Genomic DNA, 55,766 nt, shown 5'->3' with positions numbered 1-55,766 from the left:
CCGCGCAGCGCTTTGCCGAAGACGGCGCCATCGTCGTGCTGTGCGACGTACAGGAAGCGCGCGTGCGCGAGGCCGCCGCGCGGCTGGCGGCCACCGGCGCCACCGTATCGGCCTACCGCGTCGACGTGACACGCCGCGACGAGGTGGACGCCATGGTCGCAGCCGTGCTGGCCGCGCACGAGCGTGTCGATATCCTGGTCAACAACGCCGGCATCACCAAGGACGCGCGCCTGGCCAAGATGACCGAGGCCCAGTTCGATGCCGTCATCGACGTCAACCTGAAGGGCGTATTCAACTGCGCGCAGGCCGTGGCCGGGCTGATGACCGAGCAGGGCAAGGGCGTGATCCTGAACGCCTCGAGCGTGGTCGGCCTGTACGGCAATTTCGGCCAGACCAACTACGCCGCCAGCAAGTTCGGCGTGATCGGCTTCACCAAGACCTGGGCGCGCGAGCTGGGCCCCAAGGGCGTGCGCGTCAACGCGGTGTGCCCGGGCTTTGTCAACACCGAGATCCTGCAGACCGTGCCGGACAAGGTGCTGGACGGCATGAAGTCGTCGTGCTGGCTGCGCCGGCTGGCCGAGCCGGCCGAGATCGCCAGCATCTACGCCTTCCTGGCCAGCGACGACGCCAGCTACGTCAACGGCGTGGCAATCGAGGCCAGCGGCGGCATGTCGCTCTGAGCCGGGCGGGCGGCCGGACCGGGGTGCGGTATCATGCCAGGTCTCAGGCCGGGTCTTTGCATAGTCACCGGCAGGCCGCCGACAGGCTGCAGACAGGGCCTCGCCCCGCACTCGTTCCCGTTCGCACGCGTTGATGTCCGGGTGCGCGGTGACACCCGCGGTGGCCCATTTCTCCCACAGGATCCGCTCCAGCGCTGGCCACCAGGCCGCCCGGCGCGGTTCCGCGCATAGTTGAAAGTACCGATCGATGCAGTTGCTGTTCGAAGAAGGCGGCGAGATCCGCGCCGGCACCGTGCTGAACCAGCAGGGCGAGGCTTACCAGGTGGAGCTGCCGGCCGGCAAGCGCACCAAGGTCAAGTCGCGCGACGTGCTGCTGCAGTTCGCGCAGCCGTCGGCGCCCGAGCTGGTGCGCCAGACCAGCGAGCTGGTGGCCGAGATCGACCTGGACTTCCTGTGGGAATGCGCGCCCGAGGCCGAGTTCGGCTTTGCCGAGCTGGCCGCCGAATACTACGGCGCCGATGCCGGCGCGGTGCAGCAGGCGGCGCTGGCGATGGCGCTGCACGGCAATCCGGTGTACTTCCGCCGCAAGGGGCGCGGCCGCTACCAGCGCGCGCCCGAAGACCAGCTCAAGGCCGCGCTGGCCGCGCTCGAGCGCAAGCGCCAGCAGGCGCTGGTGCAGGCTGAATATGAAGACCAGCTGAAGGCGCTGACGCTGCCGGAATCGTTCCGCAACAAGGTGCTGCAGCTGCTGTTCAAGCCGGACAAGAACAGCCTCGAATACAAGGCCATGGACGCCGCCTGCACCGCGCTCGGCATGTCGCCGATGCGGCTGATGGTGGCCGCCGGCGGCGTCGCCAGCGCGCGCGCGCTGCACGAGGCCAAGTTCCTCGCCGAGTGCTTCCCCAAGGGCACCGGCTTCCCCGATGCCGACGTGCCCGAGCCGCCCGCCGACCTGCCGCTGGCCGAGGTCGAGGCGTTCTCGATCGACGACGTCACCACCACCGAGATCGACGACGCGCTGTCGGTGACGCAACTGCCCGACGGCAAGCTGCGCATCGGCATCCATATCGCCGCGCCGGCGCTGGGCATCCGCCGCGGCGAGCCGCTCGACGCGATCGCGCGCCAGCGCCTGTCGACGGTCTACTTCCCGGGCGACAAGATCACCATGCTGCCGGACCCGGTGGTCGAACGCTACACGCTGCAGGAAGGCCGGGTTTGCCCGGCGCTGTCGCTGTACGTGACGGTGGACCCGTCGGTGTGGCTGATCACCGGCAGCGAGACCCGCGCCGAGATGGTGCCGATCGCCGCCAACCTGCGCCACAACCTGCTCGACGATGTCATCACCGAGGCCTCGCTCGCCCAGGGCACGGGCGACTACGCGTTCCGCGAGGAGCTGACCCGGCTGTGGCACTTTGCCGGCTACCTGTACGACGAGCGCCAGAAGGCGCGCCTGGCGAGCGGCCTGCGCCCGGAGACGCACAACCGCGCCGACTTCAACTTCTATCTCGACGACCAGGCCGATGGCAGCCAGCGGGTGCGCATCGAGCAGCGCAAGCGCGGCTCGCCGCTGGACAAGATCGTGGCCGAGATGATGATCCTGGCCAACAGCACCTGGGGCAAGCTGCTGGCGGACCATGGCGTGCCCGGCATCTACCGCACGCAAAAGGCATGGGGCATGCACCGCACGCGCATGCAGACCTACCCGGCGCCGCACGAAGGCCTGGGCGTGGCGCAGTACGCATGGAGCACCTCGCCGCTGCGCCGCTATGTCGACCTCGTCAACCAGTGGCAGATCCTGGCGGTGGCCCAGCACGGGGTGACCGCCAAGCTGGTGGCGCCGTTCAAGCCCAAGGACGCCGACCTGCTGGCCGCGGTAGCCGACTTCGAAGGCACCTACGCCGCCTATGCCGACCACCAGTCGACCATGGAGCGCTACTGGTGCCTGCGCTGGCTCAAGCAGGAAAACCGCGAGCGCATGGTGGCCTCGGTGCTGAAGGAAGGCGCGGTGCGCTTCACCGAGATCCCGCTGGTCACGCGCGTGCCCGAACTGGTGCAGGCGCAGCGCGGCACCCAGGTGCTGCTGGAGATCGGCGAGACCGACGAGATCACGCTGGAGGTCTCGTGCCGGGTGCTCGAGATCTTCGCCGGTGAAGGCGAAGTCCCCGAGGAAGAGCTGGAAAGCGACGAGGAAGCCGCTGAAATGTCCGCCGAAGCCGCAGCGGAGGCGGCGGCCGAGGAAGCCGCCGAGCACGCCGCGGGCGTGCCGGAGCAGCAGCCGGCCGAAGCGGGCCGCGACGCCGCCGGCGAGGCGTCGGGCGAGCGCGACACCGGCACCCCGGCGGCCGGCTGAAGCCTTCGGAAATCCGCGGGGCTCCCTTACAATGCGGGTCGGGTCTGGTCCCGACCCGCGGGCCTGCAGGCCCGCTCTGCCGCCGGCACCGGCCGGTGCCGCCGCGGTTGTCTCCCGAGCCTTCATCCATCCATCGTGAACGCCACTCTTGCCGCTTCCCGCCCCTGGTGGCATGCCAGGTGGCACCACAGCAGTATGCTGGCCCGGGCGCTGGCCATTTCCGTGGCCGTGCACGCGCTGCTGCTGATGGTGCGGGTGGCCGCGCCGGAAGTGTTCGAGATCAAGCGCAGCGATGCCGCGCTCGACGTGGTGCTGGTCAATGCCAAGTCCGCGCAGAAACCGCGCAACCCGACCGCCCTGGCCCAGGCCAACCTCGATGGTGGCGGCGATCATGACCGGCAGCGCGCCACCACGCCGCTGCCGGCGCAGACCCTGACGCAGGAGGGCGAGCTGGTGCGCCAGGTGCAGCGCCGGGTCGAGCAGCTGGAGCAGGAGCAGCAGCGCCTGCTGACCCAGGCGCGCGAGGCCGCGCCGGCGGTGCGCAACCAGCCGCTCAAGCCCGGCGAGAAGCGCCAGGACACGCCGCAGCGCGGCCAGGACGAGCGCACCTCGGCCGACGAGATGGCCAGGCTGGAAGCCGAGATCGGCCGCAACCTGGAGCACTACGCCAAGCGACCCAAGCGTTTCCAGCTGACCGCCACCAGCGCGCAGGCGGTTGACTACGCGCAGTACTACGACCGGCTGCGCCGCAAGATCGAGGCGCGCGGCACCACGGATTTCCCGCAACGCAACGGCAAGCCGCTCTACGGCCAGCTGATCCTGGTGATCAACGTCAACCGGCAGGGCAAGCTGGGCTATAACCGCGATGGCTACAACATCGATGCCATCGACGTGGTCAAGAGCTCGGGCGATCCCGCGCTGGACCGCCAGGCGGTGGCAATCGTCCGTGCGGCCGCGCCGTTCGGCGCCTTTACCGCGGAGATGTCGGCGCGCCAGGACATCCTCGAAGTCATATCCACTTTCAAGTTTTCGCGCAGCGGGCTGGAAACACGCCTGCAGGCACGCTGATGACATCCACTGACTCTTCCCAAGCCAGCGCCGACCGCTATGTGGTGATCGGCAACCCGGTCGCGCACAGCCGCTCGCCGGCGATCCACGCCGCCTTCGCGCGCCAGACCGGCGAGGCAGTGCAATATGACCGCCTGGAGTCGCCGCTGGACGGGTTTGCCGACACCGTGCGCCGTTTCTTTGCCGACGGTGGCTACGGCTGCAACGTGACCGTGCCGTTCAAGCTGGAGGCCTATGACCTTGCCGACCGCCTGACCGAGCGCGCCGAGGCCGCCGGCGCGGTCAACACGCTGTGGATCGAAGAGGGCTTGATCCATGGCGACAACACCGACGGCATCGGCCTGGTGCGCGATATCCAGGACAACCTCGACACGCTGATCGAGGGCAAGCGCGTGCTGCTGCTGGGCGCCGGTGGCGCGGCCATGGGCGCGATGCTGCCGCTGATCGAATGCCGGCCCTCGCGCATCGTGGTGGCCAACCGCACCGCGTCGCGCGCCAGCGACATGCTCGAAGAATTTGTCGAGGCGGCCGACCAGTATGGCGTCGAGCTGTGGGGCGGCGGCCTCGATGCGCTCGAGGGCCTGTCCGAGGACGAGGCCGTCGACGTGGTGATCAATGCCTCGTCCAGCAGCCTGCAGGGCGAAGTGCCGCCGGTGCCGGAGTTTCTGCTGGGCCAGGGCGTGCTGGCCTACGACATGATGTACGGCGCCGAGCCTACCGTGTTCCTGCAGTTCGCCGCGCGCTGCGGCGCGCGCGTCAGCGACGGCCTCGGCATGCTGGTCGAGCAGGCCGCCGAGGCCTTCTATATCTGGCGCGGCGTGCGGCCCCGCACCGCGCCCGTGCTGGCCGAGCTGCGCGCCGCGCTGCAGGCCGAACGCAAGGGCTGACCGGGACGCCGCCAGCCGTGGCCATCCGCAATCGCACGGCCAGCGCTGCCCGCGGCGCTGCTTCCGCCGGATCGGTACTGAATCCGGTGCGCTGGCTCGGCTACCTGCTGGGCTGCATGGTCGCAGGCGTGCTGGCGATGCAGTTGTATTTCTTCGTGCAGATTGCCAGCTGGCAGTATGTCAATCCGTCGAGCACGACCTTCATGCGAGCCGAGCGCTGGCGGCTGTGCGGCTTCAACATTTGGAGCTGCGGTCTGGAACGTGACTGGGTGCCGTATGAGCGCATCTCGCGCAACCTCAAGCGCGCGGTGATCGCAAGCGAGGATGCGGGCTTCGTCAACCATCCCGGCTACGAACTCGACGCCATGCTCGATGCCTGGGAGCGCAACAAGAAGCGCGGCCGCATCGTGCGCGGCGCATCGACCATCACGCAGCAACTGGCCAAGAACCTGTTCCTGTCATCGGAGCAGCATTACCTGCGCAAGGGGCAGGAGCTGGCGATCACGTGGATGCTGGAGTTCTGGCTCGACAAGCAGCGCATCTACGAGATCTATCTGAATTCGGTGGAGTGGGGCGAGGGCGTGTTCGGCGCGCAGGCCGCGGCGCAGCACTACTTCCGCACCAGCGCCGACAAGCTCAGCGTGGGCCAGTCAGCGCGCCTGGCGGCGGCGCTGCCGGCGCCCAAGTGCTTCGACAAGAAAGAGTACTGCGCCAATGTGCGCGTGAACTTCCGCGCCAAGGCGGGCATCATCGCGCGGCGAATGGGGGCTGCAACGCTGCCCGACTGAAGCCGCCGGCCTCAGCTCAGCCATCCCTTCCTGCGGAAATACACCAGCGGGATCGCCGCCGACACTGCCATCAGCGCAATCGCCCACGGATATCCGGCCCCCCAGTCCAGTTCGGGCATGAACTTGAAGTTCATGCCGTAGATGCTGGCGATCAGCGTGGGCGGCATCAGCGCCACCGACACCACCGAGAACAGCTTGATGATCTTGTTCTGGTTGATGTTGATGAAACCGACGGTGGCATCCATCAGGAAGTTGATCTTGTCGAACAGGAACGCGGTGTGGTTCTCGATCGAGTCGATGTCGCGCAGGATCTGGCGCGCCTCGTCCTGCTGCTCGGCCGACAACAGCTGGCTGCGCATCAGGAACGACACCGCGCGGCGCGTGTCCATCACGTTGCGGCGGATGCGCCCGTTCAGATCCTCCTCGCGCGCGATCGTTTCCAGCACGTCGGCCGCGGCGGCATCGGTCACGTTCTCCGCCAGCACGCGGCGGCTGGCTTCTTCCAGGCGTTCGTAGATCTCCTCGATCGAGTCGGCCGAGTATTCCGCGTCGGTCGCGTACAGGTCCATCAGTACGTCCTTGGCGTTGCGCACAGAGCCCGGGCGCATGCGCGCGCGCAGCCGCACCAGCCGGAACACCGGCAGGTCTTCGTCGTGGATGGAGAACAGCACGTCCTTGGTCAGCACGAAGGCGACGCGCACGTTGCGCGACACCTCTTCCTCATCGAGCAGGAAGTCGGTGCGGATATGGATATTCTCGTCCTCGCCCTCGAAATAACGCGCGGACGCTTCCAGGTCGCCCAGGTCTTCCAGTTCAGGAAGGGCGACGCCATAGGCTTCCTTGATCCAGTTCAGTTCCTCGTCGTCGGGATTGACGACATCGATCCAGATCGGCTTGTGCTGCAGCAGCTCATTGCGCTCGTCGACCTGCTCCTGGGCAAGCCGGCCTTTTTGCAGGACGAACAGGTTGATCATCCCCGGGATTCCTTATTGCTGATTGCGACGAAAAACAAAGACAAGCGCGAAGACAAGCGCAGGCGGCTCGCCGCATTCCCAGGTATTGCGTCATGCCCCGTCATGGCCGCGCGGCATGCCGCGCAAGGCCGGGCCACGGGCAAGCGTGATCGCGCTGTCCCGCGGCTGCGCGGGGCAGGCGGACAAGGCGATGGCGTTTGCCTGGGTTGGCTGGCTAGCCGGGAGAGGGAAGATCCGCCACGGTGGGCGCGCATGGAGGCGCCGCCAGTGGCACGGAAAGACACTCGCCCGCAGTTCTGACTGCGGGCAAGGCCGACGAAGCGCGGAGCCGGGTGCTCCGGGCGGGTCGTCGTTACGCAGCCCGCAGTGACATGGCATTCGCAGAGGTCGCAGCGTTGCCGCGCCAACTCGAACACCCGATGCTACTGCCCACGTAATTTCTCCGGGATTGTGATGGCCGCGAGTGTAGCCCAACGAAGGGTGGCTTGTTAAGTGAAATCTCCGCGACGGGCGCGCGCCGTTGCCGCCTCGCGACCCGGCACGTACCGCGGGCGTCAGCCGGCCACGCCGCGCAGCCGGCGCCACAGCAGCGGCGCCAGCATCACCGAGGACAGCGCCAGAAACATCAGCACGATCGCCGCGTAGTCCTGCCAGTGCGGCTGCTCGCCCAGCATCCACATTCCGGAGAACACGCCGACCACCGGGATAAACATGATCGACAGGCTCGACACCACCGGCGGCAGGCTGCGCGCCAGCCCGAACCAGACCAGGTGGCAGAAGGCGAAGACCACCACCGCGTTGTAGGCGATCGCGGCCCATTCGATGGCGGTGGGCATGCGCCAGCCATCTTCCAGCAGCAGCGAGCCCAGCGCCAGGAAGGGCAGCGTCACCGCCAGCATCCAGAAGGTCATGGCGCCGATCGGCACGTCGGTCTGGGTGCGCTTCATCAGCTGGGTGCCGAAGCCCCAGCCGGCCGCGGCCACCAGCATCAGCAGCGTGCCGGCGGGGCTGCCGGTCAGCGCGGCGAGCTCGCCGGACAGCAGCAGCACCGTGCCCGCCAGCGCGCAGCCGATGCCCAGCCAGGCCCATGCGCCGATGCGCTCGCGGAAGAACACCAGGCCCCAGACCACCGCCCAGATCGGCATGGTGTAGCCGAGGATCGCGGCGCGGCCCGACGACAGCATCTTGACCGCGCAGATCGCCAGCAGGTGCCAGATCACCATGTTGGGCAGCGCCAGCCGCAATACCGTGCCCCATTCGCGCCGGGGCACCGCCAGAGAATCGCCGCGCAGCCGCAGCGCCAGCCCCAGCGCCACCAGCCCGCCGGCCATGCACAGCAGGCGGAAGCCCATCGCCGGGAAATGCGCCACGCCCACCTTCATGATGGGCCAGTTGATGCCCCAGGCGAGCGTCAGCACCACAAGCAGGAAGAGACCACGGCGATCGAGAGACATGACGGGACGCGGCTGTGCGGGATGCCGCGCATTGTTTTGAGACGAAGCGCAAAACGATAGCACGCAGCGGGTAAAATTGCCGAAAGCGACATATGCTGCAGGGATGAAAGGTTTTCACGCCGCTGCGGCCAACCGCGCCGGCCGAGTCCATCGGCCAGGATCGACCAGGATCGGCCTCACGATGAGACGCCGGCGCCACCAGGACATTCCGAGTACCCATGACTTTCACCGAGCAGCTTGCTGCCGCCTGGCAGCGCAACGATTCCCTCCTGTGCGTCGGGCTCGATCCTGACCCGCACAAGCTTCCCCTGTCACTGACCGGGGCCGGCGGCGCCATCTTCTCGTTCTGCCGCGAGATCGTCGACGCCACCGCCGACCTGGTCTGCGCCTTCAAGCCGCAGATCGCCTACTTCCATTCGCAGCGCGCCGAAGACCAGCTCGAGCAGCTGATCCACTATATCCACGACGCCCACCCCGGCATCCCGGTGATCCTCGACGCCAAGCGTGGCGACATCGGCTCGACCGCCGAGCACTATGCGCTGGAAGCCTTCGAGCGCTACCAGGCCGATGCGGTCACGGTCAGCCCGTACATGGGCTTCGACTCGATGCAGCCGTATCTCGCCTACCCGGGCCGCGGTGTGATCGTGCTGTGCCGCACCTCCAACCCGGGCGGTTCCGACGTGCAGTTCCTGCAGATCGACGGCAAGCCGCTGTACCAGCTGGTGGCCGAGGCCGCGCGCGAGCGCTGGAACACCACCGGCCAGATGGGCCTGGTGGTCGGCGCGACCTTCCCCAACGAAATCGCGCGGGTGCGCCAGATCGTCGGTGACATGCCGCTGCTGATCCCCGGCATCGGCGCCCAGGGCGGCGACATCGAAGCCACGGTGAAGGCCGGGCGCACCGCCGACGGCACCGGCATGATGATCAATTCGTCGCGCGCCATCCTCTACGCCAGCCGCGAGAAAGACTTCGCCGCGGCGGCGCGCAACGTCGCGCTGCAGACGCGCGAGACCATCAACCGCTACCGCCACGGCTGACCGCCGCGCGCGGGACAAAAAAACCGCGCCTGCTGGCGCGGTTTTTCGTTTGAGCGGCTTGCGGCGGCAGGGTCTTCAGGCCTCGTTGCGCAGCAGCTCCACCAAGCCGCGCATCGCGTGCTCGGCCGCCTGCCGCCGGATTTGCGCGCGGTCGCCGGGAAAGCGCTGGGTCTCGACGATGGTGGTGATGCGGTTGCTCCAGCCAAAGCACACCATGCCCACGGGCTTGTCCGGGGTGCCGCCGTTGGGGCCGGCGACCCCGGTGATCGACAGTGACACTTGTGCGCGGCTGTTCAGCAGCGCCCCTTCCGCCATCGCACGCGCGACCTCTTCGCTGACCGCGCCGTGATCGCGGATCAGCTTGGCCGGCACGCCCAGCATGGTCGACTTGGCCTCATTGGAATACGTGACGAAGCCGCGCTCGAACCAGCCCGACGAGCCCGACACGTCGGTAATGGCGGCAGCGACCAGGCCGCCGGTGCAGGATTCGGCGGTGGCCAGCATCAGGGATTTGTCGGCTAGGGCGACGCCGGCCTGGATGGCGAGCTGGTCGAGCAGGCGGCTGACGGACATGATGGGTGCAGGGGTTGTTTTGGAGGAATCAGTTTGGCGTTCGCCGCTCAGAACGAGCGCCACAGGGCAAACACCAGCAGCGTGTAGAACGCCGCGAAAATGTCGTCGAACATCACGCCGAAGCCGCCGCGCAGGCCCGGGCCCTTCAAGCTGCGGTCATAGTGGCCGATCGGCGCCGGCTTGGCGATATCGAACAGCCGGAACCACAGGAACGCGGCGAACTGGCCCCAGAAACCGGTCGGCATGACAAAGGCCAGCACCAGCCAGAACGCCACGATCTCGTCCCAGACCATGCTGCCGTGGTCATGCACGCCCATGTCGCGCGCGGTGCGGGCGCATGCCCACAGGCCCAGCACGAAGCCGCCGGCGATGATCCACAGCCAGGTGGCGGGCTCGATCCACAGTGAAATCACCACGAACGAGAGCCAGGCGTAGAGCGTGCCGACGGTGCCGGGACCGACCGGTGACAGGCCCGAGCCGAAGCCGAAGGCGATCAGGTGGGCCGGATGCGCCAGCATGAAGCGCGCGCTCGGGCGCGTGACCTTGACGGTCTGGCCGGCTTCCAGGGTCAGGGCGGGGTCGCGCGGCGCGGCCCCGGGAGGGAAGGTGGACATCAAAGTTGGCTCGTGTGAAGCGGATACGGCTTATGGTTATGGCCGGCTTGCGCTGCAATGCGTGCGGGACTCCCGTGCCCGCGCAGGCGCCGATGCCGGCATCATGACATGCCTGTGACCCGGTGTCAGGGGGCAGCGAAATGGTCGAAGCTGGCGCCCTCGTAGCGGGTCGGGTTGCCGGCGCGGTCGACCAGCCGCAGGCCCGGCTCGGGCGTGATCGCGCCGACGCGCGTCAGCGGCAGCGCCAGCCGCTCGCTGATGGCTGCAATGGCGTCGCCGTGGCCGGCCGGCGCGGTGAAGCACAGTTCATAGTCGTCGCCGCCGGCCAGCACGCACTCGCGCTGGATGGCATCGGGCTGGCCGGCCAGCACTGCCGAGCGGGGCAGGGCATCGACATCGACCAGCGCGCCCACCTGCGAACGCGCCAGGATATGGCCGAGGTCGCCCACCAGACCGTCGGAGATATCCAGTGCGGCATGCGCCACGCCGCGCAAGGCCATGCCCAGCGCCACGCGCGGCGTGGGTGTGTCCATGCGCGGCCGGACCTGGCTGAATTCGGGTTCTGGCAGCAGCCATTCGCCGCGGCAATCGCCCAGCGCCAGCCGGGCGTCGCCGAGGGTGCCGGAGATCCAGATGTCGTCGCCGGGGCGCGCGGCGTCGCGGCGCAGCGCCGCGCGCAGCGGCACGTCGCCGAATACCGTCAGCGACAGCGTCAGCGGACCACGCGTGGTGTCGCCCCCCACCAGTTCGCAGCCATGTTCGTCAGCCAGCGCCAGCATGCCGCCGGCCAGGTCGGCCAGCCATTCGGGCTCGGCCTCCGGCAAGGCCAGCGCCAGCGTGAAGGCGCGCGGCTCGGCACCCATGGCGGCGAGGTCCGACAGGTTCACCGCCAGTGCCTTGTGGCCCAGCGCGCGCGGCGCCACGTCCGGGAAGAAATGCCGGCCGCTGACCAGCATGTCGGTGCTGATGGCGAGATGATGGCCGGGACGGCCCTCGATCAGCGCGCAGTCATCGCCCACGCCGAGCGCGGCCTTGCGCACCGGCCGCGTGAAGTAGCGGCGGATCAGGTCGAATTCGGAAAGCTGGGCGGGCTGGGCGTGAGGCATTGTCGAGCGGCTGCCCGGTGCGGGCGGATGGGTGACGGCGGTTTTCCAGGAAGATTGCCGGCGTTTGCCGGCAGATCCCGGAGCGGGCACGCGGCGTCAGCATGGGGCGCATCCAGCGTTTCAGCAAGATACTGCCGCGCATCACAGCCATGACTGCCATGCGCTGCGCTGCTTCGGCGCGCGCACGCTACGCTTGCTGGTATTGCCCCGAAGGATGGGGCATATTGTACCGAATCGCAAAGGTGCCCCAAGCAAAACGCTTATTGTGAAATAGTTTTTCACTATATAAAATGCTGGGTTCCAAAGGAAGAGAAGGGCGGACGCGTGGAGCCGGTCCGCCGATCGTCCCCGCCTTGTCAATGACGGCTCCACCGATTGGAAGATGCGCCGATGACCAGCCCACAGTCCCCGTCCCAAGACGATCTGAAACAGCAGCAGCGCGAGGCGCTGCGCAAAGCGGCGCTCGAGTATCACGAGTTTCCCACCCCCGGCAAAATCTCGGTCACGCCGACCAAGCCGCTGTCGAACCAGCGCGACCTGGCCCTGGCGTATTCGCCTGGCGTTGCCGCCGCCTGTGAAGAAATCGTTTCCGATCCGGCCAACTCGTTCCGCTACACCGCGCGCGGCAACCTGGTCGCGGTGATCACCAACGGCACCGCCGTGCTGGGCCTGGGCGACATTGGCGCCGCGGCCTCCAAGCCGGTGATGGAAGGCAAGGGCGGGCTGTTCAAGAAGTTTGCCGGTATCGACGTGTTCGATATCGAAATCGACGAGAAGGACCCGGAAAAGCTGGTCCAGATCATCGCCGCGCTCGAGCCCACCTTCGGCGGCATCAACCTGGAAGACATCAAGGCACCGGAGTGCTTCTACGTCGAGCGCAAGCTGCGCGAGAAGATGAAGATCCCCGTCTTCCACGACGACCAGCACGGCACCGCCATCGTGGTGGCCGCGGCCATCATCAACGGCCTGAAAGTGGTCGGCAAGGATATCGCCAAGGTCAAGCTGGTGGCCTCCGGCGCCGGCGCGGCCGCGCTGGCCTGCCTGGACCTGCTGGTCGACATCGGCCTGCCGATCGAGAACATCTGGGTGACCGACCTGGCCGGCGTGGTCTATGAAGGCCGTACCGAGCTGATGGACCCGGAAAAGGCGCGCTTCTCGCAAAAGACCGACAAGCGCAAGCTGGGCGAAGTGATCGACGGCGCCGACATCTTCCTCGGACTGTCCGCGGCGGGCGTGCTGAAGCAGGACATGGTCCAGCGCATGGCCGACAAGCCGCTGGTGCTGGCGCTGGCCAACCCGAACCCGGAAATCTCGCCGGAACTGGTCAAGGAAGTGCGTCCGGACGCGGTGATGGCCACCGGCCGTACCGACTATCCGAACCAGGTTAACAACGTCCTGTGCTTCCCGTTCATCTTCCGCGGCGCGCTGGACTGCGGCGCCACCACCATCACGCGTGAGATGGAGATCGCCGCGGCCAATGCGCTGGCCGAACTGGCGCGCCAGGAGCAGAGCGATATCGTCGCCACTGCCTACGGCATCCAGGACCTGTCCTTCGGTCCCGAATACCTGATCCCGAAGCCGTTCGATCCGCGCCTGATCGTCAAGGTGGCGCCGGCCGTGGCCGAAGCCGCGATGAAGTCCGGCGTGGCCGCGCGCCCGATCGAGGACATGGACGCGTACCGCCTGCAGCTGCAGCAGTTCGTGTACCACTCCGGCACGGTGATGAAGCCGATCTACGCCGCCGCGCGCAAGGTCGAAATGGAGAAGAAGCGCATCGTCTTCGCCGAGGGCGAGGAAGAGCGCGTGCTGCGCGCGGTGCAGGTGATCGTCGACGAAAAGCTGGCCAACCCGATCCTGATCGGCCGCCCCGCCGTGCTGCAGCACCGCATCGAGCGCTTCGGCCTGCGCCTGCGCGCCGGCGTGGACTTCACCGTGGTCAACCCGGAGCACGACGAGCGCTTCCGCGACTATTCCGACGCCTACTACCGCATGATGGCTCGCCAGGGCATCACGCCGCAGTACGCCAAGCTGGAAATGCGCCGCCGCACCACGCTGATCGGCGCGATGCTGGTGCACAAGGGCGAGGCCGACGGCATGATCTGCGGCACCGTCAGCAACACCGCGGCGCACCTGCGCTATATCGACCAGGTGCTGGGCGGCACCAACAAGGTCTATGCGGCGATGAACGGGCTGGTGCTGCCGGGCCGTCAGATTTTCCTGGTGGACACCCACGTCAACGTCGATCCGAGCGCCGAGGAACTGGCCGCGATCACGCTGATGGCCGCTGAAGAGCTGAAGCGCTTCGGCATCGAACCCAAGGTCGGCCTGCTGTCGCATTCGAACTTCGGCTCGTCCGAAGCGCCGTCGGCGCGCAAGATGCGCGAAACCCTGGCCATCCTGCGTGAGCAGGCGCCGGAGCTGGAGATCGACGGCGAAATGCACGGCGACTGCGCGCTCGACCAGAAGCTGCGCGACCAGCTGGTGCCGGACGGCACGCTCAAGGGCGAAGCCAACCTGCTGGTGTGCCCGAATATCGACGCGGCCAATATCTCGTACAACCTGCTCAAGGTTGCCGCGGGCAACAACGTCGCGATCGGGCCGATCCTGCTGGGCGTTAAGGCCCCGGTCCACATCCTGACGCCGTCGGCGACGGTGCGCCGCATCGTCAACATGACGTCGCTGGTGGTGGTCGACGCCGCAGCCAAGCGCTAAGCCAATTGGCCAGGCCCGGAACGGGCCAAGGTGACGAAAAGCCGGGTTCGCCCGGCTTTTTTTATTCCCTCGCGGTCGTGGTTAGTATGCGCACACATACGCTTAACATATTGAAACAATTGAAGAAATTGCGCTGCAACAGTGCCGGGATTGATTAATTGCGTGCATGCGCGTAACCTTACGCCTTTGATACAGGCGCTTGCCATGAGCGCCCCGGTGCGGCCGGCATTCCTCGCGCGACGCTTCACGCAGCGCAGAGGGGCAGGCCAGGGTGGCCCGGACAGATCGTCTACCCAACCAGCGGCAGGCTCGATTTCCGGTTCAACCAAGACAAGCAACGTGGGTTTCCAAGTTTCTCCGATGCGGCACGCAACGCGCATGCTGGCCCGGTCCCTGACCGGCGCGGCGCTGGTGCTGGCCCTGGCGCAACCGACGCTGGCGCGCCAGGCGCAGACCGAAGGGCTGGGAACCATTGCAGTGCAGCAGTTGCCCAACGAAGCGCGGCAGACCCTGGAGCGCATCGAAGCCGGCGGCCCGTTCCCGTATGACAAGGACGGCTCGCGATTCGGCAACTACGAGCGCATCCTGCCGCTAAGAGAACGCGGTTATTACCGCGAATACACGGTCAAGAGCGCCAGGAGCCGGAACCGGGGAGCCAAGCGGATCGTCTGCGGCGGGGAACAGCGCGCTGCCAACGATTGTTACTACACGGAAGACCACTACAACAGCTTCAAACGGATACTCAAATGATGACTGACATTTTCGGATTGGGCGACGCCCTTGCCGCCCGCGAAGAGCGCGGCGCCGGAGATGGCTGGCAGCGGGCTCAGCAGCAGGCCCAGAACCTATACGACAACGTGCTGATGATGCCGAGCCACGAGCTCATGCAAAAACTCCCGCCCGCGACCGCGCCCGTGGCCATGCCCGCCGGTCCCGGTTGGAACGACGGCACCAGCGAGGGAGCCATGAACCTGTTCAAGACGGTGCGTCCGAACATCGTCCAGTCGATCCGCGCTTTCCGCGTGCCGGAACTTGCGCAGGCGGCGGCCGATCTCGGCCAGCATTTCCTCTATGCCAATTGCGCGCATTGCGCGAGCAAGGCGGAGATCCTGGAAACCATCGCCACCTCGTTCACCTTCCCCAAGCATTTCGGCAAGAATTTCGACGCGCTCGCCGACTGCCTGACCGACATGATCTACAAGGCCGGCCCGCAGCCGGGTTTCGTGATCGTGCTGGAGGGCCTGCCGATCGCGCAGAAGTTCGACAAGGAAGCGCGCGAGGTGCTGCTCGACGTGTTCCGCGATGCCGCCGAGTTCTGGGGCGAGCGCAAGGTGCAGTTCCGGGTGTTCTATTCGTTCGCCTGACCGCGCAGACTGCCGTTTCACGGCATACTAGACAAAAAGCCCGCTGATGCGGGCTTTTTGCTTGTTGGGGCAGGCGCCGCGCTTATTCCTGCGCCGGCAGGTGGCCATGCGGCGTGAGCCGGTCGATCAGCTCCGGCAGGCCTTCGCTCAGCTGCGCCGCCACGTCGTCCTGCGACATGCCGGTGCTCTGGGCCAGCGACTGCAGCGCGCCGGTGTCGTTCAGCGCATCGCTCAGCGCCGACGGCGTGACCGGCTGGTTGGCGCCGCTGCCGATCCATGAGTTGACCTGTTCGCCCAGCCCGGCCTGGGCCAGGATCTGCTGCAGCGCGCCGATGCCGCCGGCGGCAGCGCCCAGCGCCTGGCTGTTGGCGGGCGCACCGCCCTGGCCGCCCAGCAGGCCGCCGAGCAGCGAGCCCAGGTCGAGGCCACCGGTGGCGCCGCCCGGGGCGGTGCCGGCGCTGCCGCCGAGCATGCCGCCCAGCAGCCCGCCGAGGCTGCCCAACCCGCCCAGGCCATCATCGGCTGCGGCCGCGCCGCCGGCGGCATCGCCGCCTTGCGCGCGGCTGCGCATGGCCAGCGTTGCCAGCAGGCCGAGCGCCATCATCAGCTTGGGGTCGAGCCCGCCGGCCTGGCCGCCCTGGCCGTTCTCTCCGCGCGCGCCGCCGAGCTGTCCGAGCACACCGCCCAGCACGCTATCGAGTAGTCCCATGGTCGACTCCTTTCAGTCAGGGTTGCAAGGTGACACTGGGCCGGGGTGGCCCTGTCGTCAGAATCCGCCCAGCAAGGCGTTAAAGGTTGCCAGGCACGCCAGCCCGGCGGTTTCCGTGCGCAGGATGCGCGGGCCGAGCGACACGCCGGTGAAACCGGCCTGCAGCGCGGCCTGTTCTTCTTCGGGGGCCAGGCCGCCTTCCGGGCCGATCAGCAAGGTGACGCCATCGGCCAGCAGCGCCTCGCGCCGCTCCGCCACCAGCGCCGGCAGCGCTTGCGCGGCCCGCGGCGACACCAGCAGCCTGGTGCCACCGTTGCCGGACCGGTCTGCGCGTGCCAGCCACGTATCCAAGTTAGTGACCTCCGCCACCGCCGGCAAACGATTTCGGCCGCATTGCTCGCAGGCGGCCTGGACCAGCGCCTGCCAGTGCGCCTGGCGCTTGTGCGCGCGCTCGCCGGACAGGCGCACCACCGAGCGGCTGGCCTGCAGCGGCTGGATCGCCGCGACGCCGAGTTCGACGGCTTTCTCGATCAGCCAGTCCATCTTGTCGCCGCCGGCCAGCCCCTGTGCCAGCGTGACGCGGAAGGGCGGCTCCGCCTCGGCAGCGTCATGCGCGCCGATGCGCGCCAGCGCGTGGCGCTTGCCCAGTTCGACCAGCGTGGCGGCGTGGCTGCCGCCGCGGCCGTCGAACAGGGTGATGGCGTCGCCCGGCGCCAGGCGCAGCACCTGCGCGTGGCGCACCACCGGTTCGGGCAGCGGGAAATCCGATTCGGCGGCGAGCACGGTGTCTGCGCCGCCGACAAAAAATCGTGGCGCCATCAGCTTGCCTGGCCCGCCTGGTTGGCCTGGGCCAGCGGCTTGCCGAAGCCCCAGCGGTAGCCGTCGGGATCCTCGACCATGCAGTAGCGGTCGCCCCAGAACTGGTCTGCCGGCGCCATCAGGCTGACCGCGCCGGCATCAACCGCGCGCTGGTGCATGGCGTCGACATCGTCGCAATAGACATAGAAGGTTTGCGGGCATTCCACGCCCAGCGAGCGCGGCGTGCGCGCGGTGCTGCCCCACGCGCCCTCTGGCGCGAACATCACCACCAGCTGGCCCTGGTAGTGCATCTCGGCGTGGGTCGGGACGCCGTTCTCGTCGACCACGTTGCCGGGAGTGAAGCCGAACGCGCGGCCATAGAAATCCAGCGCGGCGCGGCCGTTGGCGACGGTCAGGTAGGGGGTGAGCCAGGGGGTGTTGGCCGGTCTGGTCATGATCGTCTCCTGGTTGCGGGAAACCCGGCGCGGCGGCGTGCCGCGCGGTGCGAGAGTGCATCTTACGCGTGCCGCGCTACGCTGTCGAAGTGCCGCGTCACGGTCCGCGCCATGTCCTCGCCGGGGCGCCGGGGTGAAGCATCAGGCATGCTGGGCCCCGGATAGTTCCGATTGCCGGCACGCGGCGGTGCGGGCGGCCTGCGATGATCGCCCGGACTCGGCCGGAGGGGGCGTCGGGAGTCCGGAAAACCCCCTAGCTTCTGCTAAAATTGCGGTTTTCCTGCCGCCAAGGCTCACGCCGAATCCGCCCGCATGTCCGCCCTTGCCCATCCCGCCACAAGCCCCTTTGCTTCCCAGCCCGCCAAGCTGATGGCCGACGCCATCCGCGTGCTTGCCATGGACGCCGTCCAGCAGGCCAATTCCGGCCACCCCGGTGCGCCGATGGGCATGGCAGACATCGCCGTGGCGCTGTGGGGCCGGCACCTGAAGCACAACCCGAGCAACCCGCAGTGGGCCGACCGCGACCGCTTCGTGCTGTCCAACGGCCACGGCTCGATGCTGATCTACGCGCTGCTGCACCTGACCGGCTACGACCTGCCGGTCGAAGAGCTGAAGAACTTCCGCCAGCTGCACAGCAAGACCGCCGGCCACCCGGAATACGGCATCACCCCGGGCGTGGAAACCACCACCGGCCCGCTCGGCCAGGGCATCACCAACGCCGTCGGCATGGCGCTGGCCGAACGCCTGCTGGGCGAGGAATTCAACCGCCCGGGCTTCGACATCGTCGACCACTACACCTATGTGTTCCTCGGCGACGGCTGCCTGATGGAAGGCATCTCGCACGAGGCCTGCTCGCTGGCCGGCACGCTCAAGCTGAACAAGCTGATTGCGCTGTGGGATGACAACGGCATCTCGATCGACGGCGACGTGGTGCACTGGTTCAACGACGACACCCCGAAGCGCTTCGAAGCGTACGGCTGGAACGTGATCCGTGGCATCGACGGCCACGACGTGGTCGCGGTCGACAATGCCATCGCGCAGGCCAAGGCCAGCGACAAGCCGACCCTGATCTGCTGCCGCACCAAGATCGGCAAGGGCGCGCCCAACAAGGAAGGCGGCCACGACGTGCACGGCGCCCCGCTGGGCGGCGCCGAGGTGCTGGCCACGCGCGAGGCGCTGGGCTGGGCCCACGCCCCGTTCGAGGTGCCGGCCGAGGTCTACGACGCCTGGGACGCCAAGGCCAATGGCCAGGCGCTGGAGCGTGCCTGGAACGCGCTGTTCGAATCGTATGCCGAGCGCCACCCGTACGAAGCTGGCGAATTCACCCGCCGCATGAAGGGCGAGCTGCCGGGCTCATTCGACGCCGCCGTCGAAGCCTTTATCGCCAAGTGCGAGGAAAAGGCCGAGACCATCGCCACCCGCAAGGCCAGCCAGAACACCATCGAGGCCTTCGGCCCGGTGCTGCCCGAGTTCCTCGGCGGCTCGGCCGACCTGACCGGCTCGAACCTGACCAACTGGTCGGGCAGCAAGGCGGTGCGCGTCGATGCCTGGGGCAACCATATCAACTATGGCGTGCGCGAATTCGGCATGAGCGCGATCATGAACGGCATCGCGCTGCATGGCGGCTACATCCCCTACGGCGCGACCTTCCTGACGTTCTCGGACTACAGCCGCAATGCGCTGCGCATGGCGGCGCTGATGAAGATCCGCTCGCTGTTCGTGTTCACCCATGACTCGATCGGCCTGGGCGAAGACGGCCCGACCCACCAGTCGATCGAGCACGTCGCCAGCCTGCGCCTGATCCCTAACATGGACGTCTGGCGTACCGCCGACACCACCGAGACCGCCGTGGCCTGGGCCGAGGCGATCCGCCGCGAGAATGGCCCGAGCTGCCTGATCTTCAGCCGCCAGAACCTGCCGTTCCAGCAACGCGACGACGCCACGCGCGCCAATATCGCGCGCGGCGGCTACGTGCTGCGCGACAGCGTCAACACCAGGACCGGCCGCCCGGACGCCGTGATCCTGGCGACCGGCTCCGAAGTGGGCCTGGCCGTCGGCGCCGCCGATGCACTGGCCGCCGAAGGCGTGCACGTGCGCGTGGTGTCGGTCCCCGCGACCACCGTGTTCGACAAGCAGGACACCGCCTACAAGGCCAGCGTGCTGCCGGCCGGTGTGCCGCGCGTGGCGGTCGAGGCGGGCGTGACGGATTTCTGGTGGAAGTATCAGGTCCAGGCGGTGGTGGGCATCGACACCTTCGGTGAATCGGCCCCGGCCGGCGTGCTGTTCAAGCACTTCGGCTTTACCGTCGAGAACGTGGTCCGTACGGTGAAGGACACCCTTATCTAAGCATCCGGGCGCTGGAACTGCGCGGTGCGCCGCGCGGCAGACGCGGCGCCCACCGGTTTCAATCGATCCTCAGGAGAGACAGTCATGACCATCAAGATCGGCATCAACGGCTTCGGCCGCATCGGGCGCATGGTGTTCCGCGCCGCCGTCGCCAACTTCAAGGACATCGAAGTCGTTGGCATCAACGACCTGCTCGAGCCCGACTACCTGGCGTACATGCTGAAGTACGACTCGGTGCATGGCCGCTTTGACGGCGAAGTGTCGGTCGACGGCAATACCCTGGTCGTCAATGGCAAGAAGATCCGCCTGACCGCTGTCAAGGATCCGGCCGAGCTGAAGTGGGGCGAAATCGGCGCCGACGTGGTGGTCGAGTCGACCGGCATCTTCCTGACGAAGGAAGGCGCGCAGAAGCACATCGACGCGGGCGCCAAGAAGGTGATCATGTCGGCCCCGTCCAAGGACGACACCCCGATGTTCGTGTACGGCGTCAACCACGACACCTACAAGGGCGAGGCGATCATCTCCAACGCCAGCTGCACCACCAACTGCCTGGCCCCGGTGGCCAAGGTGCTGAACGACAAGTGGGGCATCAAGCGCGGCCTGATGACCACCGTGCACGCCGCAACCGCCACGCAAAAGACCGTCGATGGCCCGTCCAACAAGGACTGGCGCGGCGGCCGCGGCATCCTGGAAAACATCATCCCGTCGTCGACGGGCGCCGCCAAGGCCGTGGGCGTGGTGATCCCGCAGCTGAACAAGAAGCTGACCGGCATGTCGTTCCGCGTGCCGACCTCCGACGTGTCGGTGGTCGACCTGACCGTCGAGCTGGAAAAGTCGGCGTCGTACGAAGAAATCTGCGCCGAGATGAAGGCCCAGAGCCAGGGCGCGCTGAAGGGCGTGCTGGGCTATACCGAAGACAAGGTTGTTGCCACCGACTTCCGCGGCGATGCCCGCACCTCGATCTTCGACGCCGAAGCTGGCATCGCGCTGGACGGCACCTTCATCAAGGTCGTGAGCTGGTACGACAACGAGTGGGGCTACTCGAACAAGGTGCTGGAAATGGCCCGCGTGGTGGCTAAATAATCCGCGCCTTCCGTGCCCAGGAAAACGCGCCCACGGGCGCGTTTTTCTTTTTTCAGGCAGGATGGCTGGTCTGCCGGCGCCACTGAAATAGTTGCGTCAGAAAAGAATGATAAAAGTGGAAGCCGAAGGACAGGAAAGTTGAGGCGAAGTGCTGGTTGAGCCGCGGCCAATGTACGCATCTACGATCAATTGCCGCGAAATCGCGCAATTTTTTGGAGTTATGTCATGGGTGGCCGTTTCAGAAATGCCGAATTTGCTTTCCGAGCCTGATTTTTCCTCTTACACTATTAAGACGCTGTTGAAATCTGATGTGCAGCCAGTGCAAGTGGTGGGGCCATCTTAGCTGTGAAAAATCTGACCGGGGGCCTGATCATGGTGAACGTAGACACAAAGCTTCTAGTGATCTTCACCGAGCTGCTGAGCAAGCGTAATGCCACCTACGTGGCTGAGAAGATGCACATGACCGCGCCGGCGGTCTCGCATTCGCTGGGCAGGCTGCGCGAGATCTTTGACGATCCACTCTTTATCCGCGTCCCGCACGGGCTGACGCCGACGCCGCGCGCGCTCGAGCTGGGGCCGAAGATCCGCGACATGCTGGACCTGTGGTCGTCCATCAACGAGGGCGACGCGGACAACTTCGATCCGGCCACCGCAACCGGCACGCTGAGCATCGGCTTTGCCGCGGAACTGGGCGATACGGTGTTCAACCGTTTGGTGCTGCGCATCAAGGCGCTGGCGCCGGACCTGCATATCAAGCTGGTCGAGTCCCATTCGTGGGAAACCGACGTGGCGTCGATGCGCGCCAATGAACTCGACCTGGCATTCTCGCCGTTCCCGACCCGCCATCCGGAAATCGTCGAGGAAATGGTGACGTCGCTGAACCTGTGGGTGTGTGCGCGGAAGGACCATCCGGTGCTGAAAGGCCACTGCACGCTCGAGCAATACCTGGACTGCGGCCATATCTTCATGGCGCATTCCGGTGGCTCCGGCCGCCCGGCGCCGTCGCTGATCCCGCTCGACTACGCGCTGCAGCAGCGCGGCCTGAAGCGCAACGCCTCGCTGACGGTGCATTCGTGGCGCGCCCAGGCCGAACTGGCCTCGCAGACGGACATGATCTTTACCGTCAATGCGCTGACCAAGGACATGGCCTGCGAAACCTATGGCCTGAAGGCCTTCCCGCTGCCGGCGGAGCTGAACACCACGCTCGGCCTGAACATGTTCTGGCACCGCAGCCGCAACACCCACCCGATGCTGGTGTGGGCGCGTGGCCTGTTCCGCCAGGTGGTGGGCGAGTTCGTCGGCTTGCCGCCGGCACGCCCGGCCCGGGCGGTGAGCGAGCAGGACCTGCAGGACCTGCAGGCGCGCTGACCGCTGCGGCAAGAGCAAGCCCCCAACAAAAAACCGGCGCCTGGCGCCGGTTTTTTGTTGGGGGCTTGCTCCGGCAAGGGAGCGAGCGGTTGCTTATCGTTTGGGTCTGTGGGGACAGTTTGTTTTAGTGCAGTTGCCGTACAGCGACAACGCGTGCTCCTGCAGGGTAAAGCCGCGCTCGCGCGCAATGCTTTGCTGGCGCTGCTCGATCTCGGAATCGAAGAATTCCTCGACCCGCCCGCAATCCAGGCACACCAGGTGATCGTGGTGCTTGCCTTCGTTGAGCTCGAAAATGGCCTTGCCGGACTCGAAGTTGTTGCGCGACAGCAGGCCGGCCTGCTCGAACTGGGTCAGCACGCGGTAGACGGTGGCCAGGCCGATATCCATATGCTCGTTGAGCAGGATGCGGTAGACGTCTTCCGCGCTCAGGTGACGCTGTTCGCTGGTCTGAAAAATTTCAAGAATCTTCAGCCTGGGCACGGTCGCCTTCAGGCCGATATTCTTGAGGTCCGCCGGACTCGGCATGTGGGTGACTCCCTAGAGTACAATGTCTGGATAGTTGAATCATAAGGGTTTTGGCAGCAAAAGTCGCTCGTGCCGACGATGTCCAGAGGTCGGCGTCGCGTGCCCGGCAAGCTTGCCGACCCATGTGGTTGCGGCGGCAGATGCCATCCGCTCGTGTGGTGCAATCGGCGCATTTTGCGCCATTTTTATGCCTGCGCAGCCGATCGCTGCCGCGTTACTTTTCTTTCCCTCCGGAAACGAGATCCATGCGTTCTATCCGTTCGTCCGCCATGCGTCCGACGCTGGTTGTCTCCCTGCTGGCCGCGGCCCTGCTGGCCGGCGCCTGCTCGGCCTACGATTCCACTTCGCGCAAGGTAGCCAACGCCATCACGCCGTACCGGATCAACATCGTGCAGGGCAATTTCGTCTCGCGCGAAGCCGCTTCGCAGCTGCGCGAAGGCATGACCCGCGACCAGGTCAAGTTCCTGCTCGGCACGCCGCTGCTGACCGATGTGTTCCACGCCAACCGCTGGGATTATGTGTTTTCGTTCCGCCGCGGCAATACCTCGGTGGTGCAGCAGCGCCGCTACACGGTGTTCTTCGACGGCGACCGCCTGGTCAAGTTTGGCGGCGACGAACTGCCGTCCGAGTACGAGCTGATCGCAGAAATCGACGGCATGAAGAAGGCGCTCAAGGAACAGACGCCGGGCAAGATCTCCACCAGCGCAGCCGCGGCCCCGGCCCCGGCCGAGCAGCAGACCACGGTCGAGAACTTTGTGCCGCGGCAGGCGCAGCAGCCGGAAGCGTCCGGCGCGTCCGCACAACCGGCGCAGGCGGCCCAGCCCGCCGCCGAGCCGTCGGCTCCGGCCCAGGCCACCGCGCCTGCCGACGCGGTCAAACCTGCCACCAACTGATCGATCACGCGCGCCGGCTTCGGCGCGCTGCCGGTTTTCCGGGCCGGCCAGGCATGGCCGGCTCGTTCCTCTTTCGCGCACCGCGCATATTCCGCAGAGCCAGACACCATGAACATCGCCATCGCAGGCGCATCGGGCCGCATGGGCCGCATGCTGATCGAACAAGTGCTGAACACCGAGGGCGTGAAGCTGTCGGGCGCGCTCGACGTGCCCGGCTCACCGGCGCTGGGCCAGGATGCGGGACTGTTCCTGGGCCGCAACACCGGCGTGGCGATCACCGCGGACCTCGACGCCGGGCTGGCCGGTGCGGACTGCCTGATCGACTTTACCCGTCCGGAAGGCACGCTGGCGCACCTGGAAGCGGCGAAGAAGCTGGGCGTCAAGATGGTGGTAGGCACCACCGGCTTCGACGAGGCCGGCAAGGCCGCGCTGGCCGAGGCCGCCAAATCGATCGGCATCGTCTTTGCGGCCAACTTCAGCGTTGGCGTCAATGCCACCTTCAAGCTGCTGGAAGTGGCGGCCAAGCTGCTGTCGACCGGCTATGACATTGAGGTGATCGAGGCCCACCACCGCTTCAAGGTCGACGCCCCGTCGGGCACCGCGCTGAAGATGGGCGAAGTGATCGCCGATGCGCTGGGCCGCGACCTGAAGACCTGCGGTGTGTTCGCCCGCGAAGGCCATACCGGCGAGCGCGATCCCGGTTCGATCGGCTTTGCCACCATCCGCGGCGGCGATATCGTCGGCGACCACACCGTGATGTTCGCCGGCATCGGCGAGCGCATCGAGATCAGCCACAAGTCGTCGAGCCGCCAGTCGTATGCCGACGGCGCGGTGCGCTCGGCTCGTTTCCTGGCCGACAAGCCGACCGGGCTGTTCGACATGCAGGACGTGCTGGGCCTGAAGTAAGGCCGCCCGGGGCGGCCAGCGCTGCCGCCACGGTTATAATCGATTGCTTTAGCATTGCACGCCGGGCGGGCGCCCAGACTGGCGCCCGCCGCTTTCCTTCGAACGAATCTTCCCGGATGCCGGCAGGCCAGTTGCCGCGCAGACGCTGTCCTTGACCGCTGTCCCGACCATGCAAGACAAATACCTTCCTTCCGCCGTTGAACAAGCCGCCCAGCAGCACTGGCAAGCCATCGACGCCTATCGCGTGTCGGAGCATGCAGCCGGGCCCGACGGCAAGGAAAAGCCCAAGTTCTACGCCTGCTCGATGCTGCCGTACCCGTCGGGCAAGCTGCACATGGGCCACGTGCGCAACTACACCATCAACGATGTGATGGCGCGCTACCTGCGCATGAACGGCAACAACGTGCTGATGCCGATGGGCTGGGACGCGTTCGGCATGCCGGCGGAAAACGCCGCGCTGAACAACGGCGTGGCGCCGGCCGCCTGGACCTACGACAACATCGCTTACATGAAGAAGCAGATGCAGTCGATGGGCCTGGCGATCGACTGGTCGCGCGAGGTTGCCACCTGCAGCCCGGACTACTACCGCTGGAACCAGTGGCTGTTCCTGAAGATGCTGGAAAAGGGCATCGCCTACCGCAAGACCGGCACCGTCAACTGGGACCCGGTCGACCAGACCGTGCTGGCCAACGAGCAGGTCATCGACGGCCGCGGCTGGCGCTCGGGCGCGGTGGTCGAAAAGCGCGAGATCCCGATGTACTACCTGCGCATCACCGATTATGCGCAGGAGCTGCTGGGCGACCTGGACCAGCTGGGCTGGCCCGAGCGCGTCAAGGTGATGCAGCAGAACTGGATCGGCAAGAGCGTGGGTGTGCGCTTTGCGTTTACCCATGACATCCCGGGCGAAGATGGCAAGGCGATCAACGACGGCAAGCTCTATGTCTTCACCACGCGCGCCGACACCATCATGGGCGTGACCTTCTGCGCGGTCGCCGCCGAGCACCCGCTGGCCACGCACGCCGCGCTGAACAACCCCGAACTGGCCGCCTTCATCGACGAATGCAAGCACGGATCGGTCATGGAAGCCGACATGGCGACCATGGAGAAGAAGGGCATGCCGACCGGCCTGCAGGTGGTGCATCCGCTCACCGGCGACAAGGTCGACGTGTGGGTGGGCAACTACGTGCTGATGAGCTACGGCGACGGCGCCGTGATGGGCGTGCCCGCGCACGACGAGCGCGACTTCGCCTTCGCCAACAAGTACAAGCTGCCGATCAGGCAGGTGATCGACGTCAAGGGCCAGCCGTACTCGACCGAAGCGTGGCAGGAGTGGTATGCCGACAAGGAAAACGGCACCTGCGTCCACAGCGGCAAGTACGACGGCCTGGGCTACCAGGCCGCGGTGGAAGCCATTGCCGCCGACCTGGGCGCGATGGGCCTGGGTGAGAAGAAGACCACCTGGCGCCTGCGCGACTGGGGCATCTCGCGCCAGCGCTACTGGGGCACGCCGATCCCGCTGATCCACTGCGACAGCTGCGGCGTGGTGCCGGTGCCGGAGCAGGACCTGCCGGTGGTGCTGCCCGAAGACCTGGTGCCGGACGGCACCGGCAACCCGCTGGCCAAGGATCCGCGCTTCCTGCAGTGCAGCTGCCCGTCGTGCGGCAAGCCCGCGCGCCGCGAGACCGACACGATGGATACCTTCATCGATTCGTGCTGGTACTACATGCGCTATACCTGCCCGGACGCGGCCACCATGGTCGATGCCCGCAACGACTACTGGATGCCGATGGACCAGTACATCGGCGGCATCGAGCACGCGATCCTGCACCTGCTGTACGCGCGCTTCTGGACCAAGGTGATGCGCGACCTGGGCCTGGTCAAGTTCGACGAGCCGTTCACCAACCTGCTGACCCAGGGCATGGTGCTCAACGAGACCTACTACCGCGAAGACGCGTCGGGCAAGAAGACCTGGTACAACCCGGCCGAGGTCGACCTGCAGACCGACGAGCGCGGCCGCCCGGTGGGCGCCACGCTGATCGCCGACGGCCAGCCGGTGGTAATCGGCGGGGTCGAGAAGATGTCGAAGTCCAAGAACAACGGCATCGACCCGCAGGCGCTGATCGACCAGTACGGCGCCGACACCGCGCGCCTGTTCGTGATGTTCGCCGCGCCGCCCGAGCAGCAGCTCGAGTGGAGCGGTTCGGGCGTGGAGGGCGCGTCGCGCTTCCTGCGCCGCGTGTGGAACTACGGCTATGCCAACGCCGCCGCGATCCGCGACGGTGCCGCCGGCGCGCCGGGCGCGGACGATGCCGAGCTGCGCCGCGAGATCCACGGCGTGCTCAAGCAGGCCAACTACGACTACCAGCGCATCCAGTACAACACCGTGGTGTCCGCCACCATGAAGATGCTGAACGCGCTGGACGACGCCAAGACCGCGTCGCCGGCGGCGCGCCGCGAGTGCTTCGGCATCCTGCTGCGCGTGCTGTACCCGGTGGTGCCGCACATCACCCATGGCCTGTGGGAGCAGCTGGGCTATGCCGCCGAGGCCGGCGACCTGCTCGACGCCCCGTGGCCGCAGGTCGATGAAGCCGCGCTGGTGCGCAGCGAGATCGAGCTGGTGCTGCAGATCAACGGCAAGGTGCGCGGCAGCATCACCGTGCCCGCCGACGCCGACCGCGCCGCGATCGAGGCCACTGCCGCCGCCAGCGACACCGTGGCCAAGTTTGCCGAAGGCAAGGCGCCGAAGAAGATCGTGGTGGTGCCTGGCCGCCTGGTCAACGTGGTGCTCTGACATTGCCGTCGGCCCGCCGGAACCTGACTCAAAGGAATCGCCAACCATGAAGCGACTGAACCTGGGACGCCGCAAGCTGCTCGCGGCCCTGCTGGCAGTGCCGGCCACGGGCCTGCTGGCCGGCTGCGGCTTCCATCTGCGCGGCAACTCGGACTTCGCCTTCAAGCGGCTGTATATCGGCATCCCGCCCAACTCGCTGATGGGCGCGGACCTGCGCCGCGCCATCCGCGGCGGCTCGGACACCCAGGTGGTGGCGGACCAGAAAGAGGCCGACGCGCTGCTGGACGTGCTGCAGGACACCCGCACCAAGTCGATCCTGTCGATCACGACCGAGGGCGTGGTGCGCGAATACCGCCTGACCCAGCGCTTCACCTTCCGCCTGCGCGATCCCGCCGGCAAGGAACTGATCCCGCCGTCGCAACTGGTGCTGACGCGCGACCTGACCTACAACGAAGCCAATACGCTGGCCAAGGACTACGAAGAGCAGCAGCTGTACCGCGACATGCAGCGCGACATCGTGCAGCAGTTGATGCGCCGGCTGGCCGCCGTCAAGGCGATCTGAGCGAGCACGGCTGACGGCATGCAGCTCAAGCTCGACGGGCTCGACGCGCACCTGCGCCAGGCCAAGGCCAAGGGGCTGGCGCCGCTGTACGTGGTGCACGGCGATGAACACCTGCTGGTGCTGGAAGCGGTCGACCGCCTGCGCGCGGCGGCGCGCGAAGCCGGCTTTTCCGAACGCGAGGTGCTGGTGGCCGAGCGCGGCTTCCATTGGGGCCGGCTGGTCGAGGCGCAGCAGTCGATGTCGCTGTTCGGCGACCGCAAGATCGTCGAGCTGCGCATTCCCTCGGGCAAGCCCGGCAAGGACGGCGGCGAGGCGCTGCGCGCGGTGGCCGCACAGCCGTCGCCCGACGTGGTGATGCTGGTGACGCTGCCGCGGCTGGACTTTGCCGCGTCCAAGTCGGCCTGGTTCCAGGCGCTGGAAGGCGCCGGCGTGTCGATCAAGGTCGACACCGTGGACCGCACCCGCTTGCCGGCGTGGGTCGGCGAGCGCCTGGCGCTGCAGCAGCAGCGCGTGCAGGGCGGTGAGCCGGGCCGGCTCGCATTGCAGTTCATTGCCGACAAGGTCGAGGGCAACCTGCTGGCGGCGCACCAGGAAATCCAGAAGCTGGGCCTGCTGTACCCGCCCGGCGAACTGAGCTTCGACCAGGTCCACGACGCGGTGCTGAACGTGGCCCGCTACGATGTGTTCAAGCTGTCGGAATCGATGCTCTCTGGCGACGTGCCGCGGCTGGTGCGCATGCTCGAAGGGCTGGGCGGCGAGGGCGAGGCCACGGTGCTGGTGCTGTGGGCGCTGACCGAGGAAATTCGCGTATTATCCAAGGTCCGGCAAGGGCTGGCGGCGGGCAAGCCGGCGGGCGTGCTGATGCGCGAACTGCGCGTCTGGGGCCCGCGCGAGCGGCTGGTGCCGCAGGCCGCGCAGCGCCTGTCGCAGCCACGGCTGGACGCAGCCCTGGCGCTGGCCGCGCGGCTGGACCGCCAGGTCAAGGGCCTGCAGGACCTGCCGCCGTCAGGCGTCGCGCCGCTGCCGGCCGAGCCGTGGGACGGCTTGCAGCAGCTGGCGCTGATGATTGCGCGCTGAATGTTTGCTCCCTGAATGTTTGCTCCCCTCTCCCGCTTGGGGGCGAGGGGCCGGGGGAGAGGGCAGGCGGTGAAGCTTGCGATATCGCCCGTCGCAGCACTGGCCCTCTCCCCCAACCCCTCTCCCGCGCGCGGGAGAGGGGAGGAACACACATACTGACGGCCTTCCCCCGGCCACTGACATGACCGAGTTCGACCTCAACCAATACATGGACCGCGTCGGCCGCCAGGCCCGCGCCGCGTCGCGCGCGATGGCGCGTGCCTCCACCGCCGACAAGAACCGTGCGCTGCTGACCATTGCCGCGGCGATCCGCCGCGATGCCGGCAAGCTCAAGGCCGTCAACGCGCGCGACGTCGAGCGTGCCCGCGCCAACGGCCAGGACGCCGCCTTCGTCGACCGCCTGACGCTGTCGGACAAGGCCATCGACACCATGGCCGCGGGCCTGGAGCAGATCGCCGCGCTGGCTGACCCGATCGGCGAGATCTCGAACATGAAGTTCCGTCCGACCGGCATCCAGGTGGGCCAGATGCGCGTGCCGCTGGGCGTGATCGGCATCATCTACGAGTCGCGCCCCAACGTGACCATCGACGCCGCCGCGCTGTGCCTGAAGTCGGGCAACGCCACCATCCTGCGTGGCGGGTCCGAGGCGATCGAATCCAACACCGCGCTGGCCGCGCTGGTGGCCGAGGGCCTGTCCGCTGCCGGCCTGCCGTCCGAGGCGGTGCAGGTGATCGAGACCACCGACCGCGCCGCGGTCGGCCGACTGATCACCATGACCGAATATGTCGACGTGATCGTGCCGCGCGGCGGCAAGAGCCTGATCGCGCGCCTGATGGAAGAGGCGCGCGTGCCGATGATCAAGCACCTGGATGGCATCTGCCACGTCTATATCGATGCCGAGGCCGACCTGGACAAGGCCGTACGCGTCTGCGACAACGCCAAGACCCAGCGCTATGCGCCGTGCAACACCATGGAGACCCTGCTGGTGTCGCGGGACATCGCCGCCGCGGCGCTGCCGCCGCTGTGCCGCATCTACCAGCAGAAGGGTGTCGAGCTGCGCGTGTGCCCGGCCACCCGCGCCACGCTGGAGGCGGCGGGCTTCGGCGGCCTGGTCGATGCCACCGAGGAAGACTGGCGCCTGGAATACCTGGCCCCGATCCTGGCCATCAAGACCGTCGCCGGCCTCGATGAAGCCATCGCGCATATCAACGAATACGGCTCGCACCATACCGACTCGATCATCACCGAGAACTACTCGGCGGGCATGCGCTTTATCCGCGAGGTCGATTCGGCCAGCGTGATGATCAACGCCTCGACCCGTTTTGCCGATGGCTTCGAGTACGGCCTGGGCGCGGAAATCGGCATCTCCAACGACAAGCTGCATGCGCGCGGCCCGGTCGGGCTGGAAGGGCTGACCTCGCTCAAGTACGTGGTGTTCGGGCACGGCGAGATCCGGACGTAAGGCCGGCGTCCTGAGGTATTTGCCCGTCGTTCCCGCGCAGGCGGGAACCCAGTGACTTTGAACGACGCTGGATTCCCGCCTACGCGGGAATGACAGTCGAATTTGGAAGTTGTCGAAAAACAAGAACGTCATCAGGTACCGATGCTCTGGGTCAAAGCGCTGCATATCGTCTTCGTCGTTTCGTGGTTCGCCGGCCTGTTCTACCTGCCGCGCATCTTCGTCAACCTGGCGATGGAAACCGATGCCGCCAGCACGCAGCGCCTGCTGCTGATGGCGCGCAAGCTGTTCCGCTTCATGACCATGCTGGCAGTGCCGGCGGTGGTGTTCGGGCTGTGGCTGTACCTGGGCTACGGCATCGGCCGCGGCGCAGGCCAGGGGTGGATGCATGCCAAGCTGGCGCTGGTGCTGGTGCTGATCGGCTACCACCACGGCTGCGGCGTGCTGCTGCGCAAGTTCGAGGCGGGGCGCAACGCGCGCTCGCACAAGTTCTATCGCTGGTTCAACGAGCTGCCGGTGCTGGTGCTGCTGGCGGTGGTGATCCTGGTCGTGGTCAAGCCGTTCTGAGGCTGACCTCTTTTATATTGCTGCCTGATTCCGTCTCGGATACCAACATGAGCAAGCTGGTCGACTACTACCTGACGCCGCAATCGCCGTACGTCTACATGGGCCATGCCCGTTTCAGCGCCATCGCCGCGCGCCACGGCGCGCAGGTGAACCTGAAGCCGTGCGATCTCGGCAAAGTGTTCTCGGTCTCCGGCGGGCTGCCGCTGGCGCAGCGCCCGCCGCAGCGACAGGCTTACCGGCTGGTCGAGCTCAGGCGCTGGAGCGCGTTCCTGAACATCCCGCTGAACGTCGAGCCGACGTTTTTCCCGGTGTCCGGCGACGCCGCCAGCAAGCTGATCATTGCCGCGCAACTGGCGCACGGCACCGCGCGCGCGATGGCACTGACCGGCGCGATCGGCGCCGCGGTGTGGGCACAGCAGCGCAATATCGCCGATGCCGCCACGCTGGCGCAGATCGCCGACGAGGCCGGCCTGGATGGCGCCGGCCTGCTCAAGGCGAGCGAGGCCCAGTCGGTGCAGGCCGCCTATGCACAGAACACGCAGGAGGCGATCTCGGCCGGCGTGTTCGGCGCGCCGTGGTACGTGTTCGACGGCGAGCCGTTCTGGGGGCAGGACCGCCTCGATTTTCTCGACCGCGCACTGGCCGCGGCCTGAACTAAGCTACCGATACTTCCCCGTCCGCCACGGCGGACGTTTTTGTTTGCAGGAATCCCTCTCATGACCCAAGCCTTCTTTGCCCCTTGCCCGCGCGGCCTGGAGAGCGCGCTCGCCGAAGAGCTGCGCGAGATCGCCGCGATGCCGGGCATGGCCGCGCTGGCGCCGTTCACGGTGCACCAGGAAGTGCCGGGCGGCGTCAACTTCTCGGGCGAGATGGCCGCCGCCTATGCGGTCAACCTGCATTCGCGCATTGCCAGCCGGGTGCTGCTGCGCGTGGCCGCGCGCGGCTACCGGCACGAGGACGACATCTACACGCTGGCGCGCGGGGTGCGCTGGGAGCAGTGGTTCTCGCCCGACGAATCGCTGCGCGTGGATATTACGTCGCACAAGTCGCCGCTGCGCAGCCTGAATTTCACCGCGCTGCGGGTCAAGGACGGCGTCTGCGATGCCATGCGCGAGCGGCTGGGAGCCCGGCCCAGCGTCGATACCGTGAGCCCGGATGTGCGCATCTACGCCCACCTGACCGAGCGCGACTGCACGCTGTATCTCGACACCAGCGGCGAGCCGCTGTTCAAGCGCGGCTGGCGTACCGAGAAGGGCGAGGCCCCGCTGAAGGAAAACCTCGCGGCCGGCATCCTGCGCCTGGCGGGCTGGGTGCCGGGCCAGACCTTCCGGCCCTTCTACGACCCGATGTGCGGCAGCGGCACCTTCCTGGTCGAGGCCGCGCAGGTGGCGCTGGGGATCGCGCCGGGCGGCAGCCGCAGCTTTGCCTTCGAATGGCTCAAGGGCATGGATACCAAGGCCTGGCAGAAGCTGAAGTCGGACGCCCAGCGCGCGCGCATGCTGGCCTCGGCCGATGAACTGCAGGTGGTAGGTTCCGACATTTCCACCGACATGCTGGCGATCACGCGCGCCAACTGGGAACGCGCCGGCCTGCCGGGCGAGGCGCGCACCAAGCAGGTCGACGCGCGCTTCGTGCAGCCGCCATTTGACGAGCCGGGACTGCTGCTGATGAATCCGCCGTATGGCGAGCGTATCGCGGTGCGCGGACAGCGCCGCGCACCGGAAGACGAACAGCCGCGCGACGAGGTCGAAGAGGCCGCCGCCAACCAGTTCGCCAGCGCCTTTGCCACCACTCTGAAACAGCATTTCGCCGGCTGGCAGGCGTGGGTGTTCACCGGCGACCTGGGCTTCCCGCGCCGCCTGCGGCTGAAGGAATCGCGCCGCACGCCGCTCTACAACGGCAATATCGAGTGCCGGCTGTTCCGTTTCGACATGGTGCGCGGCGCCAACCGGGCGCCGCAGGCGGACTGACCCCGGCCGCGGCGGCGTTGTGGCGTCAGGGGCGCTTGCGCCCCGTCAGTGCGTCCGGATTGCGGCTGAAGTCCGCCAGGAAGCTCTGCAGGCTGACCACCGGCTCCTGCAGCAGGTGGCGCGGCAGGTCGAACAGCGCATAGAAGAACTCTTCCCGGCCTTCGCAGCGCTCGGCCGGCAGGCAGTATTGTTCCCAATCGACGCAGGCCGGCGTGTACATGCCGTTGCCGGGCCAGAAGAAGGGCACCAGCCGGCCTTCGCGCAGGCCTTCGATCAGCGCGGCGGGGGCATCGTAGGCCTCGGCCGACTCCACTTGCGTCATCAGCCCGGCGCGGGTCTCGATCACCATCAGGGTGGCGTGGCCCTGTGCGGTCAGCAGCAGGATGCCGGCGGGATTGGGATACAGGTAGTACTCGACAAAGCCGTAGCGCGTGGTCAGCTGGCGCACGCGCTCGGTCATGGCCGGATCGGACAGGAACGAGAACGAATGCCGCGTCAGCAGCTCGCGCAGCGTGCGCGACAGCGTGGCGAAGTACGACTGCTGCATCGCCTCGATTTCCTGGTCGAGCCGCTCCACCATATTGCTGTCGTGCTTTTTCACATAGCGGTCGATCAGCCCGTGGTTGAAGCCCTGCACGGCGATGCTTTCATCGGCGGTGCCGGTCAGCAGGATGGTCTTGCACGGCAGGTCCTGCAGCGCCTGGCAGAATTCCAGGCCGTCCATCTGCGGCATCGAATAGTCGACCACCACCACGCCGGGCTGCAGGAAGCGGTTGACGTCGTGGATCTGGCGGTAGATGCGGTCGATGTCGAGCTGGACCGTGCGGCGCTCGGTCAGGAAGGTCAGGTCGTCGTGGGTCACGCGCACCGGCAGGAAGCCCGGGAAGCGGGTGGCGTAGGCTTCGCGGATCCACTGCAGCGCCTCGCGCGGATCGGTGAAGGTGATCACCCCGCGCGCGGCATCCATCTGGAACGCCAGGCTGTCGATGAAGGACTTGCTGTCATCCACAAGGACAGTCAGGACCGGGTGATGGAAGACCGACAGATTCCTGTCGTGCGGATTGAAGGTCATGGAGCGGCGGGCAGGGGTTGGCACAGGCGTGGCGCAAGTGGCAAGCCAGCGTGCGTATTCGCAGGCCAGTATAGCGCGCCACGGCTGCCTTGCAAGGCACGCCTTGCGGCCGGGGTCGCCTGCCGCTGGCCGTGAAAGGGGGCCAGCCCTTGTTCCAGCAGGGCCCGCGGGCAAGGACGACGGTCCGCGCCCCGGCGGCGCGGACCGGACCGGCTGCGGGGCCTTAGTCGACCGCCTTGAACATGTCCTCAACCACCTTCTTGGCGTCGCCGAACACCATCATGGTCTTGTCCATGTAGAACAGCTCGTTGTCCAGCCCGGCGTAGCCGGCGGCCATCGAGCGCTTGTTGACGATGATGGTCTTGGCCTTGTACGCCTCCAGGATCGGCATGCCGGCGATCGGCGACTTGGGATCGGTCTTGGCCGCCGGGTTGACCACGTCGTTGGCGCCCAGCACCAGCACCACGTCGGCCTGGCCGAACTCGCTGTTGATGTCTTCCATCTCGAAGACCTGGTCGTACGGGACCTCGGCCTCGGCCAGCAGCACGTTCATGTGCCCCGGCATGCGGCCCGCCACCGGGTGGATCGCGTACTTCACGGTCACGCCCTTCTCGGACAGCTTCTCGGTCAGTTCCTTCAGCGCATGCTGGGCCCGTGCCACCGCCAGGCCGTAGCCCGGCACGATGATCACGGTCTCGGCATTGCCCATCAGGAAGGCGGCGTCGTCCGCCGAGCCCGACTTGACGTTGCGCTGCGCCTGCGCGCCCGCCGCAGCGCCCGCGCCAGCCTCACCACCGAAACCGCCCAGGATCACGTTGAAGAACGAGCGGTTCATCGCCTTGCACATGATGTACGAGAGGATCGCACCGGAGGAACCCACCAGCGAGCCGGCGATGATCAGCATCGGGTTGTTCAGCGAGAAGCCGATGCCCGCCGCCGCCCAGCCCGAGTACGAGTTCAGCATCGACACCACCACCGGCATGTCGGCCCCGCCGATCGGGATGATGATCAGCACGCCCAGCACGAAGGCGATCGCCAGCATCACGAGGAACGGCAGCCATTCCTGCGTCATGAAGAACGCGATGCCGAAGCCGACCATGGCCACCGCCAGCGCCAGGTTCAGCATGTGCTGGCCGGCGAACACCACCGGCGCGCCCTGGAACAGGCGGAACTTGTAGCGCCCGGCCAGCTTGCCGAACGCGATCACCGAGCCCGAGAACGTGATCGCGCCGACGAAGCAGCCGATAAAGAGCTCGATGCGGTTGCCCAGCGGGATCAGGTGCGAGCCGGCCGGGCTGATGCCGAACGCCGCCGGCTCGGCCACCGCCGCCACCGCGATGAACACCGCCGCCAGGCCGATCAACGAGTGCATCGCCGCGACCAGTTCCGGCATCTTGGTCATCTGCACCTTGCGCGCGACGTAGGCCCCGATGCCGCCGCCGACCACCAGCGCCGCGAAAATCAGCGCGATGCCGGTGCCCACCGACGACTGGGCCGTGCCCGCCGCGAGGAAATCGTTCTTCAGCTTGACGATCAGCACCAGCGTAGTGACCACCGCGATGGCCATGCCGATCATGCCGAAGGCATTGCCCTTGCGCGCCGAGGCCGGGTGCGACAGCCCCTTGAGCGCCTGGATAAAGCAGACCGAGGCCACCAGGTAGAGCAGGGTGACGAGGTTCATGCTGACAAGGCCCGCCATCACGCGCCCTCCTTGGCCAGTGCCGGCTTGGCCTCGGGCGCCTTGGCCTTCGGTTCCTTCTTCTTGAACATCTCCAGCATGCGCTGGGTCACCAGGAAGCCGCCGAACACATTGACCGCCGCCAATGCCACCGCCAGCGTGCCCATCACGCGCCCGACGCCGCCTTCTGTCAGGCCCGCGGCGAGCATGGCGCCGACGATGATGATGGCCGAGATCGCGTTGGTTACCGCCATCAGCGGCGTATGCAGGGCCGGCGTGACCGTCCAGACCACGTGGTAACCCACGTAGATCGCCAGCACGAAGATGATCAGGTTGATCACCGTGTGGTTCACCATCTCCATCGACTTCTCCTCCGTTGCTTTTGAAACCGGGATGCTGCGTGTTGCTGTGATTGTTCTTTGCAGTATGACGGTGCGCACGCCAACGGCCGGTGGCTCTTGAATGGCCGGTGGCGGCACCCTCTCCCGCTTGCGGGAGAGGGGAGCAACCCCTCAGGGGCTGATACTCAAATCTTCTTGATTTCCTTGATGCCGTTCTTCTCGTTCACCAGGATGACCTTCGGCTTGTACGTGGCGATCTCCTCGTCCGTCATCGGCGCGTAGGTGCAGATGATCAGCTGGTCGCCCAGGTGCGCGCGGCGCGCGGCGGCGCCGTTCAGCGAGATCTCGCCGCTGCCGCGCTCGCCCTTGATGATGTAGGTGGAGAAGCGCTCGCCGTTGTTGACGTTGTACAGCTCGATCTTCTCGAACTCCTTCATGTCGGCAGCGTCCAGCAGGTCCTGGTCGATGCCGCACGAACCCTCGTAGTTGAGGTCCGCCTGCGTCACGGTGACGCGGTGGAGCTTGGCGCGGAGCATGATGCGTTGCATGGGTGATACGTCCTTATATCTGAAGCGAAAGCAGTGGGCGCGCTGCGCCCGTTGGAGTTACGCCGCCTCGCGCACGACCTGGCCGTCCCTGCACATCAGGCAGGCGGCGACGATGTCGTCTTCGAGGTTGAGCGTGAACTGACCGTCCTTGTCGACGACCAGCTTGAGGAAGTCCAGCACGTTGCGGGCGTAGAGCGCCGAGGCGTCGGCCGCGACCATGCTGGCGAGGTTGGTATGGCCGATCAGGATCACGCCGTTGTGGTTGACCACCTGGTCGGCCACCGTCAGCGGGCAGTTGCCGCCCTGCGCGGCGGCCAGGTCGACCACCACCGAGCCCGGCTTCATCTGCGCCACGGTCGCTTCCTGCAGCAGCACCGGCGCCTTGCGGCCCGGGATCAGAGCCGTGGTGATGACGATGTCGGCCTGCAGCGCGCGCTGGTGCACCAGCTCGGCCTGGCGCTTCATCCAGTCCGGCGGCATCGGGCGCGCATATCCGCCTACGCCCTGCGCGATCTCGCGCTCTTCGTCGGTCAGGAACGGCACGTCGAGGAACTTGGCGCCGAGCGATTCGATCTGCTCCTTGACCGCGGGGCGCACGTCCGAGGCTTCGATCACCGCGCCCAGGCGCTTGGCGGTGGCGATCGCCTGCAGGCCGGCGACGCCGGCGCCGAGGATCAGCACGCGCGCGGCCTTGACGGTGCCGGCGGCGGTCATCAGCATCGGCATGAAGCGCTGGTAGTGGTGCGCGGCCACCAGCACGGCCTTGTAGCCGGCGATATTGGCCTGCGACGACAGCACGTCCATGCTCTGCGCGCGCGTGGTGCGCGGCGCTGCTTCGAGCGCGAAGGCGGTGATGTTGGCGGCCGACATGCGCGCGTTGTTCTCGGCATCGAAGGGATTGAGCATGCCCACCAGCACCGCGCCGGGCTTCATCTGCGCCAGTTCGGCGGCATCGGGCGCGCGCACCTTCAGCACCAGTTGTGCGCCGAGCGCGTCGGCGGCGCTGCCGATGGTGGCGCCGACCGCCTCATACGCGCCGTCGGGCTGGCTGGCGTTCAGGCCGGCACCGGCCTGCACCACGACCTTGTGGCCCTGGGCGACGTATTTCTTGACGGTCTCCGGGGTGGCGGCGACGCGAGTCTCGCCGGCCCGCGTCTCCTGCGGGATGCCGATGTACATCGTCGATTTCTCCTTTAGCTGGCGTCTTGTCTGGTTGGACGGACCGACGTCTGGCCCGTGCGCGCCGCCGGATCGGGTTAAGCCGCAGCGCACAATTTTTCCGCAGCTTACAGGAATCTGACTTCCAATGGTGACCGGTTGGTCGGCTTTTGCCCGGCCTGGAACGAGGGGTGCCGGTGCCCCGCACGGCGCTGCACGATGGGCTCGCAACCGGTAGAATGCGGGATTGCCTAAAAATTGAGCATCATGTCAAGTGACTGGAATGCCAGCGTGACCGTGGCCGCCGTGATCGAACGCGGCGGCCGGTTCCTGCTGGTGGAAGAGGAAACCGCCGACGGGCTGCGCCTGAACCAGCCCGCCGGGCACCTGGATCCGGGCGAAAGCCTGATCCGCGCCGTGATCCGCGAAACCCTGGAAGAAACCGCCCATACCTTCGAGCCGCGCGCGCTGCTGGGCTGCTATATGGGGCGTTCGCTGTCGTCGCGCACCGGCGGCGACGTGACCTACGTGCGCTTTGCCTTTACCGGCGACCTCGGCTCGCTCGACGCCGGCCGCCAGCTCGACACCGGCATCGTGCGCACCATCTGGATGGGCGCCGACGAGCTGCGCGCGTGCCCGGAACGGCATCGTTCGCCGCTGGTCATGGCGTGCGTGGACGACTACCTGGCCGGCAAGCGCTTTGCGCTGGACGCGCTGTACACGCACCCGTCGGTGCTGCAAGCGGGGACGCAGTCGTGAGCGGTGCCGCCAAGCGTGTCGTGGTGGGGATGTCCGGCGGGGTCGACTCGTCGGTCACCGCGTGGCTGCTCAAGCAGCAGGGCTACGAGGTCATCGGCCTGTTCATGAAGAACTGGGAAGACGATGACGACAGCGAATACTGCTCCACGCGCCAGGACTGGCTCGACGTGGTCTCGGTGGCCGACCTGATCGGCGTCGACGTCGAGGCGGTCAACTTCGCCGCCGAATACAAGGACCGCGTCTTTGCCGACTTCCTGCGCGAATACTCGGCCGGCCGCACGCCCAATCCGGATGTGCTGTGCAATGCCGAGATCAAGTTCAAGGCGTTCCTGGACCATGCCATGTCGCTGGGCGCGGAAACCATCGCCACCGGCCACTATGCGCGCGTGCGCCAGAACCCGGCCGGCCGCTTCGAGCTGCTCAAGGCGCTGGACCACACCAAGGACCAGAGCTACTTCCTGCACCGGCTGAACCAGGCGCAGCTGTCGCGAACGCTGTTCCCGCTGGGCGAGATCCCGAAGACGCGGGTGCGTGAGATCGCCGCCGAGATCGGCCTGCCGAACGCGAAGAAGAAGGATTCGACCGGCATCTGCTTTATCGGCGAACGCCCGTTCCGCGACTTCCTGAACCGCTACCTGCCCACCAAGCCGGGGCCGATGAAGACGCCCGAGGGCAAGGTGGTCGGCGAGCATATCGGCCTGGCGTTCTACACGCTGGGGCAGCGCAAGGGCATCGGCCTGGGCGGCAGCCGCGACGGCAACGGCGATGCCTGGTATGTCGCGCGCAAGGACATGGCGAACAATACGCTTTACGTGGTGCAGGGCCACGACCATCCGTGGCTGCTGACGCCGGTGCTGACCGCGTCGGACCTGTCATGGGTGGCCGGCGAGCCGCCTGCCGCGGGGGCGGCGATGGCGGCCAAGACCCGCTATCGCCAGAGCGATGCCGCGTGCACGGTGCAGGCGGTCGACGCGCAGGCGCTGACGCTGGCGTTTGCCGAGCCGCAATGGGCGGTCACGCCCGGGCAGTCGGCAGTGCTGTATGACGGGGATGTCTGCCTGGGGGGCGGGATCATCCAGTAGCCGCGCGCCGCAGTCGAAAAGACACCCGCGCGAGCGGGTGTTTTTTCTGGCCGGGCAGGATTTCAGCCGCGTGGCGGCTCGGTATCGATGAACGACTGCCGCTTCGACAGCTTTTCTTCCAGCACGGCCAGATTCGGATGGCGTTCGCGCCAGGCGATCTCCGGGAAGCGGAAGTCCAGGTAGGACAGCGCGCAACCCACCGCCACGTCGGCCAGCGAGTAATGCGTGCCGGTGCAAAACGGGCGGTCGGCCAGGCCGTGCGCCATGGCCACCAGTGCCGCGTCGATCTTGCCGCGCTGGCGCTGCACCCAGAGCTCGCTGCGCTCGTGCGGCTCGCGCTGGGTCGCCTCCAGGCGCACCAGCAGCGCGGCGTCGAGCAGGCCGTCGGCCAGCGCTTCCCAGCAACGCACTTCGAGGCGCTCGCGCCCGCCCTGCGGGATCAGCCGGCTGACCGGCGTCAGCGTGTCGACATACTCGACGATCACGCGCGAATCGAAGATCGCGCCGCCGTCTTCCATCACCAGGCACGGCACCTTGCCCAGCGGGTTGTACTGGCCGATACGGGTTTCAGGCGACCAGACGTCCTCTTCGATCAGCTGGCACTCGATCTTCTTCTCCGCCATCACCACGCGCACCTTGCGCGCGTAGGGACTGGTCCGGGATGCATACAGCTTCATGTTCTCCCCTTGAGCTTGTTATGAAGTGCATCGTCGCTCGGTGGCAACGCGGCGGCGGGGAGGCAGCGATGGCTTGCCCGATGCACTTCATAACAGGCTACTGGAACGGCGTGCGCGAGTATACCCGCGGCGCATGGCGAATGCGGGCTCGCGCACCGATGCCCCGCGGCCGCGCTTTGCCGCTGCCCGGAGCGGGGGCAGGGGTGGTAAAATCGCGCGTTGCGCAGCGTCGGCCGCCCGCCGATGCGGCGTGACGGGCGCATCGCCCCGTCGGTAGCTCGCCAGCGCCGCCAGCGCTGCAGGCGCCAGCCCCCGCGGCGCCCCTTGTTCGCCTTCTTCTATTCCTCCCTTTCCCGGTTTCCAGCATGACCTCCTCCTCGCTTTCGCCGCTCACCGCCCTGTCCCCGATCGATGGCCGTTACGCCGCCAAGGCCGATGCGCTGCGCGAATGGTTGTCCGAGGCGGCCTTCATGCGCAACCGCGTCAAGGTCGAGGTGCACTGGCTGATCGCGCTGGCGCAGGCCGGCCTGCCCGACATGCCGAAGTTCTCGGCCGCGTCCGAGGCTGCGCTGCTGGCGCTGGTCGACAAGTTCAGCGAGGCCGACGCCGCCCGCATCAAGGAAATCGAGGCGGTTACCAACCATGACGTGAAGGCGGTCGAGTACTGGCTCAAGGAGCAGGTCAAGGGCAACGCCGAACTGGAAGCCGCCAGCGAGTTCATCCACTTCGCCTGCACCTCGGAAGACATCAACAACACCTCGCACGGCATGATGCTCAAAGGCGCGCGCGAGGGCGTGGTGGTGCCGGCGCTGAAGCGCGTGCACGCACGCCTGGTCGAGCTGGCCAGGCTCAATGCCGCCCAGCCGATGCTGTCGCGCACCCATGGCCAGCCGGCCAGCCCGACCACGCTCGGCAAGGAAATGGCCAACGTGGCCGCGCGCCTGGCGCGCGCGATCCAGCGCATCGAGCAGGTGGAGCTGCTGGGCAAGATGAACGGCGCCGTGGGCAACTACAACGCCCACCTGTCGGCCTACCCCGCGTTCGACTGGGAAGCGTTCTCGAAGCAGGTCATCGAAACCCGCCTGGGCCTGACCTTCAACCCGTACACCATCCAGATCGAGCCGCACGACTACATGGCCGAGCTGTTCGACGCGGTCGCCCGCGCCAACACCATCCTGCTCGACCTGAACCGCGACGTCTGGGGCTATATCTCGCTGGGCTACTTCAAGCAGAAGACCAAGGCCGGCGAGATCGGCTCGTCGACCATGCCGCACAAGGTCAACCCGATCGATTTCGAGAATTCGGAAGGCAACCTCGGCCTGGCCAACGCGGTGCTGCGCCACCTGTCCGAGAAGCTGCCGGTGTCGCGCTGGCAGCGCGACCTGACCGACTCGACCGTGCTGCGCAATATCGGCGTGGCCTTCGGCTACAGCCTGCTGGCCTACGAGGCCTGCCTGCGCGGCCTGGGCAAGCTCGAGACCAACCCCGAGCGCCTGGACGAAGACCTCGACAACTGCTGGGAAGTGCTGGCCGAGCCGGTGCAGACCGTGATGCGCCGCTTTGGCGTGCCCAATCCGTACGAGCAGCTCAAGGAGCTGACCCGCGGCAAGGGCATCTCGCGCGAAGCGCTGCAAACCTTCATCAACGGCCTGGCGATCCCCGACGACGCCAAGAAGCTGCTGCTGGAGATGACGCCCGCCAGCTATATCGGCAAGGCCGTGACGCTCGCCGAGCGTATCTGACGCCACCTACCGAGCTGCCAGCCCGGCGGCGGTAGTGGAAAGCCATCCCGCGGGATGGCTTTTTTGCTTTTTTCGGAAGGCCAGACCGCAGCCGGTGCGCCGTTGTGACGCCTGCGCCAGAATGTCGCTTCAAAGCATTTGAATAACTTAATGAAGGACTGTCCTGCACCGGCGCACATCCGCTCGCAATAATGCGAGAATCGTCAGTGCACGGGCGGGTGGATCCGGCCGTTGCCTTCCCCAAAATTGTGAAACGCCCCTGCCGCGGGCAAGAGGAATCCGATGCGTTCTACCGCCACTGCCCCCGCCGGCTACGGTGCTACTGCGATTGCCCTGCACTGGCTGGTGGCGCTGGCCATATTCGCCGCGTTCGGGCTGGGCCTGTACATGACCGGCATTCCGGGACTGACGCCGACCAAGCTCAAGCTGTATTCGTGGCACAAGTGGCTGGGCGTGACGATCTTCGCCATTGCCGTGCTGCGCGTGCTGTGGCGCGCCACCCACGCCGCGCCGCCGGTCGCGCCCGGTACTCCGGCGTGGCAGGCCAGGGCGGCAGCCGGGGCCCACCACCTGCTGTACCTGCTGATCGTGATCGTGCCGATCAGCGGCTACCTGTACAGCTCGGCCGCGGGTGTGCCGGTGGTCTACCTGGGCCTGTGGAAGATGCCGGCGCTGATCGAGAAAAGCGATGCGCTGAAGGATGTGCTGAAGTTCACCCATATCTGGCTGAACTACCTGATGGCCGCGGTGGTCGTTGTCCATGCGGCGGCGGCGGTGAAACACCAGTTTGTCGACCGCGACGGCACGCTGGGACGGATGCTGCCGTTCCTGCGCTGAGCCTGGCGCGCCCACCATTTTCGTTCCGCGGCGCGCCTGCGCCGTCCCTGACAGGAGTTTTTACAGATGAAACGCAATTCCCGCCGCGGCTCGGCCACTCTCCGCGCCACCCTGGCCGCCGTGCTGGCCGCCACCGGCATCGCCGCCAACCTGGCGTGGGCCCAGGTGGACGCCGCCAAAAGCTCGGTCACCGCGGTGGCGCGCCAGATCGGCGTGCCGATGGAAGGCAAGTTCAAGAAGTTCGACGCCAACGTCAGCTTCGACCCGGCCAAGCTGGCGACGTCGACGGCCAAGATCGAGATCGACGTGGCCAGCTTCGAGATCGGCGATGCCGAGACCACCAGGGAAGTGAAGGGCAAGGACTGGTTCGACGCCGCCAAATACCCCAAGGCGGTGTTCCAGTCGACCAGCATCAAGAACGGCACGCCGGGCAAGTACGACGTGGCCGGCAAGCTGACCATCAAGGGCAAGACCGTGGACGTGGTGGTGCCCGCCACCTACCGCCAGGAGGGCGGCGCGCAGGTGTTCGAGGGCGCGCTGCCGATCAAGCGCACCGCGTTCAATATCGGCGACGGCGAATGGAAGGACACCTCCGTGGTCGCCGACGACGTCCAGATCAAATTCCGTATCGTGCTGGCCAGGAAGTAAGGCCGGCATTCCGCTGACGTACCCCAGGACTTACCTGAACCGCTCCATCCCAACCCTGATTTGTCGGGAGACACCATGAAACTGCGTTCCCTCGTTGCCGCCGTCGCGGCCGTTTCCGCAACCGCCGCCTTCGGCGTGGCTTCGGCCAATACCGTGACGTACAACCTTGATCCGACCCATACCTACCCCAGCTTCGAGGCCGACCACCTGGGCGGCCTGTCGACCTGGCGCGGCAAGTTCGACAAGTCCAGCGGCGTGGTGACGCTGGACCGCGCCGCCAAGGCAGGCTCGGTCGAGGTCAACATCGACCCGGCTTCGATCGATTTCGGCAATGCCAAGCTGAACCAGCACGCCAAGGGCCCGGACATGTTCGACGTCCAGGCCTTCCCCGAGGCCACCTACAAGGGCAAGTTCTCCAAGTTCAAGGGCGACGTGCCGACCGAAGTCGACGGCGTGCTGACGCTGCGCGGCGTGTCCAAGCCGGTCAAGCTGGAAATCCGCGAATTCAAGTGCATCCAGCACCCGATGCTCAAGCGCGAAGCTTGCGGCGCCGACGCCGTGGGCCAGTTCAACCGGACCGATTTCGGGCTGGACTATGGCGTCAAGATGGGCTTCAAGCCCGAGGTCAAGCTCGCTATCCAGGTGGAAGGCGTGCGCGCCGACTGAGCGCGCGGCCCGCTGCGGCGGGCAAGACCGTAGTGAAGGCCGGCTCATGCCGGCCTTTTTGTTGTATTGCACCATACGAGGGGGCCGCCACGGCACTTTGTTGTGCGAGTTGCGACGGGCACAGTACAATGGCCCGCGGCAATCCACCATGATCCGGGGTATTGCGACTCCTGCCACGGCGGGGGGCAGCCATGCCCGCAACTGGCCAGAGCGCATCACTATGAGCATTCGCTGCATGACCCGATACCGGTAGCCATTCCCGCGACCTCCTCGCCCCTCGTGCTGTACCCGGCCGTTCTGCCCTGGCTGTATGGCCCGCAGCGTTTCCCGGTTTTCCCTGGCGCTATACCGTGTACTCCAAAACGCAAATCGATCCGGTAGTTAGTTTCCGCAACTCGCAGGGCGAGCAGGTGCGGGGCACGATCATCAATCTCCAGAGAAAGTCTCTGGTGATGGAAATCTACAACCCGTATTCGATCGTGCAGGTCAGCGAGGTGCTGAGCGAGCTCAGCGTCCGCATGGGCGCGAAGAACGCGTATCTCGGCAAGGCGGTGGTGATGAGCCTGGTGAACACCGGCCTGACCGCGGTGGTGTCGCTGACGCTGATCGACGAGTGGCGCGAACTGTCCGATCTCAACAACGAACCCAAGTCGGTCGCGCGCGAGGCCGAGCTGTTCGTGCAGGATTGGGACACGCGCTTCAACATCCGGCGCGACTACCAGATCGTGGTCAACGAGATGCGCGCCTTCCTGTCCGAAGTGTCGCGCTGGGTCGAGCAGGTCGACCTGACCGAGTCGCTGCCCAAGACCGAAGGCAAGCTGCGCCAGGACGTCTTCTACGAGCTGGCCACGCCGATCATGGCCAAGACCAAGACCTACCTGGACTGGCTCGAGGGCGAGGCCCAGCGCGTGGACGCAGAAATCGCACCGGTGCACCGCACCTACGCGCAGTCGGCGCTGCATCCGCTGCTGCTGCGCGCGCCGTTTGTCTACCGCACCTTTACCAAGCCGCTTGGCTATGCCGGCGACTACGAAATGGTGAACCAGATCCTGGGCGATCCGCAGCAAGGTCCGACCACCTACTTCCAGATCGTCAATACCGCCTTCCTGAAGGCGGCGGTGGCGACCGCGCACCGCAACCGCATCGACCTGCTGATCGATTTCCTCACGCGCCAGGCCGAACGCGCGCGCGCCGCCGGGCGGCCGTTCCGGGTGCTCAATGTCGGTTGCGGCCCCGCCTTCGAAATCCAGCGCTTCGTGCGCGAATACCCGAATCCGGAGCTGTTGTCGTTCCAGCTGGTCGATTTCAGCGAAGAAACGCTTGAATACACGCGCAAGTCGATCGAGCGCTCGGCCCAAAGCGCCGGCAACAAGTTTTCCGTCGAGATGGTGCACCAGTCGGTGCACGAGCTGCTCAAGCGTCGCATCTCCCCGGACGATGCCGCCGCACGTGAATTCGACGCGGTCTATTGCGCCGGCCTGTTCGACTACCTGTCGGACAAGGTCTGCGCCCGGCTGCTGTCGTACTTCGCCTCGCGCTCGCGCTCCGGCGGCCAGATCCTGGTGACCAATGTCCATGCCGACAATCCGGAGAAATTCGGCATGGAGCACCTGCTCGAGTGGTACCTGATCTACCGCGACGATGCCGGCATGGCGCAACTGCTGCCCGAGCACTCGCATTCGCACCGCGTCTACGTCGACAGCACCGGGGTCAACGTCTTCGCGGAAGCCACCATTGACTGAGGCTGTCCTAGCGGGCCACGCCATGAGCACCAATCAACTCTACGCCGGCTACCAGTCCGAACTGGTCGACTTTCGCCTGGCCTTCAGCCGCGGCGGCGCCTATACCGCGATCGTGCTGGTCCTGTTGGGCGTGGGCCTCGACTACGGACAGTATCCGCAGCAGCAGTTTGCTTTTGCGGTGGCGCGCGTGGTGGTGTCGCTGCTGATCGCCGCAGTGGTGGTGGTCCTGTACAGCGCCGCCGGACGCCGCTTCGCGCCCTGGCTGACGCTGACCTGGCTGCTGCTGCCGCAGATCATGATTGCCTGGATGATCTCGCAGACCGAAGGGGTGTATTCGCCGTACTACGTCGGGCTGAACCTGGCCATCTTCGCGTCGGGCATCGCGCTGCCGTTCGGCCTGTGGCAGAACCTGGTGTTCGGCGTGCTTTCGTACCTGCTGTACGTGCTGGCCTGCCTGTTCCACCCCGGCGGCATCGATCCGCTCGGCACCTTTATCGTCAATTCGCTGTTCCTGTTGTTTGCCGCCGCGGCCAGCGCGGTCTACACCTATTTCAACGAACGCGCGCGCTTCATGCTGTTCCGCCTCAAGGCCGAGGTGGCCGAGAAGAACGCCGAGCTCGAGGTCATCAACCGCAAGCTGGTCGACATCAAGGGCCAGATGCTGCAGCAGGAAAAAATGGCCGCGATCGGCACCCTGGCCGCGGGGCTGTTGCATGAGGTCAACAATCCGGTGAACTTCTGCCTGATGGCGATCGAAGTGGCAATGGAAGAGCCCCAGGCCAAGGAAAGCGAGTCGGTGACCGAATGCCTGGTGGATGCCAAGCAGGGGATGCAGCGCATCCAGCATATCGTCTCGGACCTGAAGACCTTCGCCTACCGCAAGCCGGGGGCGGAGGTGGAAGGCACGCCGTTCATGTTCGAAAAGGCGCTGGATTCGTCGATCCGCCTGACCGCGCATGAGCTGCGCGGCGTCAAGGTAACGCGGGAGCTGCCCGCCGACACGCTGGTGCTGGGCGACGAGGCCGCCATCATCGGCGTGCTGATCAACCTGTTTTCCAACGCCGCGCTGGCCATGCGCAAGGCCGGCACCACCGCGCCCGCGATCCATACCACGGTGCGCTGGTCCGAAGGCCGGTTGCACGTGACCGTGCGCGACAACGGCCCGGGTATCGCGCCGGAACACCTGGCGCGGGTGTTCGAGCCCTTCTTCACCACGCGCGAAGTGGGGCAGGGCCTGGGCCTGGGGCTGTCGATCAGCTATGCCGTGATCGAGCGCCACGGCGGCCAGCTGTTTGCCGAAAGCGAACTGGGCCAGTGGGCCGCGTTCAGCTTTGACCTGCCACGCGCGGAGTAACTCGCATGAGCGAAGCCCAGCAAGCGCGGCCAAACGTCGTCCTCTATGTCGATGACGAGGACATGGCGCGCAAGTACTTTGCACGCGCGGTCGGCAGCGAGTATGAGGTCCTGCTTGCCGCCGGCGCCGACGAGGCGATGGCGACGCTGCGCGCCGAGGGTGGGCGCATCGCGATCCTGGTCACCGATTTCCGCATGCCCGGCCGCGACGGCGGCGACCTGCTGCGCGAGGTCGCGCAGGCCTATCCGCAGATCGTGCGCATCCTGGTGACGGCCTACGCCGACAAGGACATGCTGTTGCGGACCGTCAACAGCGGCGAAGTCTTCCGCATCCTGGAAAAGCCGCTGAGTGTCAGCGACGTGCGCCAGGTCCTGCACCTGGCCGGCGAGCGCCACCTCGAGCGGGCGTTGCGCCAGCACCGCCTGATGGCGATCGACGAAACCCTGGCCTTCCTGGCGCATGAGCTGAACACGCCGCTGGCCGCCATTGCCAACTTCGCGCGCGGCATCGAAAGCCGTGTCCAGGCCGACTACAGCGAGCAGCGGCAGGGCGAGATCGGGCAGGCCGCGGGCGCCATGTACGACAACGCGCAGTATTGCCTGGCGGTGCTGTCATCGTTCCTGGAGTCGGTGCGCAACAGCGCGGGAGCCAGCAAGACGCCGGCGGCCGACGTCGGCACCGAGGTCAGCGCGGGTGCGCTGGTGACGTCGCTGCTGGATACCTATCCGTTCACCGGCGGGCAGCGCCAGTGGGTCGACGTCGACATGCAGGGCGATTTCCCGGTGCAGACGCTGCCCAACTGCGTCGCGCTGGTGCTGTCATCGGTCATGAGCAATGCGCTGCGCGCGCTGGCGGACGTGGACCAGCCGTCCCTGCGCTTCGTGGTGACAACCCAGCCCAACCAGGAAATCCGCATCTGCGACAACGGCCCCGGCATCCCGCCAGAGGTGATGGGACGCCTGCTGGTCGATCCGGTCACTACCCACGCCAGCGCTGGCGGCAGTGGCCTCGGCATGATTTTCTGCAACCGCGTCATGCAGTCCTTCGGCGGCGGCATCCGGATCGCCTCCGCTCCCGGTGCCGGGACCACAGTGACGCTGGACTTTCCAAATTTCAGAAATCGAATGATTAGGAGTGACCGATGAGCGAACCGATTGCCACCCAGGCACCACCCCCGGCGATTCTGTTCGTCGATGACGAGGCGACTGCCGTCAAATATTTCCAGCGGGCCATCGGCGCGCTGGCGCCGGTGGTGACTGGCGGTTCGGTGGAGGAAGGCAAGACACTGCTGGACGCTCACGCCGACAGCCTTGCCGTGCTGGTCTCGGACCAGCGCATGCCGGGCGAGTATGGCAACGAACTGCTGCGCTATGCGCGCGAACGCTATCCGCATATCGTGCGCATCCTGACCACCGCGTATTCGGAACTCGACCAGACCGTCGAGGCGGTGAACCAGGGGCAGATCCATCGCTATATCAAGAAGCCGTGGGACATCACCGCGCTGCGCATGGAGCTCAAGCAGGCGCTGGAAATGTCCGGTCTGCGCAAGGAGCGCGACCAGCTGGTGCGCGAGAAGCTGGCGGTGCTGCAGACCCAGACCGTGGCGACCCGCATCGGCATGCTGCACGCGCTGTGCGCGAGCCTGATCGGTCCCGGCCATTTCCAGCCGGTCGAGACCTACCTCGCCGCGGTCGACCTGGCGGGGGCCCGCAACGCCGATCCTGACTGGCAGCGCATGGACTATGCCGACCTGGTGCGCGCCGAAGCCGAGCGCAGCGGCAGTTTCGGCCATGCCGTCGGCACCCGCCTGGCCGAGTTGCGTGGCGCCAATGCCGGCAAGGGCGCCGCCGATGCCGCCGCGGTGATTGCCGACGCGCTCGGCAGCGAGGTGGTGCGCCGCGACGGCGATACGGTGGTCTGGACCCAGCCGGCCGCGCTGTCCGAGTTCCTGTCCCAGCCCGTGGGCACCGCGGTGTCGGCGCAGCACGCCGCCTGGCTGGCCAGCCTGCTGTGGCTGGAGCAGGCCGGCGGCGCGTTGAAGTTCGTGCGCGACGGCGACACCATCGTCTGCCGCGCCGCCCCTCGCAGCGAGAGCTTCGCCGCCGACCGCCTGGCCGCGTGGATCGAGCGCTTCTCGATGCCGGCCTGAATTTTTTCCGGCCCGGCCATGAAAAACGGCGCCCCGCGGGGCGCCGTTCTGTTTTGCGGCAGGGCAGGGCTCAGGCCTGCGCGCCGTAGTTGGGGTCGTTGCGGTCGGTCGACTCGCCTTTCTTCTCGCCCTTGACCAGGTCCTCGCGCTTCACGCCCAGCCACATCGCCAGCGCCGCCGCGACGAACACCGACGAGTAGATGCCGAACAGGATGCCCACCGTCAGCGCCAGCGCGAAGTAGTGCAGCGTCGGGCCGCCGAAGAAGAACATCGACAGCACCATCATTTCGGTCGAGCCGTGGGTGATGATGGTGCGCGACATGGTGCTGGTGATGGCGTGGTCGATGACCTCGTGCGTGGTCATCTTGCGGTACTTGCGGAAAGCCTCCCGGATCCGGTCGAAGATCACCACCGATTCGTTGACCGAGTAGCCCAGCACCGCCAGGATCGCCGCCAGCACCGACAGCGAGAATTCCCACTGGAAGAAGGCGAAGAAGCCCAGGATGATGACGATGTCGTGCAGGTTGGCGATGATGCCCGCCACCGCGAACTTCCACTCGAAGCGGAACGACAGGTAGATCACGATACCCGCCACCACGCACAGCAGCGCCAGCAGGCCGTCGGTGGCCAGCTCCTTGCCCACCTGCGGGCCGACAAACTCGACGCGCTGCAGCTTGACGTCAGGCGCCGCCGCGGTCAGCGCGCCCATCACCTGCTCGCTCTGCTGGGCAGAGGTCACGGGCTTGCCGTCAGGGCCCTTTTGCAGCGGCAGGCGGATCATCACGTCGCGCGAGGTGCCGAAGTTCTGCACCTGCACGTCGGTGTAGCCCAGCTTGCCCACCTGGCCGCGGATCTTTTCCAGGTCGGCCGCCTGCTGGTAGCTGACCTCCATCACCGTGCCGCCGGTGAATTCGATCGACAGGTGCAGGCCCTTTTGCCAGAGGAAGAACACGGCCGCGGCAAACGTCAGGAAGGAGATCACGTTGAAGATCAACGCGTGCTTCATGAACGGAATGTCGCGCCGGATGCGGAAGAATTCCATGTTGAATCCTGTTCTGTACTACGTGTTGTGCCGCGGGCCGCTTACTTGGCGACCGGCGTGTCGGTGGTATTGCCCGGCTTCCAGATCTGGCCGATGGCCACGCTCTGCAGCTTCTTCTTGCGGCCGTACCAGAGGTTGACCATGCCGCGGTTGAAGAACACCGCGGAGAACATCGAGGTCAGGATGCCCAGGCAGTGCACCACGGCAAAGCCGCGCACCGGGCCCGAGCCGAACGCCAGCAGCGCCAGGCCGGCGATCAGCGTGGTCACGTTGGAGTCCAGGATGGTGGCCCAGGCGCGCTCGAAGCCGACCGCGATCGCCATCTGCGGCGACGCGCCGGCGCGCAGTTCCTCGCGGATGCGCTCGTTGATCAGCACGTTGGAATCGATGGCCATGCCCAGCACCAGCGCGATCGCGGCGATGCCCGGCAGCGTCAGCGTGGCCTGCAGCATCGACAGCACCGCGATCAGCAGCAGCAGGTTCACGCCCAGCGCGATCACCGAGAACACGCCGAACAGCATGTAGTACAGGATCATGAATACGCCGATGGCGGCAAAGCCATAGGCGACCGAATCGAAGCCCTTCTCGATGTTGTCGGCTCCCAGCGACGGGCCGATGGTGCGCTCTTCGATGATCTCCATCGGCGCGGCCAGCGAGCCGGCGCGCAGCAGCAGGGCCAAGTCGTTGGCGGCTTCGGTGGAGTAGGAGCCGGTGATCTGGAAGCTCGAGCCCAGTTCGGACTGGATCGTCGCCACCGTCAGCACCTCGCCCTTGCCCTTTTCGAACAGCACGATCGCCATCGGCTTCTTCAGGTTCTCGCGCGAGACATCGCGCAGCACGCGGCCGCCCTGGGCGTCGAGCTTGATGTTGACCGAAGGCTGCTGGTTCTGGTCGAAGCCGGCCGAGGCGCTTTCGATGCGGTCGCCGGTGAAGATCACCTGCTTCTTCAGCACCACCGGGGCGCCGTTGCCCTGCGTGAACAGTTCGCTGCCGAACGGGATCGGGTCGCCCGGGCGCGGGCTGCGCGGCGCGTCGTTGTCGACCAGGCGCGCTTCGAGCGTGGCGGTGCGGCCGATGATGTCCTTGGCCTTGGCGGTGTCCTGCACGCCCGGCAGCTGCACCACGATGCGGTCGGCGCCCTGCTGCTGGATCACCGGCTCGGCCACGCCGAGTTCGTTGACGCGGTTGTGCAGGGTGGTGATGTTCTGCTTGACCGCGGCGTCCTGCACGGCGCGGCGGGCGACCTCGGTGAAGGTGCCGACGATGTTGTTGCCGTCCATGGCGAAGGCCACTTCGCGCAGGTTGTCGGTCAGCAGCGCACGCGCGCGGCTGGCGTCGTCGGCGTTGTTGAAGCGCACCGTCAGGCGCTCACCGTCGCGGTCGATGCCGCCGTGGCGGATGTTCTTGTCGCGCAGCAGCGTGCGCGCGTCGCCGGCCAGGCTGTCGAGCTTCTTGTCGACCGCGCCCTTCATGTCGACCTGCAGCAGGAAGTGCACGCCGCCGCGCAGGTCCAGGCCCAGATACATCGGCAGCGCGTGCAGCGAGGTCAGCCAGCGCGGCGAGCCCGACAGCAGGTTCAGCGCGACCACGTAGGCGGGGTCGGACGCGTCCGGGTTCAGCGCGCGCGACAGCACGTCCTTGGCCCTGAGCTGCTCGTCGGTGGTGCGGAAGCGCGCCTTGACCGAGCCCGACTGGCCGGAAATATCGAAGAAGACGCCGTCGGGCTGCAGCTGGTTCTGCGCCAGGACTTCTTCAACCTGCTTCTGCATCGACAGGTCGACCTTGACCGTGGCCTTGCCCGAGGACACCTGCACGGCAGGCGCCTCGCCGAAGAAGTTCGGCAAGGTGTAGAGGATGCCGATGGCCAGGGCCACCAGGATCACGAGGTATTTCCAAAGCGGATAACGATTCATCTCGGGCCAGTCATTCAGCGGTTGGCGGGGCCGGTGCAGGCGTGGCGCGCCACGTCGGCGGGGCCGAACCGGTTTGGCAAACAGCCGCCTGGCAGCCGCGGATCGAAGCCGCCAGGGCTTCGTCGGGCTGGATCAGGCGGCTGCCGGGGCATGCGCGAACGGGCATGCCGGAAAAGACAAAGGCGGGAGTCGCGCGCGCGATCCGGGGATCAGAGCGCCTTCAGCGAGCCCTTGGGCAGCACCGTCGTCACGGCATTCTTCTGCACCGTGATCTCGGTGCCTTCGGCGATTTCCAGGCTGACGTACTGGTCGGTGACCTTGGTCACGCGGCCCAGGATGCCGCCGGCGGTGACGACTTCGTCGTTCTTGGCCAGCGCTTCGAGCATTGCCTTGGCTTCCTTCTGGCGCTTCATCTGCGGGCGGATCATGATGAACCACAGCACACCAAACATCAGGATGATGGGCAGGAAGCTCATCAGGCCGCCAGCCGCGCCGCCGGCACCGGCGGTCTGGGCAAATGCGTTAGAAATCAGCACGTTGATTCTCCGTCACAAAAGTCAGTCAATTAATCGAACATTCTACCATTCGCATTCAGCCCGCCCTTGGCATTCTAGGGCGGAATACGGGTTTGTTCGGGGTGATGCCGGGGCGACTCACAGCTTGCATGTCGTTCCCGCGCAGGCGGGAACCCAGTGACTTCAAAAGACGCTGGATTCCCGCCTGCGCGGGAATGACGGTGGAAATGACCCCGCTATTCGACCTGCATGGCCGCCAAAGTTCTCGGACCGGCAGCGCCGTCACTGCGTGCCGCGGGCGCGGTCGGCGGCGAACTGGCGGCGGAAGTCGGCAAAGCGGTGCTGCTCGATCGCCTCGCGCACCTCGCGCATCAGCTGCAGGTAGTAGTGCAGGTTGTGGATGGTGTTCAGGCGCGCGCCCAGGATCTCGCCGACGCGGTGCAGGTGGTGCAGGTAGGCGCGCGAGAAATTGCGGCAGGTGTAGCAGGCGCAGCTCTCGTCGAGCGGGCGCGGGTCGTTGCGGTGCGCGGCGTTCTTGATCTTGACGTCGCCGTAGCGGGTAAAGAGCCAGCCATTGCGCGCGTTGCGGGTCGGCATCACGCAGTCGAACATGTCGACCCCGGCGGCGACGCCGGCGACCAGGTCCTCTGGCGTGCCCACGCCCATCAGGTAGTGCGGCTTGTTGGCCGGCAGGCGCGGCGCCACGTGTTCCAGCACGCGCATCATGTCTTCCTTGGGCTCGCCCACCGACAGCCCGCCGATGGCAAAACCATGGAAGTCCAGCTCGGACAGCCCCGCCAGCGACTCGTCGCGCAGGTCTTCGTACATGCCGCCCTGGACGATGCCGAACAGCGCGTTGGGATTGGCCAGCCGCTCGAACTCATCGCGCGAGCGCTTCGCCCAGCGCAGGCTCATGCGCATCGACTTGGCGGCCTCCTCGTGCGTGGCGGGACGGCCGTCGATCTCGTACGGCGTGCATTCGTCGAACTGCATGACGATGTCGGAATTCAGCGTGCGCTGGATCTGCATCGAGATCTCGGGCGACAGGAAGAGCTTGTCGCCGTTGACCGGCGAGGCAAAGGTGACGCCATCTTCGGTGATCTTGCGCAGATCGCCGAGCGAAAACACCTGGAAGCCGCCGGAGTCGGTCAGGATCGGCTTGTCCCAGCCGATAAAGCGGTGCAGGCCGTCATGGGCATTGACCACCTCCAGCCCCGGGCGCAGCCACAGATGGAAGGTGTTGCCCAGGATGATCTGCGCGCCGATCTCGTTCAGTTCCAGCGGCGACATCGCCTTGACCGAGCCATAGGTACCCACCGGCATGAAGATCGGCGTTTCGACCACGCCGTGGTTCAGCGTGACACGGCCGCGGCGGGCGTTGCCATCGGTGGTGATGAGTTCGAAGTTGAGCATGTCGAATAGTCTGAAATCAGGCGGCGGCGGCGTCCGGCTGCCGGGTCAGCAGCATGGCGTCCCCGTAGCTGAAGAAACGGTAGCGCTGCTCGACCGCATGGCGGTAGGCGGCGCGGATGGCTTGCACCCCGGCCAGCGCCGACACCAGCATCAGCAGCGTCGACTTGGGCAGGTGGAAGTTGGTGATCAGCGCGTCGACCAGGCGGAAGCGGTAGCCGGGCGTGATGAAGATGTCCGTGTCGCCGCTGCTGGCGGCCAGCGTGCCGTCGGGCTGCGCGGCCGACTCCAGCGCGCGCAGCGAGGTGGTGCCGACCGCGATCACGCGGCCGCCGCGCGCGCGGGTGTCGCGCACGGCTTGCGCCAGGTCTTCGGAGATCGCGTACCACTCCGAATGCATCTTGTGCTCGGCCAGGTTCTCGGTGCGCACCGGCTGGAAGGTGCCGGCGCCGACGTGCAGCGTCAGGAAGGCGCGGCGCACGCCCGCGGCATCGAGCCGGGCGAACAGCGCGTCGTCGAAATGCAGGCCCGCGGTGGGCGCCGCGACCGCGCCGGGGCTGCGCGCGTAGACGGTCTGGTAGCGGGTCTCGTCGTAGGCGTCGGGGTCGTGCGTGATATAGGGAGGCAGCGGCAGGCGGCCGTAGCGCTCGATCAGGTCCAGCGCCGGCTCGGGGAAGCGCAGCGTAAAGAACTGGTCCACGCGCGGGCCCACGGTCACGGCAAAGGCATCGTCGGCCAGGTGCAGGGCGCTGCCTTCGGCCGGTGTCTTGGACGCGCGCACCTGGGCCAGCACGGTATGGGTGTCGAGCACGCGCTCCACCAGCACCTCGACCTTGCCGCCGCTGGGCTTGTGGCCGAAGAAGCGGGCCTTGATCACGCGGGTGTCGTTGAACACCAGCAGGTCGTCCGGACGCAGGTAGTCAACGATGTCGCTGAAGGCGCGGTCGGCCATGCGCACCGCGTCGGCGGTGTCGCCGGGGGCGAGCCGCTCCACCACCAGCAGCCGGCTGGCGCTGCGGTCGGGCAGCGCGCTCTGGGCGATCAGTTCGGGCGGCAGCGGAAAGTCGAAATCGGAAAGCGTCAACATCGTGGGGGGTGGTCTGCGCGGTCTGCAGGCTGTGGCGGAGGAGGGCGCCGGGCATGGCGCGTCACTCCGCTGCCCGGTTTGGCAGCCGGCATGGGTACAATCGGCGAATCCGATATTGTAAGGCCACGGGCGCGCTTGCCGCCGCGCCGGGCGTGATACCGGCCATTCGCCGGCGCCGCGCCAGCCAGTCCAGAAGCCCGCAGCGACCGCTGCCAACTTTTCCACCGATG

The 55,766-nt window shown here is 66.8% G+C and carries 52 protein-coding genes (2 of these 52 running past the window's edge); 32 read left to right on the top strand and 20 right to left on the bottom strand.

The features are described from left to right. The 5 genes from fabG to mtgA form a co-directional block, all read left to right on the top strand. Window positions 1–680, top strand: the 3' portion of a protein-coding gene (fabG, locus tag ACEI37_RS24505; RefSeq protein ID WP_115688020.1) for a 3-oxoacyl-ACP reductase FabG. The gene continues 61 nt to the left of window position 1, outside the view; 680 of the gene's 741 nt are visible here — the last part of the coding sequence; its start codon lies beyond the left edge, outside the window; it ends in the stop codon at window positions 678–680. 247 nt (window positions 681–927) lie between these two features. After that, window positions 928–3,030 carry a ribonuclease catalytic domain-containing protein gene (locus tag ACEI37_RS24500; RefSeq protein WP_373378515.1) on the top strand — a complete coding sequence of 701 codons (2,103 nt, stop codon included), beginning with the start codon at window positions 928–930 and terminating at the stop codon, window positions 3,028–3,030. Window positions 3,031–3,165: 135 nt separating this feature from the next. Beyond that, window positions 3,166–4,098 (top strand): energy transducer TonB, encoded by a 933-nt coding sequence (locus ACEI37_RS24495; protein ID WP_373378514.1) that lies wholly within the window; start codon window positions 3,166–3,168, stop codon window positions 4,096–4,098. After that, window positions 4,098–4,985: a shikimate dehydrogenase gene (gene aroE / locus ACEI37_RS24490; protein ID WP_373378513.1), complete on the top strand. Its 888-nt coding sequence runs from the start codon at window positions 4,098–4,100 to the stop codon at window positions 4,983–4,985. The genes ACEI37_RS24495 and aroE overlap by 1 nt, the downstream gene beginning before the upstream one ends. An 86-nt stretch (window positions 4,986–5,071) precedes the next feature. Further along, window positions 5,072–5,773 (top strand): monofunctional biosynthetic peptidoglycan transglycosylase, encoded by a 702-nt coding sequence (mtgA, locus tag ACEI37_RS24485; protein WP_373380311.1) that lies wholly within the window; start codon window positions 5,072–5,074, stop codon window positions 5,771–5,773. An 11-nt stretch (window positions 5,774–5,784) separates the two neighbouring features. Here the strand turns inward: mtgA and corA are convergent, their stop codons facing one another. Together corA and ACEI37_RS24475 are read right to left on the bottom strand one after the other, a co-directional pair. Beyond that, the gene (gene corA, locus ACEI37_RS24480; protein ID WP_018006324.1) at window positions 5,785–6,747 is read right to left on the bottom strand and encodes a magnesium/cobalt transporter CorA; all 963 of its coding nucleotides are present in this window, start codon (window positions 6,745–6,747) and stop codon (window positions 5,785–5,787) included. A gap of 554 nt (window positions 6,748–7,301) precedes the next feature. After that, complete coding sequence (locus tag ACEI37_RS24475; protein ID WP_111519170.1) at window positions 7,302–8,201, bottom strand: DMT family transporter; 900 nt, start codon at window positions 8,199–8,201, stop codon at window positions 7,302–7,304. Window positions 8,202–8,419: 218 nt separating this feature from the next. Here ACEI37_RS24475 and pyrF point away from each other — a divergent pair, with 218 nt between their 5' ends. Further along, window positions 8,420–9,238: an orotidine-5'-phosphate decarboxylase gene (gene pyrF, locus ACEI37_RS24470; protein ID WP_373378512.1), complete on the top strand. Its 819-nt coding sequence runs from the start codon at window positions 8,420–8,422 to the stop codon at window positions 9,236–9,238. 75 nt (window positions 9,239–9,313) lie between these two features. Here pyrF and ACEI37_RS24465 read toward each other — a convergent pair whose 3' ends face one another. From ACEI37_RS24465 to thiL, 3 genes are all read right to left on the bottom strand, one after another. Continuing rightward, window positions 9,314–9,811 carry a CinA family protein gene (locus ACEI37_RS24465; protein ID WP_373378511.1) on the bottom strand — a complete coding sequence of 166 codons (498 nt, stop codon included), beginning with the start codon at window positions 9,809–9,811 and terminating at the stop codon, window positions 9,314–9,316. Between the two features lie 47 nt (window positions 9,812–9,858). Next, complete coding sequence (locus ACEI37_RS24460) at window positions 9,859–10,425, bottom strand: phosphatidylglycerophosphatase A (RefSeq protein WP_373378510.1); 567 nt, start codon at window positions 10,423–10,425, stop codon at window positions 9,859–9,861. Between the two features lie 125 nt (window positions 10,426–10,550). Further along, a complete protein-coding gene (gene thiL / locus ACEI37_RS24455) occupies window positions 10,551–11,531 on the bottom strand; it encodes a thiamine-phosphate kinase (protein ID WP_373378509.1) in 981 nt (326 codons plus the stop codon). A gap of 390 nt (window positions 11,532–11,921) precedes the next feature. Between thiL and ACEI37_RS24450 the strand changes: the two genes are divergently transcribed. The 3 genes from ACEI37_RS24450 (at window position 11,922) to ACEI37_RS24440 (ending at window position 15,607) form a co-directional block, all read left to right on the top strand. Continuing rightward, window positions 11,922–14,243, top strand: coding sequence for an NADP-dependent malic enzyme (locus ACEI37_RS24450; protein ID WP_373378508.1), 2,322 nt, complete (start codon window positions 11,922–11,924; stop codon window positions 14,241–14,243). Window positions 14,244–14,621: 378 nt separating this feature from the next. Beyond that, window positions 14,622–14,993, top strand: coding sequence for a ribonuclease domain-containing protein (locus ACEI37_RS24445; protein ID WP_111519510.1), 372 nt, complete (start codon window positions 14,622–14,624; stop codon window positions 14,991–14,993). Further along, window positions 14,990–15,607: a barstar family protein gene (locus tag ACEI37_RS24440; protein ID WP_062801715.1), complete on the top strand. Its 618-nt coding sequence runs from the start codon at window positions 14,990–14,992 to the stop codon at window positions 15,605–15,607. Before ACEI37_RS24445 ends, ACEI37_RS24440 begins: the two co-directional genes overlap by 4 nt. An 82-nt stretch (window positions 15,608–15,689) precedes the next feature. Here the strand turns inward: ACEI37_RS24440 and ACEI37_RS24435 are convergent, their stop codons facing one another. From ACEI37_RS24435 to ACEI37_RS24425, 3 genes are read right to left on the bottom strand one after another with little or no spacing between them, the layout of a single operon-like run. After that, the gene (locus tag ACEI37_RS24435) at window positions 15,690–16,316 is read right to left on the bottom strand and encodes a YidB family protein (RefSeq protein WP_373378507.1); all 627 of its coding nucleotides are present in this window, start codon (window positions 16,314–16,316) and stop codon (window positions 15,690–15,692) included. 57 nt (window positions 16,317–16,373) lie between these two features. Beyond that, on the bottom strand, window positions 16,374–17,135 hold the full coding sequence (locus tag ACEI37_RS24430) for a 16S rRNA (uracil(1498)-N(3))-methyltransferase (protein ID WP_373378506.1): 762 nt from the start codon (window positions 17,133–17,135) through the stop codon (window positions 16,374–16,376). Next, the gene (locus ACEI37_RS24425) at window positions 17,135–17,569 is read right to left on the bottom strand and encodes a VOC family protein (protein ID WP_373378505.1); all 435 of its coding nucleotides are present in this window, start codon (window positions 17,567–17,569) and stop codon (window positions 17,135–17,137) included. Before ACEI37_RS24425 ends, ACEI37_RS24430 begins: the two co-directional genes overlap by 1 nt. Window positions 17,570–17,881: 312 nt before the next feature. On the opposite strand from ACEI37_RS24425, the gene tkt reads away from it, so the two are divergent. The 3 genes from tkt to ACEI37_RS24410 all read left to right on the top strand — a co-directional run bounded on the left by tkt (window position 17,882) and on the right by ACEI37_RS24410 (window position 22,366). After that, entirely contained in the window at window positions 17,882–19,915 is a 2,034-nt protein-coding gene (gene tkt / locus ACEI37_RS24420) for a transketolase (RefSeq protein ID WP_373378504.1), read from the top strand. 84 nt (window positions 19,916–19,999) lie between these two features. After that, entirely contained in the window at window positions 20,000–20,998 is a 999-nt protein-coding gene (gene gap, locus ACEI37_RS24415) for a type I glyceraldehyde-3-phosphate dehydrogenase (protein ID WP_062801710.1), read from the top strand. A gap of 372 nt (window positions 20,999–21,370) precedes the next feature. Further along, on the top strand, window positions 21,371–22,366 hold the full coding sequence (locus tag ACEI37_RS24410) for a LysR family transcriptional regulator (protein ID WP_373378503.1): 996 nt from the start codon (window positions 21,371–21,373) through the stop codon (window positions 22,364–22,366). Between the two features lie 93 nt (window positions 22,367–22,459). Here the strand turns inward: ACEI37_RS24410 and fur are convergent, their stop codons facing one another. Beyond that, window positions 22,460–22,891, bottom strand: a complete 432-nt coding sequence (gene fur / locus ACEI37_RS24405; protein WP_012353845.1) for a ferric iron uptake transcriptional regulator — start codon at window positions 22,889–22,891, stop codon at window positions 22,460–22,462. Between the two features lie 245 nt (window positions 22,892–23,136). Here fur and ACEI37_RS24400 point away from each other — a divergent pair, with 245 nt between their 5' ends. The 9 genes from ACEI37_RS24400 to ACEI37_RS24360 all read left to right on the top strand — a co-directional run bounded on the left by ACEI37_RS24400 (window position 23,137) and on the right by ACEI37_RS24360 (window position 33,116). Then, window positions 23,137–23,784: an outer membrane protein assembly factor BamE gene (locus ACEI37_RS24400; protein ID WP_373378502.1), complete on the top strand. Its 648-nt coding sequence runs from the start codon at window positions 23,137–23,139 to the stop codon at window positions 23,782–23,784. A 108-nt stretch (window positions 23,785–23,892) separates the two neighbouring features. Beyond that, the gene (gene dapB, locus ACEI37_RS24395; protein ID WP_373378501.1) at window positions 23,893–24,690 is read left to right on the top strand and encodes a 4-hydroxy-tetrahydrodipicolinate reductase; all 798 of its coding nucleotides are present in this window, start codon (window positions 23,893–23,895) and stop codon (window positions 24,688–24,690) included. A 169-nt stretch (window positions 24,691–24,859) separates the two neighbouring features. Continuing rightward, window positions 24,860–27,481, top strand: a complete 2,622-nt coding sequence (gene leuS / locus ACEI37_RS24390) for a leucine--tRNA ligase (RefSeq protein ID WP_373378500.1) — start codon at window positions 24,860–24,862, stop codon at window positions 27,479–27,481. 46 nt (window positions 27,482–27,527) lie between these two features. After that, the gene (lptE, locus tag ACEI37_RS24385) at window positions 27,528–28,043 is read left to right on the top strand and encodes an LPS assembly lipoprotein LptE (protein ID WP_373378499.1); all 516 of its coding nucleotides are present in this window, start codon (window positions 27,528–27,530) and stop codon (window positions 28,041–28,043) included. Window positions 28,044–28,061: 18 nt separating this feature from the next. Continuing rightward, window positions 28,062–29,120 (top strand): DNA polymerase III subunit delta, encoded by a 1,059-nt coding sequence (gene holA, locus ACEI37_RS24380; RefSeq protein WP_373378498.1) that lies wholly within the window; start codon window positions 28,062–28,064, stop codon window positions 29,118–29,120. A gap of 181 nt (window positions 29,121–29,301) precedes the next feature. Next, window positions 29,302–30,582, top strand: a complete 1,281-nt coding sequence (locus ACEI37_RS24375) for a glutamate-5-semialdehyde dehydrogenase (protein ID WP_373378497.1) — start codon at window positions 29,302–29,304, stop codon at window positions 30,580–30,582. A 141-nt stretch (window positions 30,583–30,723) separates the two neighbouring features. Beyond that, complete coding sequence (locus tag ACEI37_RS24370) at window positions 30,724–31,146, top strand: CopD family protein (RefSeq protein WP_035817206.1); 423 nt, start codon at window positions 30,724–30,726, stop codon at window positions 31,144–31,146. Window positions 31,147–31,193: 47 nt separating this feature from the next. Continuing rightward, window positions 31,194–31,799 carry a 2-hydroxychromene-2-carboxylate isomerase gene (locus ACEI37_RS24365; protein ID WP_373378496.1) on the top strand — a complete coding sequence of 202 codons (606 nt, stop codon included), beginning with the start codon at window positions 31,194–31,196 and terminating at the stop codon, window positions 31,797–31,799. Window positions 31,800–31,862: 63 nt separating this feature from the next. Then, window positions 31,863–33,116, top strand: coding sequence for a class I SAM-dependent RNA methyltransferase (locus ACEI37_RS24360; RefSeq protein WP_373378495.1), 1,254 nt, complete (start codon window positions 31,863–31,865; stop codon window positions 33,114–33,116). A 25-nt stretch (window positions 33,117–33,141) separates the two neighbouring features. Here the strand turns inward: ACEI37_RS24360 and ACEI37_RS24355 are convergent, their stop codons facing one another. The 5 genes from ACEI37_RS24355 to ACEI37_RS24335 all read right to left on the bottom strand — a co-directional run bounded on the left by ACEI37_RS24355 (window position 33,142) and on the right by ACEI37_RS24335 (window position 37,934). Then, entirely contained in the window at window positions 33,142–34,188 is a 1,047-nt protein-coding gene (locus ACEI37_RS24355; RefSeq protein ID WP_373378494.1) for a two-component system response regulator, read from the bottom strand. Window positions 34,189–34,411: 223 nt separating this feature from the next. After that, a complete protein-coding gene (locus ACEI37_RS24350; protein ID WP_373378493.1) occupies window positions 34,412–35,887 on the bottom strand; it encodes an NAD(P)(+) transhydrogenase (Re/Si-specific) subunit beta in 1,476 nt (491 codons plus the stop codon). Then, window positions 35,887–36,228 carry an NAD(P) transhydrogenase subunit alpha gene (locus ACEI37_RS24345; RefSeq protein WP_035817213.1) on the bottom strand — a complete coding sequence of 114 codons (342 nt, stop codon included), beginning with the start codon at window positions 36,226–36,228 and terminating at the stop codon, window positions 35,887–35,889. Before ACEI37_RS24345 ends, ACEI37_RS24350 begins: the two co-directional genes overlap by 1 nt. Before the next feature lie 164 nt (window positions 36,229–36,392). Continuing rightward, on the bottom strand, window positions 36,393–36,755 hold the full coding sequence (gene panD / locus ACEI37_RS24340) for an aspartate 1-decarboxylase (RefSeq protein WP_373378492.1): 363 nt from the start codon (window positions 36,753–36,755) through the stop codon (window positions 36,393–36,395). Between the two features lie 57 nt (window positions 36,756–36,812). Further along, the gene (locus ACEI37_RS24335) at window positions 36,813–37,934 is read right to left on the bottom strand and encodes a Re/Si-specific NAD(P)(+) transhydrogenase subunit alpha (protein WP_373378491.1); all 1,122 of its coding nucleotides are present in this window, start codon (window positions 37,932–37,934) and stop codon (window positions 36,813–36,815) included. Window positions 37,935–38,180: 246 nt separating this feature from the next. On the opposite strand from ACEI37_RS24335, the gene ACEI37_RS24330 reads away from it, so the two are divergent. Continuing rightward, a complete protein-coding gene (locus ACEI37_RS24330) occupies window positions 38,181–38,672 on the top strand; it encodes an NUDIX hydrolase (RefSeq protein WP_373378490.1) in 492 nt (163 codons plus the stop codon). Beyond that, entirely contained in the window at window positions 38,669–39,754 is a 1,086-nt protein-coding gene (gene mnmA, locus ACEI37_RS24325) for a tRNA 2-thiouridine(34) synthase MnmA (RefSeq protein WP_373378489.1), read from the top strand. The genes ACEI37_RS24330 and mnmA overlap by 4 nt, the downstream gene beginning before the upstream one ends. A 62-nt stretch (window positions 39,755–39,816) precedes the next feature. Here the strand turns inward: mnmA and ACEI37_RS24320 are convergent, their stop codons facing one another. Then, complete coding sequence (locus ACEI37_RS24320; RefSeq protein ID WP_373378488.1) at window positions 39,817–40,431, bottom strand: glutathione S-transferase C-terminal domain-containing protein; 615 nt, start codon at window positions 40,429–40,431, stop codon at window positions 39,817–39,819. A gap of 365 nt (window positions 40,432–40,796) precedes the next feature. Here ACEI37_RS24320 and purB point away from each other — a divergent pair, with 365 nt between their 5' ends. The 8 genes from purB (at window position 40,797) to ACEI37_RS24280 (ending at window position 49,569) form a co-directional block, all read left to right on the top strand. Beyond that, window positions 40,797–42,173, top strand: a complete 1,377-nt coding sequence (purB, locus tag ACEI37_RS24315) for an adenylosuccinate lyase (RefSeq protein ID WP_373378487.1) — start codon at window positions 40,797–40,799, stop codon at window positions 42,171–42,173. A 282-nt stretch (window positions 42,174–42,455) separates the two neighbouring features. Beyond that, the gene (locus tag ACEI37_RS24310) at window positions 42,456–43,010 is read left to right on the top strand and encodes a cytochrome b (protein WP_116337823.1); all 555 of its coding nucleotides are present in this window, start codon (window positions 42,456–42,458) and stop codon (window positions 43,008–43,010) included. 66 nt (window positions 43,011–43,076) lie between these two features. Continuing rightward, window positions 43,077–43,658, top strand: coding sequence for a YceI family protein (locus ACEI37_RS24305; RefSeq protein ID WP_373378486.1), 582 nt, complete (start codon window positions 43,077–43,079; stop codon window positions 43,656–43,658). 75 nt (window positions 43,659–43,733) lie between these two features. Further along, entirely contained in the window at window positions 43,734–44,324 is a 591-nt protein-coding gene (locus ACEI37_RS24300) for a YceI family protein (protein WP_062801692.1), read from the top strand. A gap of 350 nt (window positions 44,325–44,674) precedes the next feature. Then, window positions 44,675–46,066, top strand: coding sequence for a class I SAM-dependent methyltransferase (locus ACEI37_RS24295; RefSeq protein WP_373378485.1), 1,392 nt, complete (start codon window positions 44,675–44,677; stop codon window positions 46,064–46,066). 22 nt (window positions 46,067–46,088) lie between these two features. Further along, on the top strand, window positions 46,089–47,420 hold the full coding sequence (locus ACEI37_RS24290; RefSeq protein WP_373378484.1) for a sensor histidine kinase: 1,332 nt from the start codon (window positions 46,089–46,091) through the stop codon (window positions 47,418–47,420). A 5-nt stretch (window positions 47,421–47,425) separates the two neighbouring features. Then, window positions 47,426–48,565 carry an ATP-binding protein gene (locus tag ACEI37_RS24285; protein WP_373378483.1) on the top strand — a complete coding sequence of 380 codons (1,140 nt, stop codon included), beginning with the start codon at window positions 47,426–47,428 and terminating at the stop codon, window positions 48,563–48,565. Continuing rightward, a complete protein-coding gene (locus ACEI37_RS24280) occupies window positions 48,562–49,569 on the top strand; it encodes a response regulator (RefSeq protein WP_373378482.1) in 1,008 nt (335 codons plus the stop codon). The genes ACEI37_RS24285 and ACEI37_RS24280 overlap by 4 nt, the downstream gene beginning before the upstream one ends. Window positions 49,570–49,639: 70 nt before the next feature. Here the strand turns inward: ACEI37_RS24280 and secF are convergent, their stop codons facing one another. The 5 genes from secF to queA form a co-directional block, all read right to left on the bottom strand. Next, complete coding sequence (gene secF, locus ACEI37_RS24275; protein ID WP_111519198.1) at window positions 49,640–50,611, bottom strand: protein translocase subunit SecF; 972 nt, start codon at window positions 50,609–50,611, stop codon at window positions 49,640–49,642. A 41-nt stretch (window positions 50,612–50,652) separates the two neighbouring features. Then, window positions 50,653–52,524: a protein translocase subunit SecD gene (gene secD, locus ACEI37_RS24270; RefSeq protein WP_373378481.1), complete on the bottom strand. Its 1,872-nt coding sequence runs from the start codon at window positions 52,522–52,524 to the stop codon at window positions 50,653–50,655. A gap of 209 nt (window positions 52,525–52,733) precedes the next feature. Next, window positions 52,734–53,060 (bottom strand): preprotein translocase subunit YajC, encoded by a 327-nt coding sequence (yajC, locus tag ACEI37_RS24265; protein WP_012353816.1) that lies wholly within the window; start codon window positions 53,058–53,060, stop codon window positions 52,734–52,736. 261 nt (window positions 53,061–53,321) lie between these two features. Further along, entirely contained in the window at window positions 53,322–54,452 is a 1,131-nt protein-coding gene (gene tgt / locus ACEI37_RS24260; protein ID WP_116296059.1) for a tRNA guanosine(34) transglycosylase Tgt, read from the bottom strand. Between the two features lie 16 nt (window positions 54,453–54,468). Continuing rightward, window positions 54,469–55,536 carry a tRNA preQ1(34) S-adenosylmethionine ribosyltransferase-isomerase QueA gene (gene queA, locus ACEI37_RS24255; RefSeq protein WP_373378480.1) on the bottom strand — a complete coding sequence of 356 codons (1,068 nt, stop codon included), beginning with the start codon at window positions 55,534–55,536 and terminating at the stop codon, window positions 54,469–54,471. 227 nt (window positions 55,537–55,763) lie between these two features. Here queA and recG point away from each other — a divergent pair, with 227 nt between their 5' ends. Continuing rightward, window positions 55,764–55,766, top strand: the beginning of a protein-coding gene (recG, locus tag ACEI37_RS24250) for an ATP-dependent DNA helicase RecG (RefSeq protein ID WP_373378479.1). Its footprint extends 2,181 nt past the window's final position; only the first 3 of its 2,184 coding nucleotides appear in the window; its start codon is at window positions 55,764–55,766; its stop codon lies off the right edge, out of view.

Origin of the sequence: Cupriavidus nantongensis (genome assembly GCF_041726985.1) — a bacterium.
Classification (GTDB): Bacteria; Pseudomonadota; Gammaproteobacteria; order Burkholderiales; family Burkholderiaceae; genus Cupriavidus; species Cupriavidus nantongensis_A.
This window is presented reverse-complemented; position numbering and strand designations above follow the sequence as displayed.

Bases quoted from the DNA above. Each gene is read 5' to 3' on its own strand.
- ACEI37_RS24300 (WP_062801692.1), top strand. From the start codon at position 43,734: ATGAAACTGCGTTCCCTCGTTGCCGCCGTCGCGGCCGTTTCCGCAACC.
- ACEI37_RS24440 (WP_062801715.1), top strand. From the start codon at position 14,990: ATGATGACTGACATTTTCGGATTGGGCGACGCCCTTGCCGCCCGCGAA.
- ACEI37_RS24330 (WP_373378490.1), top strand. From the start codon at position 38,181: ATGTCAAGTGACTGGAATGCCAGCGTGACCGTGGCCGCCGTGATCGAA.
- ACEI37_RS24425 (WP_373378505.1), bottom strand. From the start codon at position 17,569: ATGACCAGACCGGCCAACACCCCCTGGCTCACCCCCTACCTGACCGTC.
- ACEI37_RS24310 (WP_116337823.1), top strand. From the start codon at position 42,456: ATGCGTTCTACCGCCACTGCCCCCGCCGGCTACGGTGCTACTGCGATT.
- ACEI37_RS24460 (WP_373378510.1), bottom strand. From the start codon at position 10,425: ATGTCCACCTTCCCTCCCGGGGCCGCGCCGCGCGACCCCGCCCTGACC.
- ACEI37_RS24280 (WP_373378482.1), top strand. From the start codon at position 48,562: ATGAGCGAACCGATTGCCACCCAGGCACCACCCCCGGCGATTCTGTTC.
- fur (WP_012353845.1), bottom strand. From the start codon at position 22,891: ATGCCGAGTCCGGCGGACCTCAAGAATATCGGCCTGAAGGCGACCGTG.
- purB (WP_373378487.1), top strand. From the start codon at position 40,797: ATGACCTCCTCCTCGCTTTCGCCGCTCACCGCCCTGTCCCCGATCGAT.
- pyrF (WP_373378512.1), top strand. From the start codon at position 8,420: ATGACTTTCACCGAGCAGCTTGCTGCCGCCTGGCAGCGCAACGATTCC.
- queA (WP_373378480.1), bottom strand. From the start codon at position 55,536: ATGTTGACGCTTTCCGATTTCGACTTTCCGCTGCCGCCCGAACTGATC.
- ACEI37_RS24365 (WP_373378496.1), top strand. From the start codon at position 31,194: ATGAGCAAGCTGGTCGACTACTACCTGACGCCGCAATCGCCGTACGTC.
- leuS (WP_373378500.1), top strand. From the start codon at position 24,860: ATGCAAGACAAATACCTTCCTTCCGCCGTTGAACAAGCCGCCCAGCAG.
- panD (WP_373378492.1), bottom strand. From the start codon at position 36,755: ATGCAACGCATCATGCTCCGCGCCAAGCTCCACCGCGTCACCGTGACG.
- thiL (WP_373378509.1), bottom strand. From the start codon at position 11,531: ATGCCTCACGCCCAGCCCGCCCAGCTTTCCGAATTCGACCTGATCCGC.
- ACEI37_RS24305 (WP_373378486.1), top strand. From the start codon at position 43,077: ATGAAACGCAATTCCCGCCGCGGCTCGGCCACTCTCCGCGCCACCCTG.
- ACEI37_RS24370 (WP_035817206.1), top strand. From the start codon at position 30,724: ATGCTCTGGGTCAAAGCGCTGCATATCGTCTTCGTCGTTTCGTGGTTC.
- aroE (WP_373378513.1), top strand. From the start codon at position 4,098: ATGACATCCACTGACTCTTCCCAAGCCAGCGCCGACCGCTATGTGGTG.
- ACEI37_RS24355 (WP_373378494.1), bottom strand. From the start codon at position 34,188: ATGACCTTCAATCCGCACGACAGGAATCTGTCGGTCTTCCATCACCCG.
- ACEI37_RS24430 (WP_373378506.1), bottom strand. From the start codon at position 17,135: ATGGCGCCACGATTTTTTGTCGGCGGCGCAGACACCGTGCTCGCCGCC.
- ACEI37_RS24400 (WP_373378502.1), top strand. From the start codon at position 23,137: ATGCGTTCTATCCGTTCGTCCGCCATGCGTCCGACGCTGGTTGTCTCC.
- secD (WP_373378481.1), bottom strand. From the start codon at position 52,524: ATGAATCGTTATCCGCTTTGGAAATACCTCGTGATCCTGGTGGCCCTG.
- ACEI37_RS24450 (WP_373378508.1), top strand. From the start codon at position 11,922: ATGACCAGCCCACAGTCCCCGTCCCAAGACGATCTGAAACAGCAGCAG.
- ACEI37_RS24465 (WP_373378511.1), bottom strand. From the start codon at position 9,811: ATGTCCGTCAGCCGCCTGCTCGACCAGCTCGCCATCCAGGCCGGCGTC.
- tkt (WP_373378504.1), top strand. From the start codon at position 17,882: ATGTCCGCCCTTGCCCATCCCGCCACAAGCCCCTTTGCTTCCCAGCCC.
- secF (WP_111519198.1), bottom strand. From the start codon at position 50,611: ATGGAATTCTTCCGCATCCGGCGCGACATTCCGTTCATGAAGCACGCG.
- holA (WP_373378498.1), top strand. From the start codon at position 28,062: ATGCAGCTCAAGCTCGACGGGCTCGACGCGCACCTGCGCCAGGCCAAG.
- lptE (WP_373378499.1), top strand. From the start codon at position 27,528: ATGAAGCGACTGAACCTGGGACGCCGCAAGCTGCTCGCGGCCCTGCTG.
- tgt (WP_116296059.1), bottom strand. From the start codon at position 54,452: ATGCTCAACTTCGAACTCATCACCACCGATGGCAACGCCCGCCGCGGC.
- ACEI37_RS24285 (WP_373378483.1), top strand. From the start codon at position 47,426: ATGAGCGAAGCCCAGCAAGCGCGGCCAAACGTCGTCCTCTATGTCGAT.
- ACEI37_RS24410 (WP_373378503.1), top strand. From the start codon at position 21,371: ATGGTGAACGTAGACACAAAGCTTCTAGTGATCTTCACCGAGCTGCTG.
- gap (WP_062801710.1), top strand. From the start codon at position 20,000: ATGACCATCAAGATCGGCATCAACGGCTTCGGCCGCATCGGGCGCATG.
- corA (WP_018006324.1), bottom strand. From the start codon at position 6,747: ATGATCAACCTGTTCGTCCTGCAAAAAGGCCGGCTTGCCCAGGAGCAG.
- ACEI37_RS24360 (WP_373378495.1), top strand. From the start codon at position 31,863: ATGACCCAAGCCTTCTTTGCCCCTTGCCCGCGCGGCCTGGAGAGCGCG.
- ACEI37_RS24500 (WP_373378515.1), top strand. From the start codon at position 928: ATGCAGTTGCTGTTCGAAGAAGGCGGCGAGATCCGCGCCGGCACCGTG.
- ACEI37_RS24475 (WP_111519170.1), bottom strand. From the start codon at position 8,201: ATGTCTCTCGATCGCCGTGGTCTCTTCCTGCTTGTGGTGCTGACGCTC.
- dapB (WP_373378501.1), top strand. From the start codon at position 23,893: ATGAACATCGCCATCGCAGGCGCATCGGGCCGCATGGGCCGCATGCTG.
- ACEI37_RS24375 (WP_373378497.1), top strand. From the start codon at position 29,302: ATGACCGAGTTCGACCTCAACCAATACATGGACCGCGTCGGCCGCCAG.
- ACEI37_RS24345 (WP_035817213.1), bottom strand. From the start codon at position 36,228: ATGGAGATGGTGAACCACACGGTGATCAACCTGATCATCTTCGTGCTG.
- ACEI37_RS24335 (WP_373378491.1), bottom strand. From the start codon at position 37,934: ATGTACATCGGCATCCCGCAGGAGACGCGGGCCGGCGAGACTCGCGTC.
- ACEI37_RS24445 (WP_111519510.1), top strand. From the start codon at position 14,622: ATGCTGGCCCGGTCCCTGACCGGCGCGGCGCTGGTGCTGGCCCTGGCG.
- ACEI37_RS24290 (WP_373378484.1), top strand. From the start codon at position 46,089: ATGAGCACCAATCAACTCTACGCCGGCTACCAGTCCGAACTGGTCGAC.
- ACEI37_RS24435 (WP_373378507.1), bottom strand. From the start codon at position 16,316: ATGGGACTACTCGATAGCGTGCTGGGCGGTGTGCTCGGACAGCTCGGC.
- ACEI37_RS24350 (WP_373378493.1), bottom strand. From the start codon at position 35,887: ATGGCGGGCCTTGTCAGCATGAACCTCGTCACCCTGCTCTACCTGGTG.
- ACEI37_RS24320 (WP_373378488.1), bottom strand. From the start codon at position 40,431: ATGAAGCTGTATGCATCCCGGACCAGTCCCTACGCGCGCAAGGTGCGC.